Annotated in this window: 56 protein-coding genes and 2 tRNA genes; 25 read left to right on the top strand and 33 right to left on the bottom strand. The window is 52.3% G+C overall.

Going from position 1 to position 57,109, the window contains the following annotated elements:
• Window positions 1–88: 88 nt before the first annotated feature.
• From N0B36_RS12700 to N0B36_RS12650, 11 genes are all read right to left on the bottom strand, one after another.
• Complete coding sequence (locus N0B36_RS12700; RefSeq protein WP_181633315.1) at window positions 89–694, bottom strand: hypothetical protein; 606 nt, start codon at window positions 692–694, stop codon at window positions 89–91.
• Between the two features lie 136 nt (window positions 695–830).
• Entirely contained in the window at window positions 831–1,505 is a 675-nt protein-coding gene (locus tag N0B36_RS12695) for a Crp/Fnr family transcriptional regulator (RefSeq protein WP_259688210.1), read from the bottom strand.
• A gap of 24 nt (window positions 1,506–1,529) precedes the next feature.
• The gene (locus N0B36_RS12690) at window positions 1,530–2,003 is read right to left on the bottom strand and encodes a hypothetical protein (RefSeq protein WP_047414279.1); all 474 of its coding nucleotides are present in this window, start codon (window positions 2,001–2,003) and stop codon (window positions 1,530–1,532) included.
• Complete coding sequence (locus N0B36_RS12685) at window positions 2,000–2,776, bottom strand: winged helix-turn-helix domain-containing protein (protein WP_103766742.1); 777 nt, start codon at window positions 2,774–2,776, stop codon at window positions 2,000–2,002. The genes N0B36_RS12690 and N0B36_RS12685 overlap by 4 nt, the downstream gene beginning before the upstream one ends.
• 69 nt (window positions 2,777–2,845) lie before the next feature.
• Window positions 2,846–4,033: an HD-GYP domain-containing protein gene (locus N0B36_RS12680; RefSeq protein ID WP_103766743.1), complete on the bottom strand. Its 1,188-nt coding sequence runs from the start codon at window positions 4,031–4,033 to the stop codon at window positions 2,846–2,848.
• A gap of 69 nt (window positions 4,034–4,102) precedes the next feature.
• A complete protein-coding gene (locus N0B36_RS12675; protein WP_103766744.1) occupies window positions 4,103–5,281 on the bottom strand; it encodes a fimbrial protein in 1,179 nt (392 codons plus the stop codon).
• Window positions 5,282–5,310: 29 nt separating this feature from the next.
• Window positions 5,311–7,815, bottom strand: coding sequence for a fimbria/pilus outer membrane usher protein (locus N0B36_RS12670; RefSeq protein WP_103928523.1), 2,505 nt, complete (start codon window positions 7,813–7,815; stop codon window positions 5,311–5,313).
• A 33-nt stretch (window positions 7,816–7,848) separates the two neighbouring features.
• Entirely contained in the window at window positions 7,849–8,514 is a 666-nt protein-coding gene (locus N0B36_RS12665; protein WP_223952813.1) for a molecular chaperone, read from the bottom strand.
• 83 nt (window positions 8,515–8,597) lie between these two features.
• On the bottom strand, window positions 8,598–9,158 hold the full coding sequence (locus N0B36_RS12660; RefSeq protein ID WP_047357877.1) for a fimbrial protein: 561 nt from the start codon (window positions 9,156–9,158) through the stop codon (window positions 8,598–8,600).
• A 917-nt stretch (window positions 9,159–10,075) separates the two neighbouring features.
• Window positions 10,076–10,588 (bottom strand): hypothetical protein, encoded by a 513-nt coding sequence (locus tag N0B36_RS12655; RefSeq protein ID WP_103766746.1) that lies wholly within the window; start codon window positions 10,586–10,588, stop codon window positions 10,076–10,078.
• Window positions 10,588–11,487, bottom strand: a complete 900-nt coding sequence (locus N0B36_RS12650; protein WP_235117361.1) for a winged helix-turn-helix domain-containing protein — start codon at window positions 11,485–11,487, stop codon at window positions 10,588–10,590. Before N0B36_RS12650 ends, N0B36_RS12655 begins: the two co-directional genes overlap by 1 nt.
• A 342-nt stretch (window positions 11,488–11,829) precedes the next feature.
• On the opposite strand from N0B36_RS12650, the gene N0B36_RS12645 reads away from it, so the two are divergent.
• Together N0B36_RS12645 and N0B36_RS12640 are read left to right on the top strand one after the other, a co-directional pair.
• The gene (locus tag N0B36_RS12645; RefSeq protein ID WP_016154202.1) at window positions 11,830–12,432 is read left to right on the top strand and encodes a helix-turn-helix domain-containing protein; all 603 of its coding nucleotides are present in this window, start codon (window positions 11,830–11,832) and stop codon (window positions 12,430–12,432) included.
• Window positions 12,433–12,615: 183 nt separating this feature from the next.
• Window positions 12,616–13,458: an EAL domain-containing protein gene (locus N0B36_RS12640; protein ID WP_241487902.1), complete on the top strand. Its 843-nt coding sequence runs from the start codon at window positions 12,616–12,618 to the stop codon at window positions 13,456–13,458.
• 108 nt (window positions 13,459–13,566) lie between these two features.
• On the opposite strand, the gene sitD is transcribed toward N0B36_RS12640, so the two are convergent.
• The 4 genes from sitD to N0B36_RS12620 are packed head-to-tail and all read right to left on the bottom strand — an operon-like array spanning window position 13,567 to window position 17,004.
• Window positions 13,567–14,418, bottom strand: coding sequence for an iron/manganese ABC transporter permease subunit SitD (sitD, locus tag N0B36_RS12635; RefSeq protein WP_049282629.1), 852 nt, complete (start codon window positions 14,416–14,418; stop codon window positions 13,567–13,569).
• Window positions 14,415–15,272 (bottom strand): iron/manganese ABC transporter permease subunit SitC, encoded by an 858-nt coding sequence (gene sitC, locus N0B36_RS12630; RefSeq protein WP_016154199.1) that lies wholly within the window; start codon window positions 15,270–15,272, stop codon window positions 14,415–14,417. The genes sitD and sitC overlap by 4 nt, the downstream gene beginning before the upstream one ends.
• A gap of 2 nt (window positions 15,273–15,274) precedes the next feature.
• Window positions 15,275–16,090: an iron/manganese ABC transporter ATP-binding protein SitB gene (sitB, locus tag N0B36_RS12625; protein ID WP_019077551.1), complete on the bottom strand. Its 816-nt coding sequence runs from the start codon at window positions 16,088–16,090 to the stop codon at window positions 15,275–15,277.
• Window positions 16,087–17,004, bottom strand: coding sequence for a metal ABC transporter substrate-binding protein (locus N0B36_RS12620; protein ID WP_259688209.1), 918 nt, complete (start codon window positions 17,002–17,004; stop codon window positions 16,087–16,089). The genes sitB and N0B36_RS12620 overlap by 4 nt, the downstream gene beginning before the upstream one ends.
• Window positions 17,005–17,192: 188 nt before the next feature.
• Here N0B36_RS12620 and N0B36_RS12615 point away from each other — a divergent pair, with 188 nt between their 5' ends.
• Window positions 17,193–17,537 carry a nitrous oxide-stimulated promoter family protein gene (locus N0B36_RS12615; RefSeq protein ID WP_003825888.1) on the top strand — a complete coding sequence of 115 codons (345 nt, stop codon included), beginning with the start codon at window positions 17,193–17,195 and terminating at the stop codon, window positions 17,535–17,537.
• Window positions 17,538–17,643: 106 nt separating this feature from the next.
• On the opposite strand, the gene flhA is transcribed toward N0B36_RS12615, so the two are convergent.
• The 6 genes from flhA to hypA form a co-directional block, all read right to left on the bottom strand.
• Window positions 17,644–19,722, bottom strand: a complete 2,079-nt coding sequence (flhA, locus tag N0B36_RS12610; protein WP_200047476.1) for a formate hydrogenlyase transcriptional activator FlhA — start codon at window positions 19,720–19,722, stop codon at window positions 17,644–17,646.
• 206 nt (window positions 19,723–19,928) lie between these two features.
• Window positions 19,929–20,939, bottom strand: a complete 1,011-nt coding sequence (gene hypE / locus N0B36_RS12605; RefSeq protein WP_016157324.1) for a hydrogenase maturation carbamoyl dehydratase HypE — start codon at window positions 20,937–20,939, stop codon at window positions 19,929–19,931.
• A complete protein-coding gene (hypD, locus tag N0B36_RS12600) occupies window positions 20,936–22,057 on the bottom strand; it encodes a hydrogenase formation protein HypD (RefSeq protein WP_016154193.1) in 1,122 nt (373 codons plus the stop codon). Before hypD ends, hypE begins: the two co-directional genes overlap by 4 nt.
• Window positions 22,057–22,329, bottom strand: a complete 273-nt coding sequence (gene hypC / locus N0B36_RS12595) for a hydrogenase 3 maturation protein HypC (protein ID WP_003037411.1) — start codon at window positions 22,327–22,329, stop codon at window positions 22,057–22,059. The genes hypD and hypC overlap by 1 nt, the downstream gene beginning before the upstream one ends.
• A complete protein-coding gene (hypB, locus tag N0B36_RS12590; protein WP_049282632.1) occupies window positions 22,320–23,192 on the bottom strand; it encodes a hydrogenase nickel incorporation protein HypB in 873 nt (290 codons plus the stop codon). The genes hypC and hypB overlap by 10 nt, the downstream gene beginning before the upstream one ends.
• A gap of 52 nt (window positions 23,193–23,244) precedes the next feature.
• A complete protein-coding gene (gene hypA / locus N0B36_RS12585; protein ID WP_016154191.1) occupies window positions 23,245–23,616 on the bottom strand; it encodes a hydrogenase maturation nickel metallochaperone HypA in 372 nt (123 codons plus the stop codon).
• A 198-nt stretch (window positions 23,617–23,814) separates the two neighbouring features.
• Between hypA and hycA the strand changes: the two genes are divergently transcribed.
• From hycA to hycI, 9 genes are all read left to right on the top strand, one after another.
• A complete protein-coding gene (gene hycA, locus N0B36_RS12580) occupies window positions 23,815–24,273 on the top strand; it encodes a formate hydrogenlyase regulator HycA (RefSeq protein WP_016154190.1) in 459 nt (152 codons plus the stop codon).
• A 141-nt stretch (window positions 24,274–24,414) separates the two neighbouring features.
• Window positions 24,415–25,026, top strand: a complete 612-nt coding sequence (hycB, locus tag N0B36_RS12575; protein WP_016154189.1) for a formate hydrogenlyase subunit HycB — start codon at window positions 24,415–24,417, stop codon at window positions 25,024–25,026.
• Window positions 25,023–26,849: a formate hydrogenlyase subunit 3 gene (gene hycC / locus N0B36_RS12570; RefSeq protein ID WP_259688208.1), complete on the top strand. Its 1,827-nt coding sequence runs from the start codon at window positions 25,023–25,025 to the stop codon at window positions 26,847–26,849. Before hycB ends, hycC begins: the two co-directional genes overlap by 4 nt.
• Window positions 26,850–26,851: 2 nt before the next feature.
• Window positions 26,852–27,775 (top strand): respiratory chain complex I subunit 1 family protein, encoded by a 924-nt coding sequence (locus N0B36_RS12565; RefSeq protein WP_046274832.1) that lies wholly within the window; start codon window positions 26,852–26,854, stop codon window positions 27,773–27,775.
• 17 nt (window positions 27,776–27,792) lie between these two features.
• On the top strand, window positions 27,793–29,502 hold the full coding sequence (hycE, locus tag N0B36_RS12560; protein WP_016154186.1) for a formate hydrogenlyase subunit HycE: 1,710 nt from the start codon (window positions 27,793–27,795) through the stop codon (window positions 29,500–29,502).
• 9 nt (window positions 29,503–29,511) lie between these two features.
• On the top strand, window positions 29,512–30,054 hold the full coding sequence (gene hycF / locus N0B36_RS12555; RefSeq protein WP_016154185.1) for a formate hydrogenlyase subunit HycF: 543 nt from the start codon (window positions 29,512–29,514) through the stop codon (window positions 30,052–30,054).
• The gene (gene hycG / locus N0B36_RS12550; protein ID WP_003037388.1) at window positions 30,054–30,821 is read left to right on the top strand and encodes a formate hydrogenlyase subunit HycG; all 768 of its coding nucleotides are present in this window, start codon (window positions 30,054–30,056) and stop codon (window positions 30,819–30,821) included. Before hycF ends, hycG begins: the two co-directional genes overlap by 1 nt.
• Window positions 30,818–31,228: a formate hydrogenlyase maturation HycH family protein gene (locus tag N0B36_RS12545; protein WP_003037385.1), complete on the top strand. Its 411-nt coding sequence runs from the start codon at window positions 30,818–30,820 to the stop codon at window positions 31,226–31,228. The genes hycG and N0B36_RS12545 overlap by 4 nt, the downstream gene beginning before the upstream one ends.
• A complete protein-coding gene (gene hycI, locus N0B36_RS12540) occupies window positions 31,221–31,691 on the top strand; it encodes a hydrogenase maturation peptidase HycI (RefSeq protein WP_016154183.1) in 471 nt (156 codons plus the stop codon). Before N0B36_RS12545 ends, hycI begins: the two co-directional genes overlap by 8 nt.
• A 74-nt stretch (window positions 31,692–31,765) precedes the next feature.
• Here the strand turns inward: hycI and N0B36_RS12535 are convergent, their stop codons facing one another.
• Window positions 31,766–32,005: a SymE family type I addiction module toxin gene (locus N0B36_RS12535; protein WP_016154182.1), complete on the bottom strand. Its 240-nt coding sequence runs from the start codon at window positions 32,003–32,005 to the stop codon at window positions 31,766–31,768.
• Between the two features lie 269 nt (window positions 32,006–32,274).
• Here N0B36_RS12535 and N0B36_RS12530 point away from each other — a divergent pair, with 269 nt between their 5' ends.
• The gene (locus tag N0B36_RS12530; RefSeq protein ID WP_259688207.1) at window positions 32,275–32,739 is read left to right on the top strand and encodes an OB-fold putative lipoprotein; all 465 of its coding nucleotides are present in this window, start codon (window positions 32,275–32,277) and stop codon (window positions 32,737–32,739) included.
• A 76-nt stretch (window positions 32,740–32,815) separates the two neighbouring features.
• On the opposite strand, the gene N0B36_RS12525 is transcribed toward N0B36_RS12530, so the two are convergent.
• The gene (locus N0B36_RS12525; RefSeq protein WP_016154180.1) at window positions 32,816–34,240 is read right to left on the bottom strand and encodes a 6-phospho-beta-glucosidase; all 1,425 of its coding nucleotides are present in this window, start codon (window positions 34,238–34,240) and stop codon (window positions 32,816–32,818) included.
• Window positions 34,241–34,262: 22 nt separating this feature from the next.
• The gene (gene ascF, locus N0B36_RS12520) at window positions 34,263–35,717 is read right to left on the bottom strand and encodes a PTS cellobiose/arbutin/salicin transporter subunit IIBC (RefSeq protein WP_046274835.1); all 1,455 of its coding nucleotides are present in this window, start codon (window positions 35,715–35,717) and stop codon (window positions 34,263–34,265) included.
• Window positions 35,718–35,981: 264 nt separating this feature from the next.
• On the opposite strand from ascF, the gene N0B36_RS12515 reads away from it, so the two are divergent.
• The 3 genes from N0B36_RS12515 (at window position 35,982) to hypF (ending at window position 40,021) form a co-directional block, all read left to right on the top strand.
• Complete coding sequence (locus N0B36_RS12515) at window positions 35,982–36,995, top strand: LacI family DNA-binding transcriptional regulator (RefSeq protein WP_259688446.1); 1,014 nt, start codon at window positions 35,982–35,984, stop codon at window positions 36,993–36,995.
• Between the two features lie 145 nt (window positions 36,996–37,140).
• Window positions 37,141–37,686, top strand: coding sequence for an electron transport protein HydN (hydN, locus tag N0B36_RS12510; protein ID WP_003037366.1), 546 nt, complete (start codon window positions 37,141–37,143; stop codon window positions 37,684–37,686).
• 94 nt (window positions 37,687–37,780) lie between these two features.
• A complete protein-coding gene (hypF, locus tag N0B36_RS12505) occupies window positions 37,781–40,021 on the top strand; it encodes a carbamoyltransferase HypF (protein ID WP_259688206.1) in 2,241 nt (746 codons plus the stop codon).
• A 110-nt stretch (window positions 40,022–40,131) separates the two neighbouring features.
• Here hypF and norW read toward each other — a convergent pair whose 3' ends face one another.
• Both norW and norV read right to left on the bottom strand, forming a co-directional pair.
• Window positions 40,132–41,265, bottom strand: coding sequence for an NADH:flavorubredoxin reductase NorW (norW, locus tag N0B36_RS12500; RefSeq protein WP_259688205.1), 1,134 nt, complete (start codon window positions 41,263–41,265; stop codon window positions 40,132–40,134).
• Window positions 41,262–42,710 carry an anaerobic nitric oxide reductase flavorubredoxin gene (norV, locus tag N0B36_RS12495; protein ID WP_016154175.1) on the bottom strand — a complete coding sequence of 483 codons (1,449 nt, stop codon included), beginning with the start codon at window positions 42,708–42,710 and terminating at the stop codon, window positions 41,262–41,264. The genes norW and norV overlap by 4 nt, the downstream gene beginning before the upstream one ends.
• A gap of 191 nt (window positions 42,711–42,901) precedes the next feature.
• Here norV and norR point away from each other — a divergent pair, with 191 nt between their 5' ends.
• On the top strand, window positions 42,902–44,419 hold the full coding sequence (norR, locus tag N0B36_RS12490; protein WP_259688204.1) for a nitric oxide reductase transcriptional regulator NorR: 1,518 nt from the start codon (window positions 42,902–42,904) through the stop codon (window positions 44,417–44,419).
• Here norR and gutQ read toward each other — a convergent pair.
• From gutQ to srlA, 7 genes are all read right to left on the bottom strand, one after another.
• A complete protein-coding gene (gutQ, locus tag N0B36_RS12485) occupies window positions 44,416–45,381 on the bottom strand; it encodes an arabinose-5-phosphate isomerase GutQ (protein WP_046274841.1) in 966 nt (321 codons plus the stop codon). The two genes, norR and gutQ, sit on opposite strands and share 4 nt — an antisense overlap.
• A complete protein-coding gene (locus N0B36_RS12480; RefSeq protein ID WP_003037350.1) occupies window positions 45,374–46,147 on the bottom strand; it encodes a DNA-binding transcriptional repressor in 774 nt (257 codons plus the stop codon). The genes gutQ and N0B36_RS12480 overlap by 8 nt, the downstream gene beginning before the upstream one ends.
• A 196-nt stretch (window positions 46,148–46,343) precedes the next feature.
• Window positions 46,344–46,703, bottom strand: a complete 360-nt coding sequence (gene gutM / locus N0B36_RS12475; RefSeq protein WP_016154172.1) for a transcriptional regulator GutM — start codon at window positions 46,701–46,703, stop codon at window positions 46,344–46,346.
• 97 nt (window positions 46,704–46,800) lie between these two features.
• On the bottom strand, window positions 46,801–47,580 hold the full coding sequence (srlD, locus tag N0B36_RS12470; protein ID WP_003037345.1) for a sorbitol-6-phosphate dehydrogenase: 780 nt from the start codon (window positions 47,578–47,580) through the stop codon (window positions 46,801–46,803).
• A 17-nt stretch (window positions 47,581–47,597) separates the two neighbouring features.
• The gene (srlB, locus tag N0B36_RS12465) at window positions 47,598–47,960 is read right to left on the bottom strand and encodes a PTS glucitol/sorbitol transporter subunit IIA (protein ID WP_047499452.1); all 363 of its coding nucleotides are present in this window, start codon (window positions 47,958–47,960) and stop codon (window positions 47,598–47,600) included.
• Between the two features lie 13 nt (window positions 47,961–47,973).
• Window positions 47,974–48,945 carry a PTS glucitol/sorbitol transporter subunit IIB gene (locus N0B36_RS12460; protein ID WP_016154170.1) on the bottom strand — a complete coding sequence of 324 codons (972 nt, stop codon included), beginning with the start codon at window positions 48,943–48,945 and terminating at the stop codon, window positions 47,974–47,976.
• A complete protein-coding gene (gene srlA / locus N0B36_RS12455; RefSeq protein WP_047499454.1) occupies window positions 48,942–49,505 on the bottom strand; it encodes a PTS glucitol/sorbitol transporter subunit IIC in 564 nt (187 codons plus the stop codon). Before srlA ends, N0B36_RS12460 begins: the two co-directional genes overlap by 4 nt.
• Before the next feature lie 264 nt (window positions 49,506–49,769).
• Here srlA and mltB point away from each other — a divergent pair, with 264 nt between their 5' ends.
• The 8 genes from mltB (at window position 49,770) to N0B36_RS12415 (ending at window position 56,954) form a co-directional block, all read left to right on the top strand.
• Window positions 49,770–50,849, top strand: coding sequence for a lytic murein transglycosylase B (mltB, locus tag N0B36_RS12450; protein WP_032947148.1), 1,080 nt, complete (start codon window positions 49,770–49,772; stop codon window positions 50,847–50,849).
• Between the two features lie 191 nt (window positions 50,850–51,040).
• Window positions 51,041–51,538 (top strand): nicotinamide-nucleotide amidase, encoded by a 498-nt coding sequence (gene pncC / locus N0B36_RS12445; protein WP_016154167.1) that lies wholly within the window; start codon window positions 51,041–51,043, stop codon window positions 51,536–51,538.
• Between the two features lie 92 nt (window positions 51,539–51,630).
• Window positions 51,631–52,695, top strand: coding sequence for a recombinase RecA (gene recA, locus N0B36_RS12440; protein ID WP_016154166.1), 1,065 nt, complete (start codon window positions 51,631–51,633; stop codon window positions 52,693–52,695).
• A gap of 69 nt (window positions 52,696–52,764) precedes the next feature.
• Window positions 52,765–53,265: a recombination regulator RecX gene (gene recX / locus N0B36_RS12435; protein WP_016154165.1), complete on the top strand. Its 501-nt coding sequence runs from the start codon at window positions 52,765–52,767 to the stop codon at window positions 53,263–53,265.
• Between the two features lie 128 nt (window positions 53,266–53,393).
• A complete protein-coding gene (gene alaS / locus N0B36_RS12430) occupies window positions 53,394–56,021 on the top strand; it encodes an alanine--tRNA ligase (RefSeq protein WP_047499455.1) in 2,628 nt (875 codons plus the stop codon).
• A gap of 238 nt (window positions 56,022–56,259) precedes the next feature.
• On the top strand, window positions 56,260–56,445 hold the full coding sequence (csrA, locus tag N0B36_RS12425) for a carbon storage regulator CsrA (RefSeq protein WP_000906486.1): 186 nt from the start codon (window positions 56,260–56,262) through the stop codon (window positions 56,443–56,445).
• Window positions 56,446–56,781: 336 nt separating this feature from the next.
• Window positions 56,782–56,874 (top strand) — tRNA-Ser (locus N0B36_RS12420).
• A gap of 3 nt (window positions 56,875–56,877) precedes the next feature.
• Window positions 56,878–56,954, top strand: a tRNA-Arg gene (locus tag N0B36_RS12415).
• The last annotated feature ends 155 nt before the right edge of the window (window positions 56,955–57,109 follow it).

The raw sequence follows: 57,109 nt of genomic DNA, 5'->3' as shown, positions 1-57,109 counted from the left end.
TCCGTAGTGATTCAACCTGTACGACAACCGGGGCGATACCTCAGTCAGGAGGCCATTAGACAGGCCTCGTCGTGAGGATCGAATCTGCTTACAGATGTAGGGTCGATCCATTATTCTGGAATACACCGGTATCAGGACGATGTTTCATGCAATTTATCTGCTGGAGTTCCTCAATGGTATATTCGCGGTACAAGAAATACTGGATTTGGGTACCGTATCTGAGGTTCATTTTCTGAGCCAAGGCTGATACCCGCTGATACACTGCTTTCGTTGAGCAGTGCAGAAGTTGGGATGTGGCAGTAATATTTATTTGTCGGCGTAACGCACAGGCTACGGAAATCTCGGTATGGGTAAGGTTACGTAGCTCCCGCAAAGAATCAATTATGGTGAGTATATGATAGACAGTATATCTTCGGCCTTCATTAATATACTGGATAAACTCCGTTACAGAGGCGGTTCTGGAGATACCCTCCAGTGATGAAAGCACCTTTGATAACATTCCACGGCCTTTTACAAAAATGATAGAATAGCTGTCGGTCAGTTCATTGCAAATACGATGTTTAATATCATGTAAGCTGAAGAAAGATTCAATATCAATAATACATAAGTTCTCTTCGCGCAGGCTATCTATTGGCATCAGCCCTCCCGCAGACCGGGTAAAAAAAATATCATCAGAGAATACGACAAACGACATTGGGAAAAACCTTAACTCTTTGTTTTTAAGAAAAATGAGTCCGGTGCTTTCCTCAAAGGGATACACTGGACAATAAATGATTTACTGATTTTTTGAGATGAAACTAAGAAATTACAAGAAGATCCTCATTCAGACGCTATTTTTTGTCTGACACCATTAGCGTTATCTCTTTTTTATTTAGCATGGAAATAATCCCCTGATCCTTCAGGCTATCCAGGGCACGCGACAAGGTGGATATCGAAATGCCCAGAACCTGGGCCAGTTCTTTCTTACTGATCGGTAACTCAAGGTTGAGATGCTCAAAGCCATACTCTTTATAAGTGCGAGACAACAGTTGCAGGAAATATTGAACCTTCTGCAAGGTATCACTTTTGGTCAATACTGAAATAAATTGCTGTTTTTCCTGCGCCGAACGTGACAGGATCCTGACAATAAAATCTGTAAATCCTGGCATCAGCTGGCTCATTTCGTAGAAATGCTCGCTTCTCAGTACGCAAACTTCTATTTCCGTTGCGGCTTGAATATCCTGCTGACTGTAACCGATGTGCAGCTCCTCCACGCCCATCACCTGTCCTGGCAAAACGATCCCCATCAGTTGCCCGCGCGTATCGTAAACCTTAGCGGCCCCGCTACGTAGGGCATATAGCGCGTCTATTTTCTCTCCCCGACGATAAATATATTCACCTCTGGCAATCTTCTTTTTTGTCTCCAGATTGCGGATAAACAATGGATCTTTCTGCCTGAACAGATAGGCGGAGCACAGTTCTGCAAAACCGCACTCTTCACAATTGACACAATTATTTCTTTTCATAGTGAATGTATAACACTATCCCTGTTATTGAATCACACAGTTCATTAAGGGTGATAAGGTATTTGCAATCGTAATATAGTTATTGTCTTTTTTGTCTAAGGAGATAACGTATTCCCCTTCCATCCCAAATATTTTTGTTGTCAGCAGGGTAATGTCTTCCGGCACATTATCGTGAGCCATGATATCTTTTGTCGTCGTATTCATACGATACTGGTTGCCGCTGACGTTATGGTAGGTAAATGTTATATAACGCGACAATCGATATTGACGCCCCTGATAGTCAATGTTGCCGGACAGATTAAATACGCCCGTTTCGTTCTTGTTAAATTCAAACGTGATATTTCCTTTGAATAAGAGAGCGTGATCTGAAGCGTCAACATAGGTGATATTCGCAAAGCAGCGTTTGTCAAAATAAACACCCGATCGCAGGCTTAGTTGCCATGTTAACAGACAAATCAACGCGACCACTGCCAGCACTAAGGTTGTCATCAGCTTCATTTTAATTTCCAGTTAAAAGCATAATAGTTCTCACAATAGACAATTTTTGCTGTTGCCTTATCTGTTGGACAATAAGAGTAGAAAAACCGACCATGACTACCGTAAAGAACACTGGGTTGAAAATAAACCATAATCTGCGCGGGTTTCTGGGCGCACTTTAGCTCAAGTTCAGGCTGTAGCTGACGGATAATATTCATGACCTGAGGGTCAACTTCCTCCGATAAATCTTCATAGGCAGTAAATTTGCAGTTCCCGATTTCACCAATACGGTATTCGGCTGCAAAACGCGGTGAACCCTGTTTCTGGCTGAGTATCCAAAGGTTGGCCAGCAGCAAAAACGCGATAGCCGCAATCAGCCAGAGGTTTTTTTTATCCTTCGTTGCCGCCTTACGCAGGGATACCGGAAGAGGTGTGGTACTCACCATTTCTTCATCATTCTGCAGTTCAACGGCGATTTCCGGTGAGAAGTAAAATCCCACCTTGGGTACGGCTACAATAATTTCCTCAATGAATATTAAGGATGTTAATGTTTTTCTGAGGATACTAATGTACTGGCTCAGCGATGAACTGGAACCCGGATGGCCCGCTTCCTCCCAGACTTTATCCAGAAGATAATCGCGTTCAAGTACCCGGCCTGGCGACGCAATCAGTAACGAAAGAATACGGTTAGCGGTATTTGTTAGCCTTTTACTTTGCTCGTTTCCGGGTTCCTTGACCACAAGTTCCCCGCTCTCGCTATCGTAAATGACTCTATTGGCTATCAAATATTTCATTCGCGTTTTCTTTCGGTAAATTTATACAATAAGCATTCTGCGCGGCTGCGATTTCGGGTTATGCCTGGCTTAGTACATCGCAACCAAAGGTCTGAGCACTGCAATATTATGGCTTAGCAGATCGACAATGTCCCGATCCAGACGAAAATTTGACGCCTCTTCCTCGAGAATAATCAATGCTTTTTCGCTGGACATCCCCTGACGATAGGGGCGGTTCTCGGTCATCGCGGTGAAAACATCAGCCACAGCAATAATACGCGAAGGGATATCCAGCGCAGCCGCACCCAGACGAAAAGGGTAGCCGCTGCCGTCGAGGCGTTCATGATGTCTTGCCGCCCAGTGTACGATTTCACCCAGCTCTTCAATAGGGTGTAGCATCTCCAGCGTCTTATAGCTATGGCGCTTCATTTGCGCGTACTCGTCCGGCTCCAGCTTTCCCTGCTTCTCGAGGATTTCCAGTGGAATACCCAGCTTGCCAATATCGTGCAGGTATCCCGCGATGCGGATTTTATCCTGGGTGTAGCGATCGCAGCCGTACAGCTCCGCAAGCTTCGCCGCCACTTGAGCCACGCTGGTACTGTGAGTCTGCGTAAAGCTGCTGTATTTATCGACGATATTCGAAATCAGCAGGCAGACCTCCAGAAAATCATGGTGATCCAGCACCACATCATTGAGCGGGCTGATAACACGCAGCACCTGTTGTAATGAGGGCGAACTCAGGCGAAACCAGAAGCCATCCTCATGGCTGGCATCCTGTAGCGCCTCGACCAGGCACGATGGCCATAGTGGGCTACTGGCCAGAAAACCGGAAACAATATTATGCCGTTGGGCCACATAGTCACCTTCAATCCCGCGCAGCCACAGCTCAAACTCATCGGCCAGATGCACCAGATGCCAGGTATTTAGCATTGTATTCTGCGTGTAACCCAAGGCATCCGCGTGGCGCGTTTCAAGAATTGCGGTCACTGGCTGTAAAAAACGTACGCCGGACATCATTGAGGCGCCAAGCCGTCCATGCTCTTCAATAAAGGCTTTACCATGGGCGCCACTGAAGGGATGCACTTTGCTCAGCGCCCCGATATTGTGCAACATACCCGCAAGCCAGGCGTTATTGATGGCTGCACTGTCAAAACCGGCTCGATTCCCGAGATACCAGCAAATGAGACCCGTGCGTTGCAAATGATGCACCAGTTCAGGAGAAAGCGGGTGCATAATGCTGTGCAGAAGATCAAGCACGGTTTGAACAGATATTTTCATAAAATCCTTTAAGAGAATTAAATTAAAAACTTACTGTAGCCCGTCTGGGCCACAGTAAAATAGGGGGGGTTAATCGTAGCCAAACATTATCTGCGCAGTCGCCACCACGCTACCGGTTGATAATGCTGATGCGTTATAAACTTTGTAATAAGCATGAAGATAAATGTATTGCGTATTGCTTATATCATCATCTTTAGCGATATCTAATATTTGCGAAGCATGTTCCATATTATTACTACTGGATATTTGCACCTCATCATAGTCACCCATAAACATCCGGCTACGAATGGCAATGCCTACCCCTCCCGCCGTGGTTTCATCGTTGACCATTATCTGGTAGCTGGTATCCGAACTGACTAAATCATTGCTGGATAACCAGGCCTTAACATTGCGGGTAGACGTTTTAATTCCGGCCAGGTTGCCGCACTTCAGCGGGATCGTGAAATCGGCACCATCTGCCTTTCCATTTTTTTTCAGGACGCTAAACGGAGCGGGGGGTAATTTCACGCTCATGTCCCGCGTCATATTGCAGGTTGTTTCTTTTGGCTCAAACTGAATCGTCAGCTTCTCATAAGCAATAAAATAATCGGTATTCCAGCTTTTGCGTGCGGTTTCAGACATCATATTGGACCAGGCGCGATAAGCATATGTTTTGCTGGAAAGGAACGGTGAGCTGGAGCCGCTTCCGGTACCGCTCATCACTGCAGGTATGACCGACAGTGCGCCGCTGGTTGTGGTTTTGGTATAGCTTTCCATGCCCACAGGCGGAGCCGACATTAATTCCGCTCGCAGCGTATATTGTGTCTGATATGACAGAGAGTGAATGCCCACGATACCGCTGACAGTCACTTTGGTATCGCCACTAATGGTGGACGTTAATTTTATCCAGTAGCTACTTTCACCATCCGCACTGTTGAAATTCAAATAAACAGGAGAACCATTGAAACCGGTAAAATAATATAAGTGGTCTTGCGCCAGACCACCGATCCCAATATTCCCGTAAGTACAGGTCATACTACCCGACCAACTGGTGGTATAGGAATATTCAACGACGTTTGAATTCACGAAAGCCGATGAAAGATTTAGCGACTTATCCGATTCTGCGACGCTGGTAAAAAGTATACCGGAATTACGGCAGGTATCGCCTGTTACACCGCGAGACTGAGCCTGCGACTGTGCTTGTGCAGATAATATTGGGATTGCGGTCAGTATTATGGCCGTAACCATAAAATAAAATAATTTTTTCATGATTGATTCTGTTAGCTGAGTAAACTGAGTTAGCGACAAATATTTTCAGCATGCTCTGCAGGCTGGGAAATAGTGCAGAATTTTTTAGTCTTACCTTTGCTGATATTCACCTTCAGGCTGGCGGGAAGCGTCTCTGACTTAATAAAAATCTGACTCCCCTGTGCGACATAGCCGACTTCTTCATTCCCGGCACCGCTGACAACCGCGCCAAACGGTAACTGACCCCCTTCAGCGGTTTGCACATCAAAAGTGAAGAGTCTGCGCGTGTCAGTTTTGTACTTCAGCCAGCTGATACTGCCTTCGTACGGCGCCACATTGAGTAAATTACCTTCAAGGTCGACGTCGCTTTTTTGGGTTCCATCCTGCTCCAGATGGAAATTATTCTGTCGGTACGGTGTCGCGCTGGTGATGAGGGCGATACCTTTGCTGTTGGTGTGTGCGGAGGTATCGCCGTTAACGACCGCGTTCACCACTCCTGGCGCTTCAATAATGACAAAATTACGTCCGTTATGAGGAGACGCCAGCAGCCCACCTTTCCATGCCAGCAGATTGCCGCTGGCACCCAGGCTTAGCTGGCGATATTCACGGGCCAGCGTCGCGCCGCTGTTCATGCTGGTATAGTCATTTTTCCAGCTGGTGTAGAGATCGGCTGCCCGCGAATCGTTGTCACTGTCGTGGCTCAGCATCAGGCTGTAGTCAACATCATGCATATTCCCGCTCATGCTGACGTCAGAAGAGGAATATTTGCCGTTCTGCACGCTGGCATGAGAAGACAGGCTGCCGCCGCTGCCGAATATCGACATCGGTATCGTGACAGAAAAATAGAGGTTGTTTTCCGTCTTACCGCGTGAACGCAACGCGCTCACCAGGTCGCCTTCATAATTGGTTTCATAGTCGTAATAGGACTGCGTAACCTCCGAGCGGCGCAGCGAAACCGAGTAGTTGACGCCGTGACTGGCATTGCTCCAGGTCAGGTTGTACTGACGGCTACTTTTCTGACCGCGCCAGTAATCGCGCCAGTAGGCTGAAAGCGACAGTCTTCCAAATTGTTCCCCCAGCGGCTGATTAATATTGGCGCTAAAGGCTTGTTTGCTGTTGATCGTTGAGGTGCCCGTTCCGCCATAATCCTTAATATTGGATTTGGTCAGGATATAATCGCTAAAAGAAGCGTAATCCTGAGTACGGTAATAATACGAAGCCAGCGAAATATTGGTGCGGGTCGGGAAGTATTTACTCCAGGACAGCGCGTATTTTTCTCCGTGGCGACGGCTATCGCCAGGCAGACGATACTGCGACTCCTCCACGGAAGCCGAGAGTGACCCAGCGTAGGGGATGGAAACCGCTCCTCCCAGAAGCAGAGACTGATAATTCTGGCTCCAGATCCCGCCCGCTGACGCGGTGAGGTAGTTATTCACCCCACGTGAATAGCTCACCTGGGTAAAATGGCTGCTATCGTCGACGTTGCGCATGTCCACCGCCCCGACGTTAATCTGATAGTCGCTGCTGCCGGGGCGCTGCATATCCGGGATCGAGGAGAATGGCACAATGAAGCGCTCAATGTTGCCGCCGGTGTTTTTTACCTCGACGGATAAATCGCTGCGTGAGCCGGTAGGCATCAGATCGCGGATGGCAAAGGGGCCTGGTGGGACATTGATCTGGTGGATGATATGACCATCCTGGGAGATACTGACCACCGCTGAACTGGTTGCAACACCTTCGATCACTGGCATATAAACGTTTTCGCTGTCCGGTAACATCTGACGACTTTTATTCAGTGTCACCCCACGAAAACGGACCGTGTCAAAATAATCAGACGTCGTATAGCTTCGACCAATGCGCAGTACCGAATCGATTGCCGCAATTGGTTTTTCAACAAAACGCGTGGTATTTATCCAGCTACCTTTGTTCATTGCGCTATAGCGCATCCACGATGAGCTATCGAGAAAATGCCAGCCATACATGTTTAGTCCGCTGTTCAGCGATAAATACAGATTATCGCTGTCACTATAGCCATTCTGCAGGCCGTGAAAATTGTAATAGTTGAAATTGTAATTGGTATACAGGCCATTAATTCCCTGATCCCATTTTTGCGGTGACACCCAGTTACGGCTATATTCTTTTACGAAAGCCTGAGGTACTTCTAAATCCAGACGCAGTGTGCCGGGTATCAGGGCGCTTTTCCCTCCGTGTAGCAGGGTATTAACGTCGAGCTTTTCAGCGGTGCTTTTATTTACAATATCATCCAGCCCCTGAATATCCAGTAGAGATGCGTCGTCTTTATTAATAAGCAGAGTACCTTTATCGTCATTAGCGACGGAAATATTAAATTTCCCGCGCCAGACGTTATTCACATAAACATCCAAATCATAAGCCCCCGGCGTCATAACCAGCCGAGAATTACTCCAGTCCATATCTGCTGAATTACCTACCAGCAGGCTGCTATTAAAATCCTCCGCCAACGCGCCGTATGAAAATATCGCGAGGCTGACAGAGTGAACTAGCAAACTTATACGAAACAGAGAACTGTTTTTCATCAGAATTGAACCTGGAGTCATTTATCTGGGATATCAGTGGATAGTGCTGAATCTCTTTGCGCCATAATCATCAAGCCAGGTAAGGCGATATTGCCCACCGGACTGAATTTTGCTGGATACCAGCGCGCAGCCAAACGGCGGTATAAACGCAGTCTCAGCCAGTAAATTATCTTTTCGGCTTTGCTTTAGCTCGCCCCCCTGCCAGGTCACGACCTGAGGGATGGTCATGTAATATGGCGAATTATTCTTCAGGCAAGTGTGACCGCCAGAAGTCGAAACGGTAATTTTCTCCGCCACGCTGCTGTCGAGATCGCTCAGTTGATCCGGACGATAGAACAGTTTTATACGATTGCGAATGGCCACTTGTAGGTAGCTATCTCCACTCCCTTCAGGGACGGGAGGGACATCCAGAACGTTAAGCCAGAATACACTTTCGCGGTCTTTTGGCAGCGAATGGGTGTTCATCGCCGAGATTTTCAGAGCCTGTCCGGCGTGTCCGCTCATTTTTACGACCGGAGGCAGCAGAGAAAACGGCACTTTGACTTTCTCCGGCGCGGCGGAAGCATCGCCCTCGTCAATCCAGGACTGCACCAGATGGGTTTGTTCGCTGTCGTTTACCAGTTGCACCGACACAAATTTGGCGCTGGCCGGATAAATAACACGCGTTTCGTTGATCACAACGCTTGCGCTGGCATTCATGGAAATGAACGTAGCCGCAAGAAAAAATATCAGAGTTTTCATAATGTCGTAGAGGAGAGCCGGGGAGACCCCGGCTGAATGAGTTAGTCGTAGCTGAAGGAATAAGTTGCGTCAGTAACTACTTTACCGGTTGTTACGGCCGCGCCACCGTAGTTGTAGTAGTTGGCATACATGGTCAGTGTGACGCCATCTTCGGTGGCAGCGTCAGCGGAACTCAGACCAGTATCGAAAGCGGTATCAAACGGTACGGCAGTGTTACCGTCTTTGGTTAGCGCAATACCCACACCCTCGGCGCCATTGTCGCTGTAGTTTTTCAGGTATTTAGCATCATCCGACAGGTTGCTGCTGCTGAAAGTGATTTTAAGCGTTTTAGCTTCGTCCGATGCCGCAGAGCAGTTTTTCAGATTCATGGTGAAGTCTTTGGCGTTGGTTTTAACAACACCGGCGGTGGTGCCCATATCACCCACAGCAATAGGGGAAAGGTTTACCGTGAAGTCTGAACCGTTATTGGTCACTACGTTACAGGTGGTATCGGACACTGAACCGTTAAAGGTAATAGTGCCACCCGCTACGCCGGTTGATTCAGCTGCAAATGCAGAGCTGGAAACCATCAATGCCGCTACGATGAATGTTTTGTTAAACATTTGTGTATATCCCATTTTCATAATCAAATTTACTTTTGTCAGTAGCGTGAAACTTTTTCCCTGCTCCCTGGTTCGCGCTACATCATCCCTGGCATCTGAACAGATGTTGATGATTCATTTCACCTTCTCTGGAGTGGCGCATTCGGTTGCAGAACAACATTTCGCGTCACGCTGTAAGGTTGGAATATAAGACCATTGTTTGCATATTTGGTAAATGTAAATATCGATTAAATTATTTTTTTAAGATTAAAACGCTATTTTTAATGTTTTTTATAAATTTATATCATGAGCGAGGGGATGAAGAGGCTAGCGTTAAGAAAGTAATTACTGGTTAGATGATGGACAAAAGCTGCAAATGACGTTTTTGCAGAACAGCGGAATAGGCGAATGAATAAATTAATTAACTAATTGTTATCAAAAACTTAATAAAATAAACGTGTTAGATACAATTACTGTGTCGGCCCTGGGCTAAAGTGGACTCCCGGGCAGGGCAATCAATCGGGTTATGAACATGCTCAATACCTGTCTGACCGGATGATTGTGCCGCATTGCAGAATATCAGCTTGGCACACCGTCAAATTTCGCCGCTAACTCTGCGCCTGAAAAGTCGCCCGAGCTAAAAAATCATCGTTGCATCAATATACAACTGTCGGTGACATTTATTACCGGCGGTCAGAGAGGGAAGGGATTATTGGAAAACCAGAGAGTTATAACGCTGGACGAGCAGGGTAACAATGTTCGCATAATCAGTTAGTTATGGTAGTGTAGGTTAGAATAGGGTTTTTATATTATGAGAGAAAATAATCTTTATGAATCAGCATTAACACACCAAGGCATCTTGGGCGTGTAGTTCGTGATGCCCGTATCAAGTGACTCTTTCAAATCGTTTTTGCTCTTTTTTAATCTTCGCTTATTGATTATTCATTTTCCGGCAACGCATAATTCTGGCAGTACAGATAGGGGATCCCCTCTTTGGTAATCAAATACGTCTCTCTATTCAGCGCAAAAAAATCGACGTTGGATACGCTGGTGTTGGTCAGGAAGAAGTCGGGGAGGAGTTCCTGAATGAGACTGGCGGGTGCTGTTTCGCGATTGGAGATTTGGATTTTCTGCGAAATCCAAACCGGGCTTGAGCCGTAGCTGGATTGTGTAAAAAGTACCATGCGTTGCACGGTCTGCTCATTATTTTCGGCATCTTTGATAATGCCATCAATATTCACAATACCTTTGTTGCCGCCGGTTTTGATATCAATGATCCCTCGGAATGAGCTTGTATTGCGTACAATCTCGATGGCAGACCGACAGGTCAGATTATGTAACTGACCATTGTTTTTACTGTACCGGTAGACGGCGGTAACAATTAGCGCAGCAAAACAAAGCAGCAGGATAATACCTGTCTGGATGCGGGGCGTTCGGGAATAAAAATTCATTAGCTATCATACCGTGGGTAATAAACCGACTGACAGGCGTTTTCCTGCCTGTTTTTCATCGGTGAGCGACATACAAGCACGGATAATTTCTTGGATTCAGGGTAGGTGGTGATATAGATAAATTTATGGCTCTGACACAGCCCAGGATTTTTGTTGATAAATGCCGTATGTCGGGAGAAATTACTGGCATCATTATTAAAATAATACTGACAGTCAGTGGGGGCTTTGTCTGCGGTGATATAGCCGGAGAAATAGTTATCACTGGTTTGCCACGGATACATTATAAGCACACAAATCATCAGGGTAATAGCAAGTATTACCATTTCAGCAGTGGTGATCAAAGGTTGGCGCGCTGTGTCATCTGACAGTTCTTCGATGGCGACATCCGGCACTAAGGGTTCTGCTGTAAAAGATACGCTCTCCTTCGGAGTTTCAATCACCTGAATATTGAACTCTTCCTGGATGATCAGCCCTTTGCGGGGGATCGTGGTGATAAGCGGTTGCTCCAGTTCCAGCTGCAGCAAACTTTTGCGCAAAGAGAGAATGCTTTGATAAAAGGCGTTGAAGCTCACCTGGCGGTGATTTTTACCCCAGCCGAATTCCAGTAGTTCGTTTTGGGAAACCACTTGCCCGCGATGTTGAATAAGTAATAAAAGACATAATGACGCCGAGTGTTTGAGTTTTATCCGCTGATTGGGTTGATCTATCCGCGCCAGCGATTGTGTAGCTGGCGTAAATATTATTATTTTTTCAATCAGATAACTGACATTGCCAGTCTCAGACATGATGTTTCTACTCTTGCTGGTGCGCCAGGCGGTTGGCGAGTCATGATACCACTTAGCCCATAAAGACCACCAGTATGGACCCGACCCTGCAGCGAGAACCGCGAAGTGTTTCAATTTCGTATCATAATATAACAACAATGATAACTTTTTAATGAAAATAAACTATATATAAATCAATGTATTGTATCTTTTTGGCTACATTGAAAAGAACAGAAAGATGAAATAACAACGACAAAGATGATTGCCATTAATTCTTTATGGACAGCGTCATATACTGCCTGGCGCCACCACGCGAAAACAGCATGAGTCTGAACGCGTCAACGGCACCAGGGGATGCCGGTGGTAGATGTAGATGGGAATAAATGTCAGCTTGTTGGTGAGCTGACATTTATTTTTCGTGTTGAGTAAAATTCCACCCTCGTTTTGACAAAGCCATAATTTGCGGTAGAGAGTCCCATGTTTCAGAAAGATATTGAAAATGCTGTAGTGCTTGTTGGTGATGAAATGAAAAAGTCAGATAATGCCTGGCTGTCCTTACGCAAAAAACGCCAGCGTATTGATCTGAAGAGTGATGGAAATATCTTGTTTCTGGAGAAAGGGGCCGTCTCTGTTCATCGTGTGGAAAATGATTTGGTGATGGTAAGTATATCTGCACCGGCCATCCTCGGCTTGCCACAAATGCGTACGGAAGTTGCCGGACACTATTTACGTTGTGATACCGATTGTGAAATGTGGGCGATGAGTGCACCCAATGCCGAACTTTTGTTCACTGCGAAGAATCTTTGGAAACATGCATTTGATATTTTAACGCTACATCTGCAACGCTATTTTCAGCGAGAAAAATTGCAATCGCATCGCACTATCCGTGAGTTGATTATTGAACACCTGAAGTATATTTGGTCGATGGAGCCTGAGATGCGTGAAAACACATCTGTGTATACATTCATTCTCGCTCGAAATCATATCTCACGCAGTGCTATCCACAAAGTATTGCAGGAGTTAGTGAGTGACGGAAAAATAATTATGAAGCGAGGGAAACTCTCTTTTTTTGTATGTTAAAGTTAACATTAAAAGCATCTGACGTGTTTTTTTGCACTCAGCTGGAATGATAATGCAAAAACTGGGTTTGTGATTTTTGTTAATTATCAGTATGTTGGTTTTTGTCTTTTTCTTCACCGCTGATGCCAGCTACGCGGAATGTCCATTTTTATCTATAAATTAGTATTTATTTATTAATTTGATATGAATATGATGTTCCCTCCAATAATAACAAAAGTCATATCGCCAATGACCAACGGCAGGCCGGAAAACCTTGAGGCACAGCATAGCCGACTGTTTGGCAACCCTACTACCGATACAACGGATGTTCGCGCTGCACTGCAAAACGCGTTGGATCACAATACCTTTGTCCTGCTGGCCCAGTCTATCGTCAGTACTCGTGGTGATGAATCCTATCATGAGATATTGATCCGCATGCTCAATGAGCACGGGGAGTTTATTTCCCCTGACCATTTTCTGTCGGTTGCACGCGACACAGGGTTAGCACCCGATATCGATCTTTGGGTTATTGAGAACACCCTGAAGTACATGCGCTACCATCCGCTGAGTTGTTTTTCCATTAACCTGGCGCCAGTGACGCTATGTCGTTCAGGTATCGTTGCAAAGATAACTGAGTTGTTGCAGGAATATGCGGTGATTCCGCAACGGATTATTTTTGAGATAACCGAGGCTGATACCCTGTCAGATAAAGAACACACGGCAGATACACTACGCTTACTACGTCAATTGGGATGCCGAATCGCGATTGATGACTTCGGTGCCGGGTTTGCAAGCTATGAACGCCTGATGAACATTGAAGCAGATATTTTGAAGATTGATGGGTCTTTCGTTCGTAGGATTATAAAATGTGAGGTTAGTCGCTATATCATCGAATCTTTCTGCCGGGTTGCGGCAATGAAAGGTATGCAGGTTGTCGCCGAGTTTGTTGAAAGTGCCGAAATCCAGATGCACCTGGAACACATGAATGTCGGGTGGTTACAGGGATACCACATTGGCAAGCCACAACCGTTGTTTACGTTAGAGTAATCTATAATCCGTTTATTTAAACGTATCATCACGATGCTGTAATCTGCCGATAATATAACCTCCTGGCGGAGGCTATATTAATATCAAGAACATTAGCTGACCAATAATTTACGGATCCTGCAGCTGAAGCTGATTCTCTAAACGCCGATCGCGCAGGGTTGCATAAATAAAGGTAATCACAAACAGCAGGGAAAATAGTACGACGATGGTGGGAGCCGGCGCGCTGTCGATGAAAAATGACACGTACACGCCCATAAATGAGGTAATGACCGACATCGCCACCGCCAGCCATAAGGCGTGGGAAAATTTCCGCGTCATTAAAATCGCGATGGCGCCAGGTGCAATCAGTAATGAAATTGACAAAATAATCCCTACCGATTTTAGCGTGGCGACAATCGTCAGGGCGATCATGCACAACAGGCCGTAATGCAGCAGTGCGGTGTTAAGCCCACTGGCCTTTGCCTGATGTGGGTCGAACGCATGCAGTAGCAAATCTTTCCATTTAAGTCCGATGATAAGCGCGATCCCCAGAGTAATAACCGCGGTTTGCATGATATCGCTTAACGATACGCCCAGCATGTCGCCGAACAGAATATGATCGAGATGGACTTCTGACTGGATAGAGACGTACAGCACCAGACCCGCACCAAACATCCCGGAGAAAACAATACCCATGATGGTGTCGCGTTTGATGCGGCTGTTATCGTCGAGGTATCCGGTCGCCACCGCGCAGAACAGACCGGCGATAAACGCGCCAATTGCCAGCGGGATGCCCGCAATCCACGCCAGTACAATCCCTGGGAAAACCGCATGACTCATGGCATCGCCCATCAACGCCCAGCCTTTGAGTACTAAAAATACCGACAGCAGCGCGCAAGGCACAGCGACGATGGTAGAGATGACCAGCGCATTAACCATAAAGCTAAACTGAAAAGGTTCCAGCAGCGTTGTTAAGATCATACTTGCTCCTTGTTCACCAGACGGGCGCGGCGGCGATTCGCCAGCAGACCGTGTTTTGGTGCGAAGACAAATGCCAGCAGGAACAGCAGCGTTTGCAGAACGACGATAATTCCGCCGGTTGCACCGTCCAGCCAGTAGCTTAGCCAGGCGCCGAAAAAGCTGGTCAGGCTGCCGAGCGCCACGGCGATGGTGAGCAGGCGAGGAAAACGATCGGTCAGCAGCCAGGCCGTCGCACCGGGCGTAACCACCAGGCAAATCACCAGAAAGGCGCCGACGGTTTGCAGTGCGGCGATCGTGGAAACGGAGAGCAGCGTAAAAAACAACAGCTTCAGCCGACCCGGATTCAGACCGATAGACCGCGCGTGGTTTTCATCAAAAAAGACCACCATCAGATCTTTCCACTTCAAAAACAGAATGGTCAGCGAAACCACGCCGATGATCGCCAGTTGCAGAATATCTTCCGGCGCAATCGCCAGGATGTTACCCAGAATAATGGTCTGGATGTTCACCGACATCGGATTAAGCGACACCATAAACAGCCCGATACCGAAAAAGGACGAAAAAATCAGCCCGATAATGGCATCTTCCTTCAGGCGTGAACGCTGATTGAGAAACAGCATGCTGCCCGCCGCCAGTCCACCGGAAAGAAATGCGCCCAGCGCAAAGGGAAGCCCTAACATATAGGCTCCGGCCACGCCTGGAACGATCGAGTGCGACAGCGCATCGCCAATCAGCGACCAGCCTTTGAGCATCAGATAGCAGGAGAGAAATGCGCACAGGCCGCCGACCATCGCCGAAACCCACATGGCGTTGAGCATGTACTGGTAGCCAAACGGCTCCGTCAGCCAGTTCATGATTACTCCCCCTCGCTTGCCGCGCGTCGCGAAATAAACGGACGTTCATCATCGGTAATCACGTGTTGTTCACCGCCGCTTAGCGCGACGTGACGCAGAACGCCGCTGAATGCCAGTTCGAGATTCTCGTGGGTAAAGGTGGTTTCGGTTGGCCCACTTGCCAGCACCGTGCCCTTAATCATCACCGTGTAATCGCAAAATTCGGTGACGGATCCCAGATTATGGGTAGAGACCAGCATAGTCCGGCCTTCATCACGCAGTTCACGCAGCAGATCGATGATCCGGGCCTCGGTTTTCACATCCACGCCGGTGAAGGGTTCATCCAGTAAAATAACCTGCCCGTCCTGTGCGATGGCTCTTGCCAGAAAAACGCGTTTTTTCTGCCCGCCGGACAGTTCACCTATCTGGCGATGGCGATAGTCCAGCATATCTACCCGCGCCAGCGCCGCATCCACGCAGTCGTGGTCGATTTGTTTTGGTCGACGCAGCCACCCCATATGGCCAAAGCGGCCCATCATCACTACATCTTCCACCAGTACCGGAAACGACCAGTCCACCTCTTCTGACTGGGGGACATAGGCGATCAGATTTTGTTTGAGCGCCTTATTAACCGGTTGTTGCAGAATAGATATTTCCCCTTTCGCCAACCGGACAAAACCCATCAGCGCTTTAAAAAGCGTTGATTTTCCCGAACCGTTTACGCCGACCAGAGCGGCAATTGAGCCGCCCGGAACCTGAAAAGTGGCATCCCGCAGCGCGGTGTGGCCGTTGCGATACGTCACCGTAACCTGATTCACGGTAATCGCAGATTGACTCATTTTTGGCTCCTTAACCCGTCGTTGATGCCGCTGAGGATGGTTTCTGTCGTCACGCGTAGTAAATCCAGATAGGTCGGTACCGGACCATCGGCAGCGCTGAGCGAATCGACATACAGCACGCCGCCGTAATACGCGCCAGACTCGCGGGCGACCTGACGCGCAGGTTTGTCGGACACGGTGCTTTCGCTAAATACGGTAGGGATTTGATGTTTTCTGATCGCATCGATCACTTTGCGTACCTGCTTGGGCGTGCCTTGCTGATCGGCATTGATCGGCCACAGATACAGCTCTTTCAGGCCGTTATCACGCGCGAGGTAAGAGAATGCGCCTTCGCTGGTGACCAGCCAGCGTTTATCGGCAGGGAGCTTCGCCAGTTCTGCATGCAGTGGCGCCAGAGTTTGCTGGATTTTCGCTTTATAATTCTCCGCATTTTTCTGGTAGGTTGCGGCATGGTCGGGATCGTATTTCATCAGCGCATCGCGAATGTTATCCACGTAGATAAGCGCGTTCTCCGCTGACATCCAGGCATGCGGATTCGGTTTGCCGTTGTACGGCCCTTCGCTGATACCCATTGGCTGCACGCCATTTGAGACCATGACCTCCGGTACGCCGGACAAATTTTGGTAGAAGCGGGCAAACCATAGTTCGAGATTAAGGCCGTTGGAGAGAATAAGCTGTGCGCCTTGCGCCCGTTTAATATCCCCCGGTGTGGGTTGATATTCGTGAATTTCTGCCCCGGGTTTGGTGATGGAACTGACGTCCGCCGCGTCACCTGCCACGTTGCTTGCCATATCGGCAATCACCGTAAAGGTGGTTATCACTTTGAACTTTTCTTTCGCCCAGGCAGGTGACAGCGTAAGCGCCGTTAACACGTTGGCAAGGAGAAATGACTTCAGATGGGGCAGATGCGGCATAGTATCCCTCACAACAAAGTGGTTAATTTATCATCGAATATAGCCTTTGCTATGTTATATAGCACATGGCATAAACAAATGAAAATAATTCTTATTTGCGTAGGGTGCTAAGGAATGTATCACCGCCAGGTAATAGTCCTGCGCTTAGTTAAGGTGTATTATTTATGCAACTTAATTGTGGAGGCATCATGTCCGGCAAACGTATTGCACGTGAGAAAATGACGATCCAGAGAATGATCTCGCTGTATGAGAGCCAGTGTCCGCAGGCTTCAGATGAACCGGGGCATTACGATGCGTTGTTTGCCTATGCGCAAAAGCGCCTGGATAAGTGCGTATTTGGTGAGGAAAAACCGGCCTGCAAACAGTGTCCGGTGCACTGTTACCAGCCCGCTAAACGCGAAGAGATGAAGCAAATTATGCGTTGGGCTGGACCCAGAATGCTCTGGCGTCATCCGATTCTGACCGTGCGTCATCTGATTGATGACAAACGTCCGGTGCCGGAGTTACCCGAGAAATACCAGCGGAAGAAGTGATTTAGCAATTCTATGCCGGATGGCGGCTGCGCCTTATCCGGCCGACAAAGACAAACACACCAGTGGCGTAGGCCCGATAAGCGTAACGCTATCGGGCAATAATCCGTTAAACCAGTGCGTCCTTATCAATGCCCAGGCGCTTCATGCGCGAGAGTAACGTTGTGCGTTTCAACCCCAGTCTTTGTGCCGCGCCTTTAGGACCGGCGACAACGCCATTGGTTTCTTTCAGAACGCGCATTATCAGTTGGTATTCATCTTCGCCATCCTGCGCGACTTCGGTCGCCACCGGCGGCGTAGACGGCGCCAAAGCGACTACATCCGGCAAGGAAAGTTGCAGCACGTTGCCCCGGGTGAGCAGAACCGCGCGTTCTACGACGTTTTCCAGCTCGCGCACGTTACCCGGCCATTCCATGCTGCTCAGCGTACGCAGGGCTTCGGCGGGAATGCTATCGATATTGCGCCCCATCCGGCGGGCAATTTTGAAGGTGAAGGCTTTCACCAGCAGCGGAATATCTTCCGGGCGCTCGCGCAGCGGTGGCAGATGGATCGGGAAGACGTTCAGTCGATAGTAGAGATCGTTACGAAACTCGCGATCGGCGACCATCTTTTTCAGATCGCGGTTAGTGGCAGCGATCAAGCGAACGTCGGTCTGGATCAGCTTATTGCTGCCCAGACGTTCAAACTCCTGCTCCTGCAGAACGCGCAGCAGCTTGGGCTGAAGCTCCAGAGGCATGTCGCCAACTTCATCGAGAAATAACGAACTTTTGTCCGCCAGTTCAAAGCGTCCAATCCGCTGCGTGCTGGCCCCGGTAAATGCGCCACGTTCATGGCCAAACAGATCGCTTTCCAGCAATCCGGCAGGCATTGCCGCACAGTTCATTTTCACCATCCGACGGGCGTTACGTCCGCTCAGGTTGTGAATTGCTCGTGCAATCAGCTCCTTACCCGTCCCGGTTTCACCAAGAATCAGGACAGTGCTGTCGCTTTGCGCCACCATTTCGACCTGTTTGAGTACGCTGTACATCGCTTCGCTGCGGCCAATGATTTCTCCGAACTCACTTTCCACGTTGTTGAGTTGTTCAGTCAGCGCCAGGTTTTCATCGACCAGTCGCTCCTTCAGGCGGTGGATCTCCTGGTAGGCGAGGGCGTTATCCACGGCGATCGCCACGCGTTCTGCGATTTGGCGCAGCAGTTTGAGATTGGCGGTGGTGAATACTTTCTCTTCGCATTGCGCCAGCTTAAGTACGCCGAGCATATTATTGCCGGACATCAGCGGCAGCAGGCACAGAGTCTGTAGCTGGTTACCCCATGTTTCGAACAACATTCTTTCGTAAGGGGCCAGAGTATCGCGTTCGCTCAGGTTAATCAGCAGCATCTCTTTACTTTTGAAGACCCGTTCAGAGAGCGTGCCGGCTTCGTCCACTTCACTTTGTTCGTGTGCCGGATGATGTTCATCCAGATAGTGAGTGGAATAAATGCTGAGCTTGTTTTTGCGATCGCTGCGTAACACGATGCTGATGGCATCAATGTCGAAGTAGTGATGGATCTCTTTGGCGACTTCGCTGACCAGCTCATCAATATCCAGACGTGAGAGCACAGCATTGGTGATGGCGACCAGGATGCGAAAGTTATCACGCTCACGGCACAGGAGATCGTAATCGACATTGTTGCTGACCCGGCTTTGAATTTGTTCAGCAACGACGCCGACTATTTGGGTGAAGGTCTGCAGCCGGTTGTACTCTTTTTCACTCCACGGTTGGTCTTCGTTACGGATAAATTCGCAACCGCCAAAGATTCGCCCATCTGCTGCCAGCGGTAGCAGGCAGTAGTGACCAAATTTAGAATACAGTCCGCCAGAGGCCAGCTGTGGCCAGGTTTCGTTAAACTCGTGATAGTTGCAGTGCAGCGCATCGGGGCGAGACAAAATACGGCGTACCGGGCCATGCGCCAGCACCGTTTCGTCTTCATAATCGATGGGGTTACCATTTTCACGCGTCGCAAAATAACGCGCACGCTGCGTTTGTGCCTGCCATAAGACAATAGCCGCGCAGTCGGCCAGCGCTGAACGCTTGACCAGTTGCGAAAGCGCCTCGCTGAGAGACGGCAGGTCGGGCTGCTGTAATAATGTACGAGTAATATCGAACAGGCCTTGCTGTCCGAGGTCACTCATCGGTGTATACGACATATTGCTTTTCCAGGAAAAGCACCGCAGAACGGTGCGAAAACGGTAAATGAATTATAGGTATAAGTCGTAAATTATTGCCGGACTGGTCCCGCTACTCGAACCGTAGACCCGATCGGCAAAACGCCATCAGGTGATATTGCAGCGTTAAGGCCGGATGTCGACGCAAATGCGTCTTACCCGGCCTACAGCTTGCTGCCAACCGGCTGTTAGCATATACGAGGTAATGGTTCGGCGTGTGGTAAATCGAGAGTGCGTTTCACGCCGTAGAGTCCGGCAAGACGCACACCTTTGCGTTCTACCACTTCACCAATCATTGCGGCATCGCGTCCTAACGGATGTGCGCGCAGCGCGGCAAGCACCGTTTCAGCAGCCTGACGCTCAACGGCAATCACCAGCTTGCCTTCGTTAGCAAAGTTAAGCGCATCCAGACCCAGCAGTTCGCAAACGCCACGCACCGCGGGCTTCACGGGCAGGGCCGCTTCAGACAGCTCAATACCAAACCCGCATGAGGCGGCAAATTCATGCGTTACCGCATTTACGCCGCCACGGGTCGCGTCACGCAGCGCCTTCACGCCGGGAATATCACGCAGCGTCTGGATAAGCGGTGTCAATACCGCGCAGTCGCTGACCAGTTCGCCATCAAGACCCAGCTGTTCGCGCAGGTTAAGGATAGTTGCGCCGTGATCGCCAAGCGTACCGCTGACCAGCAGCACATCGCCTGGGCCGAGGGTCTGTGCGCCCCAGTGAATGTTGGCGGGGATCGCCCCCATTCCGGCCGTGTTGATGAACAGCTTGTCTGCAGCGCCGCGCTGCACGACTTTGGTATCGCCGGTCACGATGGCGATGCCCGCTTCACGCGCGGTCGCCGCCATACTGTTGACGACGGTTTTCAACGTCTCCATCGGCAAACCCTCTTCGAGGATAAAACCGCAGGAGAGGTAGCGAGGGATCGCGCCGCTGACCGCCACGTCGTTAGCCGTACCGCAGATGGCCAGCTTGCCGATATTGCCACCCGGGAAGAACAACGGATCGATAACATAGCTGTCGGTTGAAAACGCCAGACGATCGCCTTCTGCAACCAGTTGCGCCAGGTCCAGACGGGCCTGATCTTCTTGTTCCGCCAGCCACGGATTAGCAAAAGCCTCCATAAACAGACTGTTGATCAACTGCTGCATAGCCTGACCGCCGCTACCGTGGGCGAGTTGTACGCTGTTCATGCTTCACACTCCTGCTGACGATACTGATACCAGGCGGCACATGCGCCTTCTGAGGAGACCATCAGGGCGCCAAACGCGGTCTCCGGGTTACAGGTTTTGCCAAATAGCGGGCACTGATGCGGTTTGCATCTGCCGGTCAATACCTCGCCGCAACGCGCGCGCGGATCGTCATACACCTGCTGCGGCGCTGGCTGGAAATGCGCTTCGGCATCAAAGCGCTGATAGTCTGGCGTCAGGTGAACGCCAGAGGATTCAATGACGCCCAGACCGCGCCATTCGCTATCGCCATTGACGCAGAACACTTCGGCGATGGCCTGTTGCGCTAACAGGTTACCGGCGTCCGGCACCACGCGGCGATACTGGTTTTCAACCTGGCTATGCGCGGCAATCTTCTGTTCAATCAACATCACCACGCCCTGCAACAGATCGAGCGGTTCGAAACCGGCGACCACCAACGGACGATGGAAATCTGCAGCAATGAAATTATAGGCATCGGTGCCAATCACCATGCTGACATGGCCCGGCGCTAAGAAGGCGTCGATGCCGTTGTCCGGCTGTTCCAGCAGGCTGCGCAGCGTAGGGATAAGCGTGATGTGCTGGCAGAAAAAGTAAAAGTTCTGCACGTCACGCTGTTTTGCCTGCTGAAGGGTGATGGCGGTGGTTGGCATTGTGGTTTCAAAACCCAGGCCAAAGAACACAACCTTACGCGTTGGGTTTTCCTGCGCCAGCTTCAGCGCATCCATCGGTGAATAGACGATGCGGATATCCGCGCCGCGCGCTTTGGCTTGTAGCAAAGAACCTTGTTTACCCGGAACGCGCATCGCATCGCCAAAGGTGCAAAAAATCACTTCCGGATGGCTGGCGATTTCCACACAACTGTCGATTCTGCCCATAGGCAGAACGCAAACCGGGCAGCCCGGGCCATGAATAAACTCGACGTTGTCGGGCAACAATTGGTCGAGACCGAACTTGAAGATAGCGTGGGTATGACCACCACACACTTCCATGATGCGCAGCGGACGTTCAGCAGTGTAGGGGAGGTGTGCGGCACGTTCACACAGGTGCTCTATCAACTGCATCACCTGTTCTGGTGCGCGGTATTCGTCAACAAAACGCATTATTTTTCCTCGCCATACAACAACGCGCCGACATCCGGCTCAACGTCAAACATGTTTTGTAGCGCGTCGAGCGTGTCGCGCGCTTCAGCTTCATTAATGATGCTCATGGCAAAGCCGACGTGGACCAGTACCCACTGGCCCAGACGGGGTTGACCGTGTTCATCGCAGCTTCCGACCAGCGTCAGGTCGACGTCGCGCTGAATACCGCAAACGTCGACTTTGGCCTGGTTGCCATCAATGGTGCGGATTTGACCCGGAACACCTATGCACATCGCTGCGTCTCCAGCCAGGAGAGCCATTGGTCCATGCCTTCGCCACTGGTGGCGGAAATCAGGATAATCTCAATTTCCGGGTTCACTTCCCGGGCGCTGGCGATGCACTTTTCTACGTCAAAATTGAGGTACGGCAGTAGGTCTACTTTGTTGAGCAGCATCAGCGACGCGGCGGCAAACATATGCGGGTATTTCAGCGGCTTGTCTTCGCCTTCGGTGACGGAAAGCACCGCCACTTTATGGCGTTCGCCGAGGTCGAAGCTAGCCGGGCAAACCAGGTTCCCGACGTTTTCAATGAACAGGATGCCGTTGTCTTCAAGCGGCAAACGTGGCGCGGCGTCAGCAATCATTTGTGCGTCAAGATGGCAACCTTTACCGGTGTTGACCTGGATGGCGGGCGTACCTGTGGCGCGAATACGGGCGGCATCGTTAACCGTCTGCTGGTCGCCTTCGATGACGGCGCAAGGCACGCTGTCTTTGAGCTTCATCAGTGTTTCGGTCAGCAGCGTGGTTTTACCGGAGCCTGGGCTTGAGACAAGGTTTAATACCAGATGTTGACGGGCAGCAAAGCGGGCGCGGTTGCGCTCAGCCAGACGGTTGTTTTTATCCAGCACGTCAATTTCCACTTCCAGCATCCGGCGTTGACTCATGCCTGGTGCGTGGGTGCCTGCTTCACCGTGACCGTAATGCAAATCGCCTTCTTCAGTCTGGCTCGGTGTGAAATTGGAGGTCTTCACCCCGGTAATATTCAGCGCCGGACGAGCCGCTGGGGCAAATGGCGCGCTGCGAAACGCCGAGTGGGGATTATGCTCATCACCCTCTATATAAAGGTTGCCTTCAGCGCAACCACATGTCGTACACATCGCTCACTCCTGATTTATTACTTGCGATACTTCAGTTGCCGGATGATGACGCTTAGGCGTCGGCATCCGGCGCTGGAGTTTCATCTATTTCAATACGTCGAATCTGTAAGCCGTCATCGGCCACAATTCTCAGCATATCGCTGTTGCATTGCGGACATCTGCGCACGCGTTGCGTCAGTAAGGTGACGTATTGCTGACAAGATTCGCACCAACATTCGGCTTCTTGTTCTTCGAGGTGGAGTTTACAACCTTCTGCAAGGGTCCCGCGGCATACCAGATCAAAACAAAAGGCGAGAGCGCTGGTTTCTACGCAAGAAAATGCGCCAATTTTGAGCCAGACCCCAGTTACTCGTTGAGCACCGTATTGCGTGGCCTGTTGTTCAATCAATTCCAGTGCCCGTTGGCAGAGGGTTATTTCGTGCATACCGCCTCCTATGAAGTTGCCGTATTAAAAGCAATAAACATGCCAGCTTGAATTTTTTCGATCGTGACAATGACGACGATGACGAAATGACATGTCGTCACCGCTCTTTGATTTTTTATCTATATGAAAATTAAGGTTTTTAATTTTGGCATGAAATGTGCTTAAAGCTGTTCATCTCTGCTAAACGGGTAACCTGACATGACTATTTGGGAAATAAGCGAAAAAGCCGATTACATCGCTGAACGGCATCGTCGCCTACAGGACCAGTGGCGTATTTACTGCAACTCGCTGGTTCAGGGGATCACCCTGTCAAAAGCGCGTTTGCATCATGCAATGAGCTGCGCACCGGACAAGGATCTCTGCTTCGTCCTTTTTGAACACTTCACTATCTACGTCACGCTGGCGGACGGCTTTAACAGCCACACCATCGAGTACTACGTTGAAACGAAAGATGGTGATGATAAGCAACTGATTGCACAGGCTGAGTTGACCATCGACGGTAAGGTTGATGAGCGTATCAGCAACCGCGATCGCGAGCAGGTGCTGGAGCACTATCTCGAAAAAATCGCCACCGTCTACGACAGCCTCTATACCGCGGTTGAAAACAATATGCCGGTGAATTTAAGCCAGCTGATTGAGGGACATAGCCCGGCTTAAGCCTTGGGTGTGCCCACTTTTGTCATGATGCGCTTTCATACTGCGTCACGACGTTTAGGGAATGGGCATGTCGAAAAATGTCGAAATGACATTTTCCAGACATGTTTTCGTCAAAAATGACTATCACCTGAGGAATGCCTGGTGAATCGTTTTGTAATTGCTGACTCCACTCTTTGCATCGGCTGCCACACCTGTGAAGCCGCCTGCTCAGAGACACATCGCCAGCATGGCCTGCAGTCAATGCCGCGCCTGAAAGTGATGTTAAATGAAAAAGAATCCGCCCCGCAGCTTTGCCACCATTGCGAAGATGCGCCTTGCGCCACCGTTTGTCCGGTTAATGCGATTAATCGCGTTGATGGTGCCGTGCAGCTGAATGAAAGCCTGTGTGTAAGCTGCAAACTGTGCGGGATTGCCTGTCCGTTTGGCGCGATTGAGTTTTCCGGTAGCCGTCCGCTGCATATCCCGGCAAACGCCAATACGCCAAAAGCGCCTCCGGCTCCGCCAGCGCCTGCCCGCGTGAGCACGTTGCTGGACTGGGTTCCGGGTATTCGTGCCATCGCGGTGAAATGCGATCTGTGCAGTTTTGACGAGCTTGGTCCGGCCTGCGTGCGCATGTGCCCGACCAAAGCCCTGCACCTGGTGAGTAACGTGGATATTGCCCGCGCCAGCAAACGTAAGCGTGAGCTGACTTTCAATACCGACTTCGGCGATCTCACCTTGTTTCAGCAGGCTCAGAGTGGGGATGCAAAATGAGCGCAATTTCACTGATTAACAGCGGCGTAGCCTGGTTTACGGCGGCTGCGGTTCTGGCATTTCTGTTTTCATTTCATAAACCGCTGAGCGGCTGGATTGCCGGGGTTGGCGGTGCGGTTGGCAGCCTGTGTACAGCGGCTGCGGGTTTCACCGTACTGACTAATGCTCTGGCGATAAGCGGTGTGATGCCATTTATTGGTCACAGTGTGCAAATTACCCCGTTGAACGCTATCTGGCTGATTACATTGGGCCTGTGCGGCCTGTTTGTCAGCCTGTACAACATTGACTGGCATCGTCATCCGCAGGTAAAAGCCAACGGGCTGCTGGTGAATCTGCTGATGGCCGCGGCGGTATGTGCGGTGGTTGCCAGCAACCTCGGAACGCTGGTGGTGATGGCGGAAATCATGGCGCTGTGTGCCGTGTTCCTCACCGGCTGCAGCAAAGAGGGCAAACTGTGGTTTGCGCTGGGCCGCGTCGGCACGCTACTGCTGGCTATTGCCTGCTACCTGGTGTGGCAACGCTACGGCACCCTGGAGCTGCGCCTGCTTGACCTGCGCGCACAGGAGCTGCCGCTCGGGTCTGATATCTGGCTGCTGGGCGTGGCGGGTTTTGGCCTGCTGGCCGGGATTATTCCGCTGCACGGATGGGTGCCACAGGCACACGCCAACGCCAGCGCACCGGCTGCGGCGCTGTTCTCTACCGTCGTCATGAAGGTGGGTCTGCTGGGTATTCTCTCCCTGTCGCTGCTGGGCGGTAACGCGCCGCTGTGGTGGGGCATTACGCTGCTGGTGCTGGGAATGATCACCGCGTTTGTCGGCGGTCTGTATGCGCTGATGGAACACAACATTCAGCGTCTGCTGGCATACCACACGCTGGAAAACATCGGCATTATTCTGCTGGGTCTGGGCGCAGGCGTAACCGGAATTTCCCTGAATCAACCTGCGCTGATTGCGCTGGGTTTGACCGGCGGTCTGTACCACCTGGTAAACCACAGCCTGTTCAAAAGCGTTCTGTTCCTGGGCGCAGGCAGCATCTGGTTCCGTACCGGTCATCGTGATATCGAAAAACTGGGCGGTATCGGTAAACGTATGCCGGTTATCTCTCTGGCGATGCTGGTTGGCCTGATGGCGATGGCCGCACTGCCGCCGCTGAACGGTTTTGCCGGTGAGTGGGTTATCTACCAGTCCTTCTTTAAGCTTGGCAACAGCGGTGCTTTTGTCGGTCGTCTGTTAGGACCGTTGCTGGCGGTAGGACTGGCGATTACCGGCGCGCTGGCGGTGATGTGTATGGCGAAAGTCTATGGCGTTACGTTCCTTGGCGCACCGCGCACGAAGGAAGCTGAAAATGCCTGCTGCGCGCCAATCCTGATGGGCGTTAGCGTAGTCGCGTTGGCTATCTGCTGCGTGATTGGGGGCGTTGCTGCGCCGTGGCTGCTGCCGATGATCTCCGCTGCCGTTCCGCTGCCGCTGGAAACCGCGAACACCACCGTTTCTCAGCCAATGATCACGCTGCTGCTGATCGCATGTCCGCTGCTGCCGTTCATCATCATGGCGATTTTCAAAGGCAACCGTCTGCCGTCGCGTTCACGCGGTGCGGCATGGGTGTGTGGTTACGATCACGAGCAGTCAATGGTCATTACCGCACACGGTTTTGCCATGCCGGTGAAAGAAGCCTTTGCGCCGGTACTCAAACTGCGCAAATGGCTGAATCCGGTATCACTGGTTCCGGGCTGGCAGAATGCGGCTGCACCGGTGCTGTTCCGTCGCCTGGCGCTGATTGAGCTGGCGGTACTGGTGGTGATTGTGGTTTCACGAGGAGCCTGAGAATGAGTGTTTTATATCCGTTAATTCAGGCGCTGGTGCTGTTTGCCGTTGCGCCGCTGCTGTCCGGTATTACCCGCGTGGCACGTGCGCGTTTGCACAATCGCCGCGGTCCGGGCGTTTTGCAGGAATACCGCGACATTATCAAACTGCTGGGCCGTCAGAGCATTGCGCCTGCGGACTCCAGTTGGGTTTTCCGCCTGACGCCGTTTGTGATGGTGGGTGTGATGCTGACTATCGCCACCGCGTTGCCGGTAGTGACCGTTGGCTCACCACTGCCGCAACTGGGCGATCTGATCACCTTAATTTACCTGTTCGCCATCGCCCGCTTCTTCTTCTCTATCGCTGGCCTGGATACCGGTAGCCCGTTTACCGCTATTGGCGCCAGCCGCGAAGCGATGCTCGGCGTGCTGGTTGAACCTATCCTGCTGCTGGGTCTGTGGGTTGCGGCGCAGGTTGCTGGCTCAACGCATATCAGCAATATCGCCGATACCATTTATCACTGGCCAGCTGCACGCAGCATTCCGTTGATTCTGGCGCTGTGCGCCTGTGCTTTCGCCACCTTTATCGAAATGGGCAAACTGCCGTTCGATCTGGCAGAGGCAGAGCAGGAGCTGCAGGAAGGTCCATTGACCGAATACAGCGGCAGCGGTTTTGCGGTGCTGAAATGGGGCATTAGCCTTAAGCAACTGGTCGTTCTGCAAATGTTCGTTGGCGTGTTCCTGCCGTGGGGACAGATGGAAACCTTCACCTCGGGTGGGCTGCTGCTGGCACTGGTAATTGCCGTCGTCAAACTGGTTCTCGGCGTGCTGGTCATCGCCCTGTTCGAAAACAGCATGGCGCGTCTGCGTTTTTGCGCCACTTCACGCGTGACCTGGGCCGGTTTTGGGTTTGCGTTTTTAGCGTTCGTCTCCTTGCTGGTGGCGTGATTTAAGAGAGTTTGAGCATGTCTGAAGAAAAATTAGGTCAACAATATCTCGCGGCGCTGCACCAGGCCTTCCCGGGCGTCGTGCTGGATGAAGCCTGGCAGACCAAAGATCAGCTGACGATCACCGTCAAGGTGAACTACCTGCCGGAAGTGGTGGAGTTCCTGTACTACAAACAGGGCGGCTGGTTGTCCGTGCTGTTTGGTAACGACGAACGTCAGCTGTGTGGTCATTATGCCGTGTACTACGTGCTGTCGATGGAGCAGGGTACCAAGTGCTGGATTACCGTGCGCGTTGAGGTCGATGCCAATAAGCTGGAGTTCCCGTCCGTCACGCCGCGCGTGCCTGCTGCGGTCTGGGGCGAGCGCGAAGTGCGCGATATGTACGGTTTGATCCCGGTTGGTTTGCCCGATGAGCGTCGTCTGGTACTGCCGGATGACTGGCCGGACGAACTCTACCCGCTGCGTAAAGACAGCATGGATTATCGCCAGCGCCCCGCGCCGACTACCGATGCTGAAACCTACGAGTTCATCAACGAACTGGGCGACAAGAAAAACAACGTGGTGCCGATTGGCCCATTGCACGTCACCTCTGATGAACCCGGTCACTTCCGTCTGTTTGTTGACGGCGAGAACATCATCGACGCCGACTACCGTCTGTTCTATGTCCACCGCGGCATGGAGAAGCTGGCGGAAACCCGCATGGGTTACAACGAAGTGACCTTCTTGTCCGACCGCGTGTGCGGCATTTGCGGCTTTGCGCACAGCACCGCCTATACCACCTCCGTCGAGAACGCGATGGGCATCGTCGTGCCGGAACGTGCGCAGATGATCCGCGCCATTCTGCTGGAAGTTGAACGCCTGCACTCGCACCTGCTGAACCTCGGCCTGGCCTGTCACTTTACCGGTTTTGACTCCGGCTTTATGCAGTTCTTCCGCGTGCGTGAAACTTCCATGAAGATGGCGGAGATCCTCACCGGGGCACGTAAAACTTACGGTCTGAACCTGATCGGCGGTATTCGTCGTGATCTGCTGAAAGAGGATATGATCCAGACCCGTCAACTGGCGCAGCAGATGCGTCGTGACGTGCAGGAACTGGTCGATATGCTGCTCAGCACGCCGAACATGGAACAGCGTACCGTAGGTATTGGTCGTCTGGATCCGGAAATTGCCCGTGACTTCAGTAACGTCGGCCCGATGGTGCGCGCCAGCGGCCATGCGCGTGACACCCGCGCCGATCACCCGTTTGTGGGCTATGGTCTGCTGCCGATGGAAGTTCACAGTGAGCAGGGTTGCGACGTTATTTCTCGTCTGAAAGTCCGTATCAATGAAGTCTACACCGCACTGAATATGATCGACTTTGGTCTGGACAACCTGCCAGGCGGCCCGCTGGCTGTGGAAGGTTTTACCTACATTCCACACCGCTTTGCGCTGGGCTTTGCTGAAGCGCCGCGCGGGGATGACATCCACTGGAGTATGACTGGCGACAACCAGAAACTGTATCGCTGGCGCTGTCGCGCGGCGACTTACGCCAACTGGCCGACGCTGCGCTACATGCTGCGTGGCAACACCGTTTCCGATGCCCCGCTGATTATCGGTAGCCTCGATCCTTGCTATTCCTGTACCGACCGTATGACCGTGGTCGATGTGCGTAAGAAGAAGAGCAAAGTCGTGCCGTACAAAGAACTTGAGCGCTACAGCATCGAGCGTAAAAACTCGCCGCTGAAATAAGGAATCGCCATGTTTACCTTTATCAAAAAAGTCATCAAAACTGGGGCGCCGACATCGTCGTATCCGCTGGAGCCGATTGCGGTCGATAAAAACTTCCGTGGCAAACCGGAACACAATCCGCAGCAGTGCATTGGCTGTGCGGCCTGTGTGAATGCGTGCCCGTCGAACGCGCTGACGGTAGAAACCGATCTGGTCACCCATGAGCTGGCGTGGCAGTTCAACCTCGGCCGTTGCATCTTCTGCGCCCGCTGCGAAGAAGTCTGCCCGACGGCGGCAATCAAGCTGTCGCAGGAGTATGAACTGGCGGTGTGGAAGAAAGAGGATTTCCTGCAGCAGTCCCGCTTTGCGCTGTGTAATTGTCGCGTATGTAACCGCCCGTTTGCGGTACAAAAAGAGATCGATTACGCCATTGCGCTGCTTAAGCACAACGGTGACAGCCGTGCGGAAAACCACCGTGAAAGCTTTGAGACCTGCCCGGATTGTAAGCGCCAGAAATGCCTGGTGCCGTCTGACCGTATTGAACTGACTCGCCATATGAAAGAGGCCAGCTGATGAGCAATTTATTAGGCCCACGTGACGCCAACGGTATTCCGGTACCGATGACGGTGGATGAATCCATTGCCAGCATGAAAGCGTCGCTGCTTAAAAGCATCAAGCGTTCAGCGTACGTTTACCGTGTGGACTGCGGCGGCTGCAACGGCTGTGAAATCGAAATCTTCGCTACGCTTTCTCCGCTGTTTGATGCCGAACGTTTTGGTATCAAAGTTGTACCATCACCGCGCCATGCGGATATCCTGCTGTTTACCGGCGCGGTAACGCGTGCCATGCGCTCTCCGGCGCTGCGCGCCTGGCAGTCTGCGCCAGATCCGAAAATTTGTATCTCTTACGGTGCCTGCGGTAACAGCGGCGGTATCTTCCACGACTTATACTGCGTATGGGGCGGCACGGATAAAATCGTACCGGTGGATGTGTATATTCCTGGCTGTCCGCCAACGCCTGCGGCTACGCTGTACGGTTTTGCAATGGCGCTGGGTCTGCTGGAACAAAAAATTCACGCGCGTGCGCCAGGTGAACTGGACGAACAGCCGGCTGAAATTCTGCATCCGGATATGGTTCAGCCGCTGCGCGTGAAGGTGGATCGTGAAGCACGCCGTCTGGCGGGCTACCGCTACGGTCGCCAGATTGCTGATGACTATATGACCCAGTTAGGGCAGGGCGAGCATCAGGTGGCGCGCTGGCTGGAAGCGGAAAACGATCCGCGTCTGACCGAGATCGTCACGCATCTTAATCATGTTGTCGAAGAGGCGCGTATCCGATGAGTGAAACGGTGGTGTTCAGTCAACTGAGCCGTAAGTTTATTGATGAGAACGATGCAACGCCCGCTGAGGCGCAGCAGGTTGTCTATTACAGCCTGGCGATTGGTCACCACCTTGGGATCATCGATTGCCTGGAAGCGGCGTTAACCTGTCCGTGGGATGAATATCTGGCGTGGATTGCCACGCTTGCCGAAGGCAGTGAAGCCCGCCGGAAAATGGAAGGCGTGCCGAAGTACGGCGAGATCGTCATCGACTTCAACCATGTGCAGATGCTGGCGCGCGCGTTCGATGATGCGCGTGCCGTGCAGACCCCGCAGCAGCAGGAGTGGAGCAAGCTGATGCTTAGCATGCTTCACGATATCCACCAGGAAAGCGCCATCTATCTGATGGTGAGGAGACATCGTGACTGACGTTTTATTATGTGTGGGTAACAGCATGATGGGCGATGACGGCGCGGGGCCGCTGTTGGCCGAAATGTGTGCTGCAAATCCTCAAGGTCAATGGGTTGTCATCGACGGCGGTAGCGCGCCGGAAAACGACATCGTCGCCATCCGTGAGTTGCGTCCGCAGCGTCTGTTGATTGTGGATGCCACCGATATGGGGCTAAATCCTGGTGAAATCCGCATTATCGATCCTGATGATATTGCCGAGATGTTCATGATGACCACCCACAACATGCCGCTGAACTACCTGGTCGATCAGCTGAAAGACGACGTTGGCGAGGTGATTTTCCTTGGCATTCAGCCGGATATTGTCGGTTTTTACTACCCGATGACACAGCCGATCAAAGATGCGGTAGATACCGTCTATCAGCGATTAGCCGGGTGGGAAGGACACGGTGGGTTCGCTGAATTAGAGGCACCGGAAGCCTGAGCCTGAGGGCACTGAATACCGGATGGTGTGTCGCATTACCACCATCCGGATAACGTCGACACCCTCGAAACAGACTATTCACCTGCTTGTTCAATAATTAATTTCCCCTGCGTAACCGATACTTTTACCGACGTGCCCGTTGGGAACCCCGCCTGTTCCAGCCAGTCTCCGTTCATCGTAAGTGAAGCATGGCGGCTTATACGTCGTGTAAAACCGGTTTTGCGATCTTCATGCCGTACTCTGACATAGCTGACTTTAAAATGACGTAATGGCTTGTTGATAACCGCTTCGGCATTACCATTTTTACCAGACATAAACACTCCCTTGTTACGAATAAAACGATGGAAAACTACTGAATAAAATGCCAGTAAAAAGGCGGGAGGGCAAACCCGAAACTGGAAGGCAGATCCAGAAAATAGAATGCAAATAATGAAAGGATGAGAAGTTGATAATAGTTGGGGGGAATATTCTCTTCTTTTACTAATACGGGAGTTATATTATATTTCGGCGTTGTTCAGGGAGGTTATATACTCGAATTATTTAGAATTTGAATATATGGGAAATTAATATACAGGAGTTATTTATGCGTTCAGGTATTCGTTTGGTAAATTTAATTATTATTTCCTCTCTTCTTAGCGGGTGCGAGACGGCGGCTGACGCGTTCTTCTCTGCGGGAGACCAATTATTTCAACCGGGGGAGTCATCAGCTGCGTCAATGCCAACCTTGTCCGTCGCTGATTTTATCGCGCCCTATACCTTAAATCCTGTTAAAGCCAATAAGGACTATCTTGGTGAATGGGTGAAGCTGCGGGGCGTGGTCATTGATATTCGTAAGGTTAATGGTATTTCCAATGCTTATTCTTATCTTGTCAGCCTGAAAGACGAAAATAATAAAACGAACAACGTGATTCAGTTCCAGTTTGGCTCCCATAATAGTACGAATGTTGAGTCATTACAGATTGGCCGGAGCGCGACAATTATTGGTCAGGTCCACGCGTTGGGCGAAGCGCCTTTGCCGCTGCTGCAAAATCCTAAAGTTGTACAATAAAAATGATAACAGACAGCGGGTATATATATTCTGAATAATACGTGTTGCCGGATGGCGGCGTCATCCGGCAACATTGTTATTCCAGATCGGTCCCGTTACTCGCAATCACTTTCTTATACCACCAGAACGATTTTTTGCGTTTACGCGCTAACGTGCCGTTGCCCGCGTCATCGCGGTCCACATACACAAAACCGTAGCGTTTGCTCATCTCACCGGTTGAGGCTGAAACCAGATCGATACAGCCCCAGGTGGTGTAGCCCAGCAGCGGCACGCCATCCTCAATAGCATCTGCCATGGCGCGAATGTGCTCGCGTAAATAGCTAATGCGATAGTCGTCATTGATTTCGCCGTTAGCATCGATCTCATCTTTCGCCCCCAGCCCGTTTTCCACCAGAAACAACGGCTTCTGGTAGCGGTCATACATCATATTCATGGTGATGCGCAGACCGAGTGGGTCGATGCCCCAGCCCCATTCGCTGGCGGCAATGTACGGATTACGCAGCGACTTCACCACGTTAGCGGCGCTGGTATTGCCAGTATTCATTTCAGCGGAGGCGCAGCGCGATGCGTAATAGCTAAACGAGACGAAATCGACGGTGTTTTTCAGGATATCGTCATCTCCCGCCGCTTTTTCTATCACCACGCCTTTTTCGCGAAACACACGGGCAGAGTAAGCGGGGTAAGCCCCGCGCGCCTGCACATCAATAAAGAACAGGTTTTCGCGGTCTTTTTCCAGCGCGGTCCACACATCTTCCGGTTTACAGGAATAAGGATAAAAATTACCGCCCGCCAGCATACAGCCGACCTGGTTTTGCGGATTAATTTCATGGGCAATTTTAGTTGCCAGGGCGCTGGCAATCAGTTCGTGGTGGGCGGACTGATATTTCACCTGATCCTGATTTTCACCTTCTTCAAACACCAGTCCGGCGCCAGAAAAAGGGCTGTGCAGCATAATGTTGATTTCGTTGAACGTTAGCCAGTACTTCACCAGACCGTCAAAGGCCTCGAAGCAGGTACGGGCGTAGCGGGTAAAGAACTCCACCATTTTGCGGTTACGCCAGGAGCCATACTCGCTGACCAGATGCATCGGCACATCGAAGTGACACAGCGTAACTAACGGCTCAATACCGTATTTTTTACACTCGGCAAACACGGCCCGGTAAAACGCGATACCCTCTTCATTAGGCGTCAGCTCGTCGCCGTTGGGGTAGAGACGGCTCCAGGCAATGGAAGTACGAAAAACCGTAAACCCCATTTCCGCCATCAGCGCGATATCTTCTTTATAGCGATGATAAAAGTCGATTGCCTGATGGCTGGGATAAAATTCGTCATCCCGCAGCGTAAAGCGTTTTTCCTGACCCAGTTTGACGGCCATGCGGTTTGTGCCGTGGGGGATCATATCGACGGTGGTCAGCCCTTTGCCGCCTTCCCGGTATGCCCCTTCAGACTGGTTGGCGGCCAGTGCGCCGCCCCATAAAAATCCTTGCGGAAAAACAGACATAGTTAACCTCAGTTCATACCAGTCAAATGCTGGCTCTATTGATATTGCCTGGTTGCGCGGCCTGGTTTTTTCTGGCCTGCGCGGCTGCATCTTCGACGGGAATATCTTCAAAGCCGAGAAGCAGTGTTAATACAAAGGAAAGCACGACCGCCAGCGCCATCACGCCAAACACCCAAACGATGGTCATCGGATTGGCTGGATCGAAAAACTGTACGCTGGTGAACAACCCTGGAGCCGCCATGGAGTGGCTCGCCAGTCCGGCCATTCCGGCAACGGCACCGCAGATAAAGCCGCTGATAAGACTCGCAATCAGTGGGCGTTTCAGGCGGATCGCCACGCCATACAGCGCGGGTTCGGAAATGCCTGCCATGATGGCCGAGGCGGCTGCCGCTAACGCCGTCTGACGCAGTTCCGGGTTTTTGGTTTTCCATGCCACTGCCAGCGATGAACCGCCCAGCGACAAATTGGCGCCAATTTCTGACGGCATCACCATGCCTTCTTTTCCGGTTTCGGCAATGGTCTGAATAATGGTTGGCGTGAAGACGCGGTGCATACCGGTCATCACCAGCAGCGGCCACAATGCGCCCATAATGGCCACCGACAGCCAGCCGAGATAGCCGTGAATGGTATAAACCAGCGCTGAAATTGCACTACCGATCCAGATACCGATCGGGCCAATGATGACGATGGCGAGTGGGGCGGCGATCAGCACGATTAGCATCGGTTTAAGGAAGTTTTTGGTTACCGCCGGAGTGATGCGATCGACCCAGCGTTCGATGTAGGACAGACACCAGGTCATGACCAGCGCCGGGATCACCGTGTAGGTGTATTTCACCGCCGTCACCGGGATCAGGGCAAACTCAACGTGCTCACCCTGCGCGGCCTTCGCCATCAGTTCGATGAAGCTGGGATGCACCAGTACGCCAGCGATGGCGATTGCCAGCGACATGTTGGTTTTGAATTTTATGGCTGCTGAGGCGGCGACCATCAGTGGCAGGAAGAAGAAGGCGCCGTCGCCGATTACGGTCAGAATAGTGAGCGTGGACGATCCTTTCACCAGCACGCCGGTCATTTCGAGGATCATTGCCAGCAGCTTGAGCATTGATCCGCCGATAATAGCCGGGATCAACGGGGACATTGTGCCGATCAGCGCGTCGAGGATCCCCGCGCCAATCCGTTTCAGCGTCAGCCGAGGTTTGGTTTGCGGCTCTGCAGGTTGCATATTGGCAGGTAACAGGCTGACTACCTCGCGATACGCCTGCGAAACGGTGTTGCCGATGATCACCTGGCACTGGTTATCGCTGCGCACCACGCCGAGCACGCCAGGGAGCGTCTTCAGCGTCGTGCTGTCGACCTGCGAGTCATCTTTGATAACGAAACGCAAACGGGTCATACAGTGGGTCACTGCTGTGATGTTGTCCACGCCTCCCAGAGCCGTCACAACCGAGCGCGCCAGCGCTGCATAATTTTTGGACATCGGATTTAATCCTGTTTTATCAGTAGAGTACGTTATGTTTTATCCGTTCACGTTGGTCGCTTTTCTGGGTTGATGAAACGCAGATAGGAAACCGGTTCCACAAAATCATGTTTAAATTACACGTAATGGGCAAGGTTTAATTTTGATCGTTTTTTATAATTGTGACTCCGATCACCAGATGTCAGCGTTTGCAATTGAGCAGCAAGGACAGCGGCGAAACGGTGCAGTACACTGCGTCACATTGAGAGAAAAGGGATGAGTAATATGACCACGATGCTGGAGGTGGCGAAGCGTGCCGGGGTGTCAAAAGCGACGGTTTCCCGGGTGCTTTCCGGGAATGGCTATGTCAGCCAGGAAACCAAAGACCGCGTGTTTCAGGCCATTGAAGAGAGTGGGTACCGCCCTAACTTGCTGGCACGCAGTCTGGCAGCGAAAACTACGCAGACGCTGGGTCTGGTGGTAACTAACACCCTTTATCACGGCGTCTATTTCAGCGAACTGCTGTTTCATACCGCGCGGATGGCGGAAGATAAGGGACGCCAGTTGTTGCTGGCTGACGGTAAGCACAGCGCAGAGGAAGAGCGTCAGGCGATCCAGTACCTGCTCGACCTGCGCTGTGACGCGATTATGATCTATCCGCGTTTTCTTAGTGTGGATGAGATAGACGATATCATCGACGCCCACGCCCAGCCGATTATGGTGCTTAATCGGCGGCTGCGGAAAAATACCAGCCACTGCGTGTGGTGCGATCAAAAGCAAACCAGTTTTAACGCCGTTACTCAGCTCATTGCCGCCGGGCACAAAGAGATTGGCTTTATTACTGGCTCGATGGATTCGCCTACCGGCGTGGAGCGACTTTCAGGCTATAAAGACGCGCTGGCACATCATGGCATTCCGCTTAATAATGATTTGATTGTTAAAGGGAAATGGACGCCAGCCTGCGGCGCAGCGGGAGTCGATACTTTGCTTTCGCGTCAGGTCAATTTTACCGCGCTGGTGGCCAGCAATGATGATATGGCGATCGGTGCGATGAAGCAGTTGCACGCGCATGGCGTGCGCGTCCCTGCTCAGGTGTCGGTGATTGGCTTCGATGATATCGCTATCGCGCCATACACTATTCCGGCGCTTTCCAGCGTCAAAATCCCGGTAACGGAAATGATTCAGGAAACGATAGGTCGCCTGATCTTTATGCTGGATGACGGGGCGTTTACGCCGCCAAAAACCTTCACCGGTGAACTCATTCAACGCGACTCTGTTGCGCCGCTCGTTTTGCGCTGACGGCTGTCATTTGTCATCGTCACTAGTGACGATGACACGGTTTCTCTGCATTCAGCAAAATAAAAAACCTTTAATAACAGTCAATTAAATTCTGGCACGATTTATGAATGCTTCGGCAGATAATCTGTCATTGCTGGAGAAATTGATGAACCGTTTCATCATTGCAGACGCCAATAAATGCATTGGTTGCCGTACCTGTGAAGTGGCCTGCGTGGTATCCCATCAGGATAACCAGGACTGCGCATCGCTGACCCCTGAAACCTTTTTACCCCGCATTCACGTCATCAAAGGCGTTAATGTCTCCACGGCGACGCTGTGCCGCCAGTGTGAAGACGCGCCGTGCGCTAACGTCTGTCCGAACGGTGCAATCAGCCGTGATAAAGGCTTTGTCCACGTGATGCAGGAGCGCTGCATTGGGTGTAAAACCTGCGTTGTGGCTTGCCCTTATGGCGCAATGGAAGTGGTCGTGCGTCCGGTTGTTCGTAACAGCGGGGCAGGTCTGAACGTCCGGGCAGAAAAAGCCGAAGCCAATAAGTGCGACCTGTGCCACCATCGTGAGGCCGGCCCTGCCTGTATGGAAGTCTGCCCGACTCACGCGCTAATTTATGTGGATCGCAATAAGCTTGAGCAACTGAGCGCTGAAAAACGCCGTCGCGCGGCGCTGGATTCCACGGCATCTTTGCTGTTCTGATATCTGAAAATCCGCGTAAAATACGTGCCGGATAAGGCGAAGCCGCCATCCGGCAAACGGACATTTCAGGGATACAATACCGCGGGAATTCATCATGACAATAAACAACCACTCCGGCGTACAGCTGCGTATTCGCGGTAAGGTACAGGGCGTCGGATTTCGCCCCTACGTCTGGCAACTGGCGCAGCGGTTACAGTTACATGGCGATGTGTGTAACGACGGTGACGGTGTGGTTGTGCGTATACAGGAAGATCCGGCAGAGTTTATTGCGCAGTTGCATCAACACTGCCCGCCGCTGGCGCGCATTGACAGCGTTGAGAGCGAACCGTTCGCCTGGACGCAGCCGCCTGCCGATTTCTCGATTCGGCAAAGTGCTGGCGGCACGATGAATACGCAAATCGTTCCGGATGCCGCGACCTGTCCAGAATGTCTGGTTGAAATGAACACCCCCGGTGAACGCCGCTATCGTTATCCCTTTATCAACTGCACCCACTGTGGCCCGCGCTTTACGATTATCCGCGCCATGCCCTACGATCGCCCGTTTACCGTGATGGCGTCATTCCCACTCTGTGCGCAATGCGATAAAGAGTATCGTGATCCGTACGACCGTCGCTTCCATGCCCAGCCCGTTGCCTGTCCGGCATGCGGTCCCCACCTCGAATGGTTTAGCGCGGGTGAGCGGGCGGAGAAAGAAGAGGCGTTGCAGGCGGCAGTATCGCGCCTGAAAGCGGGCGGTATTGTGGCCGTTAAAGGGATTGGTGGGTTTCATCTGGTGTGCGATGCACGAAATGATGACGCCGTAGCGCTGCTCAGGCTGCGCAAACACCGTCCGGCAAAACCTCTGGCAGTGATGCTGCCCGGTGATGACGGACTGCCTGAACCCGCTCGTCGTTTGCTGACAACCCCAGCCGCGCCGATCGTGTTGGTGCAGAAACGCTATGTCGCAGCATTGAGCGAGGGCATTGCGCCAGGGTTAACGGAAGTGGGCGTCATGCTGCCAGCGAATCCGTTGCAGCATTTGCTCTTACAAGAGATGAATTGTCCGTTGGTAATGACCTCCGGCAATCTCAGCGGCAGACCGCCCGCTATTACCAACGCGCAGGCGCTGGAAGATTTACACGAAATTGCCGATGGTTTCCTGCTGCATAACCGCGAAATTGTGCAGCGGATGGATGACTCTGTGGTACGCGACAGTGGGGAGATGCTGCGTCGTTCACGGGGTTACGTGCCGGATGCGGTGGCGCTGCCGCCAGGATTTCACGACGTGCCGCCGATGCTTTGCCTGGGCGCAGATCTGAAAAATACCTTCTGCCTGGTGCGTGGTGAACAGGCGGTTATTAGCCAGCATTTGGGCGATCTCAGCGATGACGGCATTCAGCAGCAGTGGCGTGATGCGCTGCGCCTTATCCAGAACATTTATGACTTTACGCCGCAGCGTATCGTGCATGATGCACACCCTGGTTATGTTTCCAGCCAGTGGGCCAGCGAAATGAATCTGCCAACCGAAACGGTGCTGCATCACCATGCGCATGCCGCTGCGTGTCTGGCCGAGCACGGCTGGTCGCTCGACGGTGGTGACGTGATTGCCCTGACGTTAGACGGTATCGGCATGGGGGAAAACGGCGCGCTGTGGGGGGGAGAGTGTTTGCGGGTCAACTATCGTGAATGCGAGCACCTTGGCGGCTTACCGGCGGTAGCGCTGGCGGGGGGCGATCTGGCGGCAAAACAGCCGTGGCGCAATTTGCTCGCGCAGTGCCTGCGCTTTGTTCCTGACTGGCAGCGCTACCCGGAAACATCGGTGCTGCAACATCAAAACTGGAACGTGCTGGCGCGCGCCATTGAGCGGGGGATTAACGCACCGCTGGCGTCATCGTGCGGACGGCTGTTTGATGCCGTTGCCGCCGCGCTTCAATGTGCGCCGGAATCGCTGAGTTATGAAGGTGAGGCGGCCTGCGCGCTGGAGGCGATGGCATCGCAATGTGCTGGCGTTGAGCACCCTGTCACGGTGCCGCTTGATGGCAATCAGCTGGACTTAGCGGTTTTTTGGCAGCAATGGCTGACCTGGCAGGCCAAACCTGCCGAAAGAGCGTGGGCGTTTCACGACGCGCTGGCGCGTGGGTTTGCTACCCTGATGCGTTTGCAGGCCGAAGAGCGGGGGATTAAGACGCTGGTATTCAGCGGAGGTGTGATGCATAACCGCTTATTGTCAGCCCGGCTGGCGTTTTATCTGCATGATTTTACCTTACTGTTCCCACAGCGTTTACCGGCGGGCGACGGCGGGTTGTCGTTGGGGCAGGGCGTGATTGCCGCGGCGCGGGCGTTGGCGCAAAAATAAAAAAAGCCCCGGGACTGGCGGGGCAAGAACAACAGGTCGGGGCATACCGACAAGTGGCAACGCACATCCATGTGCGTGAGGTTAATAAATCAAGCAACGGTATTCTGTACTTACACGGGCAGCGTTTTCAGCAGCGCAAAGGCCTCTTTCATGCGGTCTTCGCTGACGACAAAGGCACATAGCTGGCCTGCGTCGTTCATCCCTCTGGCCACCATCCCTTGCGCTTCGGCGGCAATATGCCAGTTCAGATCGCGGCGCTGGGTTTCCCCAGCCAGATGCAAGGGTAATTCCGGCGTTTTGACTTTTACCAGCATGGCAGGCAACTTCAATGGCGCATTGCCGCCGAGCAGGTTTTTCGCCAGATACATGGCGCTCAGCTGAATCGGTTGCAGGAATGGGAGTACCTGACCGTTAATTTCTGCACAGTCGCCGAGGGCATAAATGTCCGGGTGGCTGGTTTGCAGGTAGCTGTCGACGCAGACTCCACGATTGATGTTCAATCCGGCGCGACGCGCCAGCGCGGTTTCAGGGCGCAGACCCGTAGCGGCGATCACCGCATCGACTTCTACGCTGCGGCTACGATCGAGCGTGGCGCGAATCCCCGACTCCGTTTTCTCCAGCCCCTGAAGCTGCGATTTCAGCAGCAGGTGTACGCCCATATCGGTCAGACGATGCTGTAAGCGACTGCTTACTTCTGGCGGCATCAGCGAAGCCAGAATGCTGGCGGCGTTGTCGATAAGCGTCACCGCTTTACCAGCACGACAAAAATCCATCGCCAGTTCGCTGCCAATCAAGCCGCCGCCGACAATCAGCACCCGTTGGGCGTCACGCAGTTGTGTTTCACAGGCGCGATACTCTTGTTGGCTGTTCAGTGTGAGCATTAACTCACGTCCGGTAATCGGCGGTACGAAGGCAGATGCTCCCGTCGCCAGCACCAGTTTGTCGTATGGCCACTGTTGCTCCTGGCTTTTCACTACGTGAGCATCGGCATCGATGTCGGTTACCCAGGTGTGCGGGAAGAGGCGCAAATTAAACTGTTCGGCAAACTCCCCCGCCGACTGGCGGGTGAGGTCGTCTGCACGTTGCGACTGACTGATAACATGGCTGAGATCGGGCTTGTTGTACTCATCCATACTGTCTGCAGCAATCAGGGTCAGCGGGACATTTGCATCCTGCTTACGGATATTTTTGACTAACTGGCGGGCGGCGAAGCCCGAACCAATAATGACAATTCCGCAGCTCATTTTGCCTCCGTTGCCAGTACGTCAAAGACGTCTTTACCTAATGAACATTCCGGGCACAGGAAGTTATCCGGCACGTCGCTCCACGGTGTTCCCGGCGCGACATCCTGCAACGGTTCACCTTTTGCCGGGTCGTAAATCCACTGGCATACGCTGCACTGCATGCTTGGACCAAGATCAGCGGCAGCCGCAGCGGCACAGGCGCACTCTTCCTCTTTGGTTGCCGTTTTGACGATTGTTTCCGGCAGCGGAGCAAGCGCCCACTGACGTGCGATTTCACGGCCATGCTGGCGACACAGTTCCAGCGCGTCCAGATCCGGACGCCATTTCGCTTTCAGACTCAGCGACATCTCGAAACCGGCATCCTGCAAGCGTGTGGACAAACGGTCTACCGCACCGCCGCTCCAGCCGTGTGAACCAAAGGCGCTGGCGCGTTTGTTACGAAAACGCAGGCCGGTCATCTCTTCTACCAGACCGGCGATTTTTGGCATCATTACGTTGTTCATCGTTGAAGTACCAACCAGCACGCCTTTAGAGCGGAAGACGTTAGTCAGGACTTCGTTTTTGTCGCTACGGGCGACGTTAAAGATTTTCACCGCCACGTTCGGGTCAACTTCGTTGATGCCCTGGGCAATGGCGTCCGCCATCATGCGGGTGTTGTTGGACATGGTGTCGTAGAAAATGGTGATACGGTCTTCCTGATAGTCAGCCGCCCATTTCAGATACATTTCAACGATTTGTGTCGGGTTGTCGCGCCATACCACGCCGTGGGAAGTGGCAATCATATCCACCGGCAGGTTGAAGCCGAGAATCTCAGTGATTTTCGGTGTAACCAGACGGCTGAACGGCGTCAGGATGTTGGCGTAGTAACGCTGGCACTGTTCGAACAGTTCGGTCTGGTCAACTTCGTCGTTAAACAGACGTTCATCACAGTAGTGCTGGCCGAAGGCGTCGTTACTGAACAGCACCGCATCGCCGGTCATGTAGGTCATCATGCTGTCAGGCCAGTGCAGCATCGGCGTTTCAACGAAGATCAGCTGCTTACCGTTGCCAATGTCCAGCGAGTCGCCGGTTTTCACCACGTTGAAGTTCCACTCCGGGTGATGGTGGTGCCCGTTGATAGAGTCAATAGCGTTGGCTGTGCAGTAAATTGGCGTGTCAGGGATGCAGGACATCAGCTCAGTCAGCGCACCGGCATGGTCCTCTTCCGCGTGGTTAATGATGATGTAGTCGATATCTGCCAGGTCAATTTCACTGCGCAGGTTCTGCACGAATTCACGGCTAAACTTGTGGTCTACTGTATCGATCAGGACATTTTTTTCTTCACGGATGAGATAGCTGTTGTAGCTGCTACCGCGCAGCGTTTTATATTCAGTCCCGTGGAAATCACGAACTTCCCAGTCACGTTGGCCAACCCAATGAATGTTATTTTTAACCAGAATAGACATAGCAACCTCAGTAATTAATTCAGCGTTTTTCTAAAAAAGATGTTTTGCTTATTGCAGGTTACGTGCCAACTTTTTATTTTGTTGATTTTAAAGGTTTTGTTTTTTAATGCCTATAAGGTGGTAGTCAAAATGACTATTCATTTTATTGTCAATATGACAATATGAATTGTCAAAATGACAATGAGGTCGTCATGAGTTTTTCCGTAGACGTGCTGGCGGGTATCGCCATTGAATTACAAAGCGGTATTGGACATCAGGACCGTTTTCAACGCCTGATAACCACCTTGCGTCAGGTGTTGGAGTGCGACGCGTCGGCATTGCTGCGCTATGAGTCGCGACAGTTTATTCCGCTGGCGATCGATGGGCTGGCGCAGGACGTTCTCGGCAGGCGCTTTACCCTGGAAGGGCATCCTCGTCTGGAGGCGATTGCCCGCGCCGGGGACGTGGTTCGTTTCCCTGCCGACAGCGATTTGCCAGACCCTTACGATGGGCTGATTCCGGGCCAGGAGAGCCTGAAGGTACACGCCTGCATTGGCTTACCGCTGTTCGCCGGTCAAAATCTGATTGGCGCGTTAACGCTGGATGGCATGGAGCCCGATCAATTCGATGTTTTCAGCGATGAAGAGCTTAGGCTGATTGCCGCGCTGGCGGCGGGCGCGCTGAGCAATGCGCTGCTGATTGAACAACTGGAAAGCCAGAATATGTTGCCGGGCTCGTCGACGGCCTTCGAGCAGGTGACTGAAACCCAAATGATTGGCCTGTCGCCCAATATGCTGCAGTTGAAAAAAGAGATTGAGATTGTGGCGGGATCCGATCTCAACGTACTGATTAGCGGCGAAACGGGGACCGGGAAGGAGCTGGTAGCTAAGGCTATCCATGAAGGTTCGCCGCGCGCGGTGAATCCGCTGGTGTATCTGAACTGCGCGGCGTTGCCGGAAACCGTAGCGGAAAGTGAGCTGTTTGGTCACGTAAAAGGCGCCTTTACCGGGGCTATCAGCAATCGTAGCGGTAAGTTTGAAATGGCTGACAATGGGACGCTGTTTCTCGATGAGATTGGCGAGCTCTCGCTGGCGTTACAGGCTAAGTTGCTACGTGTGTTGCAGTACGGCGATATTCAGCGTGTGGGTGACGATCGCAGCCTGCGCGTGGATGTTCGGGTGCTGGCGGCAACGAACCGTGATTTACGGGAAGAGGTGCTGGCCGGGAATTTCCGTGCGGATTTGTTCCACCGTCTGAGCGTCTTTCCCCTTTCCGTACCGCCCCTTCGTGAACGCGGCGAAGATGTGGTGCTGCTGGCCGGTTATTTTTGCGAACAATGTCGGCTGCGGCTGGGACTTTCCCGCGTGGTGTTAAGTCCCGGCGCGCGTAGTCATCTGTTGAATTACGGCTGGCCCGGGAACGTGCGTGAGCTGGAGCATGCCATTCACCGGGCGGTTGTTCTGGCAAGGTCCACCAGGGCAGGGGATGAAGTGGTGCTTGAGGCGCAGCATTTTGCCCTGCAGGATGAAACCCCGGCTCCCCAGGCAGAGGTTGTTGCGGAGATCCCGCAGCATCGCAACCTGCGTGAGGCAACGGAGTCATTCCAGCGGGAGATGATCCGCCGGGCGTTGGCGCAAAATAATCACAGTTGGGCGGCAAGTGCGCGGGCGCTGGAAACAGACGTCGCCAACCTGCACCGGCTGGCGAAACGTCTGGGGCTGAAGGATTAGAGAATACCTGCCTGATAGAAATCCTGCAGGTTGATAGCACCGGTGAGTTTACCGTTTTCATCTACCACCGGTGCGGCAGTGATTTTGCGCTTCATCAGGATCTCTTTGGCGTCAATGGCGCGGCTCTGGGCCTGCAGCGTAATGCCATTATGGGTCATTGCTTCGCTAACCTGAGTGGTGAGCGCTCCGCCGCCAACCAGCCAGCGGCGCAGGTCGCCGTCGGTAAAGACGCCTTTCACCAGCGACTCGTCGTCGCAGACTGCCACCAGGCCAAGACCCGTACGGCTTAGTTCCAGCATCGCGTCCATGACGCTGGTGGTGAGCGTCACCTGCGGAATGGCATCGTCACGGCGCATCAGATGATGCACTTTATTTAACAGACGAGCGCCCAGCGCACCCGCCGGATGCGAGCGGGCAAAATCTTCTTCGTTAAAGCCGCGCGCCTGCATCACGGCGATTGCCAACGCGTCGCCCATCATCAGAGTGTTCACGGTACTGGAAGTCGGTGCCAGGCGCATCGGACAGGCTTCACGCTCAACGGAAATATCCAGCACGGCTTTGGCTGCCAGACCCAGCGGTGAGGTCGGTTTTCCGGTCATTGCCAGCAGAGCGACGGATTTGTCTTCCAGGCGCGGAATGATGAGATCCAGTTCTTTTGCGCCGCCGGAGTAGGAAATAAACAGCATGACATCACGGCTTTCAATCATCCCTAAGTCGCCGTGCAGCGCTTCAGCCGGATGCACAAAAAAGGCGGGCGTGCCGGTACTGGCGAGGGTCGCTGCTATTTTTTTGCCAATATGGCCTGATTTGCCAATCCCGGAGACAATCACTTTGCCTTCGCAGTGGATGATAGTATTGGCGGCGCGGACAAAATCATCGCCCAGTCGTTCAGGCAGTCGGCTGGCTTCCTGTAGCTCCAGCATTAACGTCTGACGGCCCGCGTTCAGTAGTGCATCACTCATTGGTTTCTCCGGTTATGATCACTTCAATCCCTTTTGCTTCCAGCGCCTGACGAAACGCTGGGTCGATACCCGCATCGGTAATCAGCTTGTCGACGCTTTCCAGACTGCACACAACATTGGGGCTTTTGCGCCCAAATTTTGACGAGTCAGCCATCAGAATCACTTCGCGAGCGGCATTGCACATCGCTTTACTGACGCTAAACACCTCATTAAAGGTGGTCACGCCGGCATTGAGGTCAATGCCGTCGGTGCCCATGAAGAGTTTATCAAAGCTGAACTGCTCAAAGGCGTTTTCTGCCAGCTGACCGTGAAATGACGCAGATTTTTTGCGAAAGGTCCCGCCGGGCATCAGGATAGTTTGCTCGTTGTCCAGCTCTGAAAGGGCGTTAACAATGTGCAGACTGTTGGTCATGACGGTGATGTTGCTAAAGCGGGTGAGCATCGGCACCATCTGCAATACGGTGCTGCCCGCATCCAGAATAATCGAGTCGCCATCGTGAATAAAACGGACGGCGGCTTCGGCAATCTGCTCTTTTTTATGCGTATTGATTAGCGTTTTGTGATCGATTGGCGGGTCGGATTCGTCTTTATTTAATACCACGCCGCCATAGGTACGAATGACGGTTCCGGCATTCTCCAGAATGACCAGGTCTTTGCGAATGGTCGTGCCGGTTGTGTCAAAGTAGTGGGCCAGTTCTTCAACCGAGCATTTCCCCTGCTTTTGCAGGTGCTCCAGTATGGCTGCCTGTCGCTGACGAGGTTTCATAGGCGTGATTACCCTGACTTATATATACCCGTCATACTTCAAGCTGCATGTGTGTTGGCTTTCCTCGCTCACCCTAGTCACGTACTTATGTACGCTCCTGGGGATTCGCTGCGTCGCCGCCTTCCTGCAACTCGAATTATTTAGGGTATAGGTTGCAAAATGATAATTTCGCAAGCTATTAGCATTCACAACGAAATTACCCATGTTTCAGTTTAAGCGCCAATGATAGTGCATTCTGCGCTAACGGATCATGGGGAAAGATCACATCAGGCTGTAAATCATCAAGATGTTTGCCCATTATCGTGGCAATTTTACCGGGCCTGGCAAATACAGTAAGACCTTTCATAAATAACGAATCGGTAACCCGCTGCTGCTCATCCAGCGCGATGGCGACCACCACGCGGGGTTTAAACCGTCCACCGGAACGACCTACGCCAACCCGACCCCGCTGGCAGAGTTGATCAAACGCCCGGTTAAAGCGGGATATTTGCCAGCCACCGAGCGCCAGTTGCAGGCACCAGGCGATAGCGGCGACGGTAATCAGTGCGGAAACCATAATGTGCTCCTTTGATTTTGCCGGATGGTGGCTGTGCCTTATCCGACCATGTGTGTGTAGGCCCGGTAAGCGCAGCGCCACCGGGCAATCATGTTTCTTAGAACATCACCTGACCACCGGTCACGTTAATGGACTGACCGGTGCAGTAAGAGGCTTTCGGGCTGGCGTAAAACAGCAGCATGTTCAGCACGTCCTGATAATCGCAGCCGCGCTTAAGCGGAACCTTATCAATGTAGTACTGCTCGACTTCGTCTGGCTTAAGGCCAAGCTTGGTCGCATATTGCGGTAATAATGACTGAAACATCGGTGATTTCAGCAGATTGCCGAGCATCAGTGAATGCACGGTGATCCCGTATTCCGCCAGATCCAGCGCCAGCGACTGGGTTAAACCTACGCCGCCAAATTTTGCCGCGCTATAGCCTGAGTTGTGTTTACTGCCCACTTTCCCTGATTTGGAGTTGATCTGGATAATGCGTCCCTGGACGCCATCGCGGATCATCAGGCGTGAAAATTCACGTGCGCAGAGGAAGTAGCCGACCAGATTCACCTGCAGTGAGCGGTCGAAATCCCCAAGCTGAAAGTCGCTGATAAACGCGGCTTTAGCGATACCCGCGCTGTAAACCAGCAGATCGACGCGGCCAAATATTTCATCCACTCCGCGCGACAGCGCCAGCACACTCTGTTCGCTGGTGGCATCAGCGCCAAAACCGTAGGCGGTGCCTTCGCCAAACTCGGCGTTAATTTCCTGCGCGACGTTGGCGGCTTTATCGCTTTGGATATCCACCACCGCGACGCGGTACCCTTCTGTCGCAAGCCCACGGCAAAGGAATGCCCCCAGGGTCTGGCCTCCACCAATGACAACGGCAACCTGATTCATCTTTATCTCCTTCAATCTTAAGCAATAAACTTCAAAATACAGCCCGGTGCGATACCGTCCGGTACGGGGCCCGCAACGTGTACGGTGCCGGGAAATTCCGCTTCACTCAGTCCGTCAAAACGCAGAGTGATATGCCCCAGTTCACGTAAGTTTTGTTCCGCCACGCTGCCAACGGCTGTGACCGGGTAGTGATGCTGGCCTAGCTCAAATTGGATCCCAGCCAGCAAAGAGCCGTTCAGCTCCCCATGGCAATGGATGAAGCAAAATTCTTCGATATCCGCAGGCGCGCCTTCACGAAAGGTAATTAGCATCTGGTCGCAGAGTGCATCCGGGGCGCTCTGGCCGATGCGGGTGATGGTGGTTTCATAAATCACGGTCATTTTTGAGTGCCTCTTATTGGTAAATAAAGCCGGAAACAAACCAGGCGATGAGAACGGTCGGTGCGCCGGTCAGAAAACGACTCACCAGTACGGATGGCACACCAACGCGGACCGTGTCCTGGCGCGCTTCGGCTAGCGACAATCCGACTGGAATAAAGTCGCATGCCGCCTGGGCGTTAATGGCGAACAAGGCAGGTAGCGCCAGATGCGGAGGAATGTTCCCCAAACCAATCTGTACGCCGATCAGGACGCCGATAACCTGGGCGATGACCGCACCAGGGCCGAGGAAAGGGGACAGCAGCGGGAAAGAGCAGATCAGCGCCAGGGTTACCAGCCCCAGCGGATGGCTGGCCAGCGGTGCGAGTCCATGGGCAATCCAGTCCCCCAGGCCAGACGCCATAATGATGCCGATCAGCGCCGAGACGAACGCCATAAACGGCAGAATGGTTTTCAGGACGGTATCGATAGTGTCTCGCCCGGCCTGAAACAGAACCGCAACGGCTGAACCCATTCCCATGCCGACTTTTGCCAACAGACCGTCGCTTTGTTCGGTAATTTTCTTGCTGGTGTCGTACTCGCGACCCATCGTGCTGTTTGCAGGCGTTGGCGCAGCGGATGCTTCACCGATAACGGTAATGTTTTCTTCTTTCACGCCAGAGACATAGATATCTTCGATAATATATTGGGCCAGCGGACCGGATTTACCCGTCGCGTGAATATTCACTGTTGGTATACGGCGTTTTGGATAGATCCCGCAGCGCAGCGTGCCGCCGCAGTCGATGATCGCCACGCCAATTTCGTTCTCTGGCGGCTCGCCTTCTTTGAAGCCATCAACGGCCTGCCAACCTGTCAGGCTGGCTATCCTGTCGACTATTGCGGGGCGAGTCCCTGCGGTGATATAGACAATTTTCTTGCCTGGCACGGCATCCAGTTCAAGCGGGCCGCCCCAGCCGCCGGTGCCTTTTTCAATACGAATACGCGTCATGATGCTACTCCCGCCAGATGTACTTTCTGCTCAAGTTGAATACCCATTTTTTTCTCAAAGATGGTGGTGGTGAAATCGGTCACCCAGCCGCGGAAGAAGTTGGTCACCAGGCCGACCAGCAAATAGCTCACCGCCAGCGGGCCGAGCGGAAGACCCAGCGTGGTCAGTCCGCTGGCGATCCCCAGATAGACGAACAGCTCACCGGGGTTGATGTGGGGAAATAAGCCGTTCATTGAATGGCAGCTGTAAGAGGCGGCTGCGTAGTAGCTGGGCTTGAACTTTTCCGGCATAAAGCGGCCCAGGCTCAGCGTCATAGGATTACAAAACACAAATGTGCCGATGCACGGCAGCAGTAGATAGCGGGACAGCGGGTTTCCGGCGCAGCGCTGGGCAAAACGTTCAATACGTTGCTGACCGATAAAGTTAATCAGCGCATTCATGATGACCAGCAGACTGATCAGCAGAGGCAGAATACCGGTCACCATGCCGGTAAACACCTCTCCGCCTTTCTGGAACAATCCGATAAACCACTCAGCACCGAGTGTGATGGTGTCGATCATTATTCTCTCCTGTAGGGGTTTTAGTTATCTTGCCAAACGGTAACTAATTTTAATCAGATCGAAAGATTTAAAAGTGTTATTTTGATCGCAAAATGAAAGATAAATATTTTAATTTGAAAGATTGTGCGTGAGAACGCGCAAATGTGCCGGTCAGGAGTGCAAGAGGGGAGAAATTCTGTGAAGGAGAGCGACTACTGCTTCCTTGTGTGGCGGAGGATGCTTTACCATACTTCTCCCAGGCTGAATTTGTTTAATGGATGTCTCATGTTCAAGCGTCGTTATGTAGCGTTACTGCCCCTTTTTGTATTGCTTGCTGCTTGTAGCAGCAAACCTAAACCTTCAGAGACTCAAACGACTACGGGTACGCCATCCGGCGGCTTCCTGCTTGAGCCACAGCACAATGTCATGCAAACGGGCGGCGATTTTGCCAATAATCCAAACGCGCAGCAGTTCATCGAGAAAATGGTGAACAAGCACGGCTTTGACCGCCAGCAGCTGCAGGAGATCCTGTCGCAGGCCAAGCGTCTGGACTCGGTATTGCGTTTGATGGACCGTCAGGCGCCGACGACTCAACCGCCAGCCGGACCTAACGGTGCATGGCTGCGGTATCGTAAACAGTTCATCACTCCGGATAACGTACAAAACGGTGTGGCCTTCTGGAACCAATATGAAGATGCGCTGAACCGTGCATGGCAGGTCTACGGCGTACCGCCGGAAATTATCGTTGGCATTATTGGCGTAGAGACTCGCTGGGGCCGCGTGATGGGTAAAACGCGGATTCTGGATGCGTTAGCGACGTTGTCGTTTAACTATCCTCGTCGTGCGGAATATTTCTCTGGTGAACTGGAAACCTTCCTGCTAATGGCGCGAGATGAAAGCGACGATCCGCTCGATTTGAAAGGTTCTTTCGCAGGGGCGATGGGCTACGGCCAATTTATGCCATCTTCCTATAAGCAATATGCCGTTGATTTCAATGGCGATGGTCACATTAACCTGTGGGATCCGGTTGATGCTATCGGTAGCGTGGCGAACTATTTCAAAGGCCACGGTTGGGTGAAAGGCGATACGGTCGCGGTTCCGGCGAATGGCCAGGCGCCTGGGCTGGCGAACGGCTTTAAAACCCAGTACAGCATTTCTCAACTTGCCGCCGCGGGCCTGACGCCGCAGCAGTCTCTGGGTAATCATCAGCAGGCCAGCCTGCTGCGACTGGATATCGGTACCGGTTATCAGTATTGGTATGGACTGCCGAACTTCTACACCATCACCCGCTATAACCACAGTACCCACTATGCAATGGCCGTGTGGCAATTGGGTCAGGCGGTCGCGCTGGCGCGCGTGCAGTAATCATTTATTATCGGTCTACAGGGGCAATCCCTTGTAGACCGAATAGGCTATCCTGGTGCGTTATCCGGTACTCTTTTGAATGCGGTTTATCTATTTTCTGAATGCCCCTCGTAAAATTGTCTCCTCATCCCCATCTTGGTTATGAAAGTGCTATCTTGTCCGGCATATTTTTTTAACTGACAGAGGCTGAAATGACCGACAGTGAACTGATGCAGTTAAGCGAGCAGGTTGGCCTGGCGTTGAAAGCGCGCGGGGCAACCGTGACGACGGCAGAATCCTGCACTGGCGGCTGGGTAGCCAAAGCAATTACGGATATTGCCGGCAGCTCCGCCTGGTTTGAGCGCGGGTTTGTGACCTACAGCAATGAAGCCAAAGCGCAGATGATTGGCGTGCGCGAAGAGACGCTGGTCCAGCATGGGGCGGTGAGCGAACCTGTGGTGGTGGAGATGGCGATTGGCGCGCTAAAAGCGGCCCGCGCGCATTTCGCTGTTTCGATTAGCGGCATTGCGGGGCCAGATGGCGGCAGTGAAGAAAAGCCCGTGGGGACGGTATGGTTCGCTTTTGCCAGCGCGAGCGGCGAGGGGATTACTCGCCGGGAATGCTTCAGCGGCGATCGCGATGCGGTACGTCGACAGGCGACCGCCTACGCGTTACAAACCCTGTGGCAACAATTTCTACAAAACACTTGATACTGTATGAGCATACAGTATAATTGCCCCAACAGAACATTATCTATCACGTTTCGCGGTTTAACCCGAAAGCGGCATGACAGGAGTAATTAATGGCTATCGACGAAAACAAACAGAAAGCGTTGGCGGCAGCGCTGGGTCAGATCGAAAAGCAATTCGGTAAAGGCTCCATCATGCGCCTGGGTGAAGACCGTTCCATGGATGTGGAAACCATCTCCACTGGTTCGCTTTCTCTGGATATCGCATTGGGCGCGGGCGGTTTGCCAATGGGCCGTATCGTTGAAATCTACGGGCCTGAATCTTCCGGTAAAACGACGCTGACCCTGCAGGTTATTGCTGCCGCCCAGCGCGAAGGTAAAACCTGTGCGTTCATCGATGCGGAACACGCACTGGATCCCGTCTATGCGCGCAAGCTTGGCGTTGATATCGACAACCTGCTGTGCTCTCAGCCTGATACCGGTGAACAAGCGCTGGAAATCTGTGATGCGCTGGCGCGCTCCGGTGCGGTTGACGTTATCGTTGTCGACTCCGTTGCCGCATTGACGCCGAAGGCAGAAATCGAAGGCGAGATTGGTGACTCTCACATGGGCCTTGCGGCACGTATGATGAGCCAGGCCATGCGTAAGCTGGCCGGTAACCTGAAGCAGTCCAACACGCTACTGATTTTCATCAACCAGATCCGTATGAAGATTGGCGTTATGTTCGGTAACCCGGAAACCACCACCGGTGGTAACGCCCTGAAATTCTATGCTTCTGTTCGCCTGGATATCCGTCGTATTGGCGCGGTGAAAGAAGGCGACAACGTGGTTGGTAGCGAAACCCGTGTTAAGGTCGTGAAAAACAAAATTGCAGCGCCGTTCAAACAGGCTGAATTCCAGATTCTTTACGGTGAAGGTATCAACTTCTACGGCGAACTGGTTGATTTGGGCGTGAAAGAGAAGCTGATTGAAAAAGCCGGTGCATGGTACAGCTACAACGGTGAGAAAATTGGTCAGGGTAAAGCGAATGCCACTAACTGGCTGAAGGAAAACCCGGCAACTGCGAAGGAAATTGAGAAGAAAGTACGCGAGTTACTGCTCAATAACCCGGATTCAAAACCAGACTTCTCTGTTGATGACAGCGGTGAAGATGTAAAAGAAACGAACGAAGATTTCTGATAATCTGACGTTATCGCACATAGAAGGGCTGCATACCATGCAGCCCTTTTCCATTTCTGAAGGCTCACTATGACAGAAGCAACTTCCCGCCGCTCCGCTTATTCCCGACTTCTTGACCGCGCTGTACGTATACTGGCGATGCGCGATCACAGCGAGCAGGAACTGCGGCGTAAGCTGGCCGCTCCGGTGATGGGAAAAAATGGACCGGAAGACATTGATGCAACGCCGGAGGATTACGACAAGGTCATCGCCTGGTGTATTGAAAGTCGTTATCTGGATGATGACCGCTTCGTTCAGCAATTTATCTCCAGCCGTAGCCGTAAAGGTTATGGACCCGCGCGTGTGCGTCAGGAATTAAACCAAAAAGGGATTTCGCGGGAAGCCGTTGAACGAGCCATGCGCGAGTGTGAAATTGACTGGGCAGCACTTGCGCGCGCGCAGGCCATTCGTAAATATGGAGAACCTTTACCTGTAGATTTTTCAGATAAGGTAAAGGTCCAGCGCTTTTTGCTCTACCGTGGCTATCTGATGGAAGATATTCAGGCAATATGGCGAAATTTTGACGATTGAGCGCATACGGGATTTTACTTCCCAGTAAAGAAAACTTATCTTATTCCCACTTTTCGATTGCCAGAGGCGCAGTTTACGTGCCGATGCTGGTAATGACATTTCGTTAGCTTGATTTCTTCAGGATAATTATGAGCAAGAGCACCGCTGAGATCCGTCAGGCGTTTCTCGATTTTTTCCATAGTAAAGGACATCAGGTAGTTGCCAGCAGCTCCCTGGTACCGAACAATGACCCTACTTTGTTGTTTACCAACGCCGGGATGAACCAGTTCAAGGATGTGTTCCTTGGCCTCGACAAGCGTAATTATTCCCGCGCAACCACCTCGCAGCGTTGCGTGCGTGCGGGCGGTAAGCACAACGACCTGGAAAACGTCGGTTACACTGCACGTCACCATACTTTCTTCGAAATGCTGGGCAACTTCAGCTTCGGCGATTATTTCAAACATGATGCTATTCAATACGCATGGGAACTGCTGACCGGTGAAAACTGGTTTGCCCTGCCAAAAGAGCGTCTGTGGGTCACCGTCTATGAAACTGACGATGAAGCCTATGAAATCTGGGAAAAAGAAGTCGGCATTCCGCGCGAACGTATCATCCGTATCGGTGATAACAAAGGCGCGGCTTATGCTTCCGACAACTTCTGGCAGATGGGTGATACCGGCCCTTGCGGTCCGTGCACCGAAATTTTCTACGACCATGGCGACCACATTTGGGGTGGCCCTCCGGGAAGCGCAGAAGAAGATGGCGATCGCTACATTGAGATCTGGAACATCGTCTTCATGCAGTTCAACCGTCAGGCTGACGGTACCATGGAACCGCTGCCGAAGCCGTCCGTGGATACCGGTATGGGCCTTGAGCGTATTGCGGCCGTGCTGCAACACGTTAACTCCAACTATGAAATCGACCTGTTCCGTTCACTGATTGAGTCCGTGGCGAAAGTCACCGGCGCGACCGATCTGAGCAACAAGTCGCTGCGTGTTATCGCTGACCATATCCGCTCCTGTGCATTCCTGATTGCCGATGGCGTTGTCCCGTCGAATGAAAACCGTGGTTATGTGCTGCGTCGTATCATTCGTCGCGCGGTACGTCATGGCAACATGCTGGGCGCGAAGGATACCTTCTTCTACAAGCTGGTTGGTCCGCTGGTGGACGTCATGGGCTCCGCAGGTGAAGAACTGAAGCGTCAGCAGGCTATGGTTGAGCAGGTTCTGAAAACCGAAGAAGAGCAGTTTGCGCGTACACTGGAGCGTGGTCTGGCGCTGCTGGATGAAGAACTGGCAAAACTGTCCGGTGATACACTGGATGGCGAAACCGCATTCCGTCTGTATGACACCTACGGTTTCCCGGTTGACCTGACGGCGGACGTTTGCCGCGAGCGCAACATTAAGGTTGACGAAGCGGGCTTTGAAGCTGCAATGGAAGAACAGCGCCGTCGCGCGCGTGAAGCCAGCGGCTTCGGCGCAGACTACAATGCGATGATTCGTGTTGATGGCGCCTCTGAATTTAAAGGCTACGAACACCTGGAACTGAACGGCAAAGTGACCGCGCTGTTTGTTGATGGTAAAGCGGTAGACGCAATTAACGCAGGTCAGGACGCAGTTGTCGTCCTGGATCAGACTCCGTTCTATGCGGAATCTGGTGGTCAGGTTGGCGACAAGGGTGAACTGAAAGGCGCAGGCTTCGCGTTTGCCGTGAGCGACACGCAGAAATATGGCCAGGCCATTGGTCACATCGGTAAGCTGTCTGCGGGTTCTCTGAAAATTGGCGATGCAGTACAGGCTGATGTTGATGAAACTCGTCGTGCGCGCATTCGCTTGAACCACTCCGCAACGCACCTGATGCACGCGGCGCTGCGCCAGGTACTGGGCACGCATGTGGCACAGAAAGGCTCGTTGGTTAACGATAAAGTGCTGCGCTTCGACTTCTCTCATACTGAAGCTATGAAGCCTGCTGAAATCCGTGCCGTTGAAGATCTGGTGAATGCGCAAATTCGTCGCAACCTGCCGATTGAAACGAACATCATGGATCTCGAAGCGGCGAAAGCCAAAGGCGCAATGGCGCTGTTTGGCGAGAAATATGACGACCACGTGCGTGTTCTGAGCATGGGTGATTTCTCTACCGAACTGTGTGGTGGTACTCATGCCAGCCGTACGGGTGATATCGGTCTGTTCCGTATTGTGTCTGAGTCAGGCACTGCGGCGGGCGTTCGTCGTATCGAAGCTGTGACCGGTGAAGGCGCTATCCAAACCGTGCATGCTGAGAGCGATCGCTTAAGCGATATTGCGCAGCTGCTGAAAGGCGATAGCCAGAATATTGGTGACAAAGTTCGTTCCGTGCTGGAGCGTACGCGTCAACTCGAAAAAGAATTGCAGCAATTGAAGGAACAGGCTGCGGCGCAGGAGAGTGCAAATCTCTCCAGCAAAGCGGTTGATATCAATGGCGTGAAGCTGCTGGTCAGCGAACTCGCGGACGTTGAGCCGAAAATGTTGCGTACCATGGTTGATGATCTGAAAAATCAACTGGGGTCTACCGTTATCGTTCTGGCAACGGTAGTGGAAGGTAAGGTTTCTCTGATTGCGGGTGTGTCTAAGGACGTGACAGATCGCGTGAAAGCAGGGGAACTGGTTGGAATGGTCGCTCAGCAGGTAGGCGGTAAGGGTGGTGGTCGTCCGGACATGGCGCAAGCCGGTGGTACGGATGCTGCGGCTCTGCCAGCAGCGTTAGCCAGTGTGAAAGGCTGGGTCAGCGCAAAACTGTAATAATTATAAGCGTAAGTCGACGCTGCGGACTTCAATCCGCAGCGTTTGTATCAACGCTATCGACAACGATAAAGTCAGGTTGAAGTTGTGTATATCGGCTAAACTTAGGTTTAACAGAATGTGATGCCGTGACTGCTTACACTTAGGTGTTTGTCATCGCTTACTTTTTGGCGTTATATGATGGATAATGCCGGGATACAGAGAGACCCGACTCTTTTAATCTTTCAAGGAGCAAAGAATGCTGATTCTGACTCGTCGAGTTGGTGAGACCCTCATGATAGGCGATGAGGTCACCGTGACAGTTTTAGGGGTGAAGGGCAACCAGGTGCGCATTGGCGTAAACGCCCCGAAAGAAGTTTCTGTCCATCGTGAAGAGATCTACCAGCGTATCCAGGCTGAAAAATCCCAGCAGTCCAGTTACTAAGGTTTTCGCGTCTCACCTTTCTGGTGAGGCGCAACCTGATTGAATTATCCCTTTTCTTCTCTTTTCTTCTTCGTCTTCCTCATTTTTTCGATTCTCATCCGCGTATTGCCTTTCCCTGCGATTTTTCCGTTTGTTCATTGCCTCAGGAAATTGCCAATTTATCTGTTGATAAAACACTCTTTTTGCCGTTTTTGCAGACTAATTGCGCGTGAAATGTGCAAACGATAAAAGCGCTGGAAAAATTGTTTGACTTATAAGTCCCAGAAAGTAATATGTGCGCCACGCAGCGACGATGAGCAGAAACAAGTTCTTCGAAGCACTCGCAAGAGGCGTGTTGGTGAGGTGGCCGAGAGGCTGAAGGCGCTCCCCTGCTAAGGGAGTATGCGGTCAAAAGCTGCATCCGGGGTTCGAATCCCCGCCTCACCGCCATTTGCATCCGTAGCTCAGCTGGATAGAGTACTCGGCTACGAACCGAGCGGTCGGAGGTTCGAATCCTCCCGGATGCACCATCTTCTCTGCAATAGCGCATTAGCGTTGTTACAGAAAATCGATATCACTTTAGCAGCGATATCAAATCTGCAGTAAGTAAGTTTCCCTGATGCATCCGTAGCTCAGCTGGATAGAGTACTCGGCTACGAACCGAGCGGTCGGAGGTTCGAATCCT

The organism is Citrobacter sp. XY323, from assembly GCF_025106035.1.
GTDB classification, from domain to species: Bacteria; Pseudomonadota; Gammaproteobacteria; order Enterobacterales; family Enterobacteriaceae; genus Citrobacter; species Citrobacter braakii.
This window is presented reverse-complemented; position numbering and strand designations above follow the sequence as displayed.

Excerpts from the sequence above, each read along its gene's own strand:
- hypA (WP_016154191.1), bottom strand. The coding sequence starts at position 23,616 with ATGCACGAAATAACCCTCTGCCAACGGGCACTGGAATTGATTGAACAA.
- hycF (WP_016154185.1), top strand. The coding sequence starts at position 29,512 with ATGTTTACCTTTATCAAAAAAGTCATCAAAACTGGGGCGCCGACATCG.
- N0B36_RS12670 (WP_103928523.1), bottom strand. The coding sequence starts at position 7,815 with ATGAAAAACAGTTCTCTGTTTCGTATAAGTTTGCTAGTTCACTCTGTC.
- hycA (WP_016154190.1), top strand. The coding sequence starts at position 23,815 with ATGACTATTTGGGAAATAAGCGAAAAAGCCGATTACATCGCTGAACGG.
- N0B36_RS12615 (WP_003825888.1), top strand. The coding sequence starts at position 17,193 with ATGTCCGGCAAACGTATTGCACGTGAGAAAATGACGATCCAGAGAATG.
- N0B36_RS12700 (WP_181633315.1), bottom strand. The coding sequence starts at position 694 with ATGTCGTTTGTCGTATTCTCTGATGATATTTTTTTTACCCGGTCTGCG.
- hypB (WP_049282632.1), bottom strand. The coding sequence starts at position 23,192 with ATGTGTACGACATGTGGTTGCGCTGAAGGCAACCTTTATATAGAGGGT.
- norW (WP_259688205.1), bottom strand. The coding sequence starts at position 41,265 with ATGAGCTGCGGAATTGTCATTATTGGTTCGGGCTTCGCCGCCCGCCAG.
- N0B36_RS12480 (WP_003037350.1), bottom strand. The coding sequence starts at position 46,147 with ATGAAACCTCGTCAGCGACAGGCAGCCATACTGGAGCACCTGCAAAAG.
- N0B36_RS12640 (WP_241487902.1), top strand. The coding sequence starts at position 12,616 with ATGAATATGATGTTCCCTCCAATAATAACAAAAGTCATATCGCCAATG.
- N0B36_RS12675 (WP_103766744.1), bottom strand. The coding sequence starts at position 5,281 with ATGAAAAAATTATTTTATTTTATGGTTACGGCCATAATACTGACCGCA.
- N0B36_RS12665 (WP_223952813.1), bottom strand. The coding sequence starts at position 8,514 with ATGAATGCCAGCGCAAGCGTTGTGATCAACGAAACGCGTGTTATTTAT.
- N0B36_RS12565 (WP_046274832.1), top strand. The coding sequence starts at position 26,852 with ATGAGTGTTTTATATCCGTTAATTCAGGCGCTGGTGCTGTTTGCCGTT.
- N0B36_RS12660 (WP_047357877.1), bottom strand. The coding sequence starts at position 9,158 with ATGTTTAACAAAACATTCATCGTAGCGGCATTGATGGTTTCCAGCTCT.
- gutQ (WP_046274841.1), bottom strand. The coding sequence starts at position 45,381 with ATGAGTGATGCACTACTGAACGCGGGCCGTCAGACGTTAATGCTGGAG.
- N0B36_RS12525 (WP_016154180.1), bottom strand. The coding sequence starts at position 34,240 with ATGTCTGTTTTTCCGCAAGGATTTTTATGGGGCGGCGCACTGGCCGCC.
- N0B36_RS12645 (WP_016154202.1), top strand. The coding sequence starts at position 11,830 with ATGTTTCAGAAAGATATTGAAAATGCTGTAGTGCTTGTTGGTGATGAA.
- recA (WP_016154166.1), top strand. The coding sequence starts at position 51,631 with ATGGCTATCGACGAAAACAAACAGAAAGCGTTGGCGGCAGCGCTGGGT.
- N0B36_RS12535 (WP_016154182.1), bottom strand. The coding sequence starts at position 32,005 with ATGTCTGGTAAAAATGGTAATGCCGAAGCGGTTATCAACAAGCCATTA.
- N0B36_RS12690 (WP_047414279.1), bottom strand. The coding sequence starts at position 2,003 with ATGAAGCTGATGACAACCTTAGTGCTGGCAGTGGTCGCGTTGATTTGT.
- hydN (WP_003037366.1), top strand. The coding sequence starts at position 37,141 with ATGAACCGTTTCATCATTGCAGACGCCAATAAATGCATTGGTTGCCGT.
- hycE (WP_016154186.1), top strand. The coding sequence starts at position 27,793 with ATGTCTGAAGAAAAATTAGGTCAACAATATCTCGCGGCGCTGCACCAG.
- sitB (WP_019077551.1), bottom strand. The coding sequence starts at position 16,090 with ATGAGTCAATCTGCGATTACCGTGAATCAGGTTACGGTGACGTATCGC.
- pncC (WP_016154167.1), top strand. The coding sequence starts at position 51,041 with ATGACCGACAGTGAACTGATGCAGTTAAGCGAGCAGGTTGGCCTGGCG.
- N0B36_RS12680 (WP_103766743.1), bottom strand. The coding sequence starts at position 4,033 with ATGAAAATATCTGTTCAAACCGTGCTTGATCTTCTGCACAGCATTATG.
- N0B36_RS12620 (WP_259688209.1), bottom strand. The coding sequence starts at position 17,004 with ATGCCGCATCTGCCCCATCTGAAGTCATTTCTCCTTGCCAACGTGTTA.
- sitC (WP_016154199.1), bottom strand. The coding sequence starts at position 15,272 with ATGAACTGGCTGACGGAGCCGTTTGGCTACCAGTACATGCTCAACGCC.
- N0B36_RS12685 (WP_103766742.1), bottom strand. The coding sequence starts at position 2,776 with ATGAAATATTTGATAGCCAATAGAGTCATTTACGATAGCGAGAGCGGG.
- hypD (WP_016154193.1), bottom strand. The coding sequence starts at position 22,057 with ATGCGTTTTGTTGACGAATACCGCGCACCAGAACAGGTGATGCAGTTG.
- hypE (WP_016157324.1), bottom strand. The coding sequence starts at position 20,939 with ATGAACAGCGTACAACTCGCCCACGGTAGCGGCGGTCAGGCTATGCAG.
- hypF (WP_259688206.1), top strand. The coding sequence starts at position 37,781 with ATGACAATAAACAACCACTCCGGCGTACAGCTGCGTATTCGCGGTAAG.
- srlB (WP_047499452.1), bottom strand. The coding sequence starts at position 47,960 with ATGACCGTGATTTATGAAACCACCATCACCCGCATCGGCCAGAGCGCC.
- hypC (WP_003037411.1), bottom strand. The coding sequence starts at position 22,329 with ATGTGCATAGGTGTTCCGGGTCAAATCCGCACCATTGATGGCAACCAG.
- srlD (WP_003037345.1), bottom strand. The coding sequence starts at position 47,580 with ATGAATCAGGTTGCCGTTGTCATTGGTGGAGGCCAGACCCTGGGGGCA.
- N0B36_RS12460 (WP_016154170.1), bottom strand. The coding sequence starts at position 48,945 with ATGACGCGTATTCGTATTGAAAAAGGCACCGGCGGCTGGGGCGGCCCG.
- gutM (WP_016154172.1), bottom strand. The coding sequence starts at position 46,703 with ATGGTTTCCGCACTGATTACCGTCGCCGCTATCGCCTGGTGCCTGCAA.
- norR (WP_259688204.1), top strand. The coding sequence starts at position 42,902 with ATGAGTTTTTCCGTAGACGTGCTGGCGGGTATCGCCATTGAATTACAA.
- ascF (WP_046274835.1), bottom strand. The coding sequence starts at position 35,717 with ATGTCCAAAAATTATGCAGCGCTGGCGCGCTCGGTTGTGACGGCTCTG.
- srlA (WP_047499454.1), bottom strand. The coding sequence starts at position 49,505 with ATGATCGACACCATCACACTCGGTGCTGAGTGGTTTATCGGATTGTTC.
- alaS (WP_047499455.1), top strand. The coding sequence starts at position 53,394 with ATGAGCAAGAGCACCGCTGAGATCCGTCAGGCGTTTCTCGATTTTTTC.
- flhA (WP_200047476.1), bottom strand. The coding sequence starts at position 19,722 with ATGTCGTATACACCGATGAGTGACCTCGGACAGCAAGGCCTGTTCGAT.
- N0B36_RS12655 (WP_103766746.1), bottom strand. The coding sequence starts at position 10,588 with ATGAATTTTTATTCCCGAACGCCCCGCATCCAGACAGGTATTATCCTG.
- hycC (WP_259688208.1), top strand. The coding sequence starts at position 25,023 with ATGAGCGCAATTTCACTGATTAACAGCGGCGTAGCCTGGTTTACGGCG.
- mltB (WP_032947148.1), top strand. The coding sequence starts at position 49,770 with ATGTTCAAGCGTCGTTATGTAGCGTTACTGCCCCTTTTTGTATTGCTT.
- N0B36_RS12515 (WP_259688446.1), top strand. The coding sequence starts at position 35,982 with ATGACCACGATGCTGGAGGTGGCGAAGCGTGCCGGGGTGTCAAAAGCG.
- csrA (WP_000906486.1), top strand. The coding sequence starts at position 56,260 with ATGCTGATTCTGACTCGTCGAGTTGGTGAGACCCTCATGATAGGCGAT.
- N0B36_RS12545 (WP_003037385.1), top strand. The coding sequence starts at position 30,818 with ATGAGTGAAACGGTGGTGTTCAGTCAACTGAGCCGTAAGTTTATTGAT.
- hycG (WP_003037388.1), top strand. The coding sequence starts at position 30,054 with ATGAGCAATTTATTAGGCCCACGTGACGCCAACGGTATTCCGGTACCG.
- norV (WP_016154175.1), bottom strand. The coding sequence starts at position 42,710 with ATGTCTATTCTGGTTAAAAATAACATTCATTGGGTTGGCCAACGTGAC.
- recX (WP_016154165.1), top strand. The coding sequence starts at position 52,765 with ATGACAGAAGCAACTTCCCGCCGCTCCGCTTATTCCCGACTTCTTGAC.
- sitD (WP_049282629.1), bottom strand. The coding sequence starts at position 14,418 with ATGATCTTAACAACGCTGCTGGAACCTTTTCAGTTTAGCTTTATGGTT.
- N0B36_RS12530 (WP_259688207.1), top strand. The coding sequence starts at position 32,275 with ATGCGTTCAGGTATTCGTTTGGTAAATTTAATTATTATTTCCTCTCTT.
- N0B36_RS12695 (WP_259688210.1), bottom strand. The coding sequence starts at position 1,505 with ATGAAAAGAAATAATTGTGTCAATTGTGAAGAGTGCGGTTTTGCAGAA.